Annotated in this window: 48 protein-coding genes and 5 pseudogenes; 28 read left to right on the forward strand and 25 right to left on the reverse strand. The window is 61.8% G+C overall.

What is annotated here, in order from left to right; translation table 11 throughout:
• Positions 1-342: 342 nt before the first annotated feature.
• The gene (gene dhaL, locus ACTHQX_RS18785) at positions 343-987 is read right to left on the reverse strand and encodes a dihydroxyacetone kinase subunit DhaL (RefSeq protein ID WP_440158757.1); all 645 of its coding nucleotides are present in this window, start codon (positions 985-987) and stop codon (positions 343-345) included.
• A gap of 2 nt (positions 988-989) precedes the next feature.
• A complete protein-coding gene (locus ACTHQX_RS18790; protein WP_440158756.1) occupies positions 990-1,991 on the reverse strand; it encodes a dihydroxyacetone kinase subunit DhaK in 1,002 nt (333 codons plus the stop codon).
• Positions 1,992-2,376: 385 nt separating this feature from the next.
• Here ACTHQX_RS18790 and ACTHQX_RS18795 point away from each other — a divergent pair, with 385 nt between their 5' ends.
• From ACTHQX_RS18795 to ACTHQX_RS18840, 10 genes and pseudogenes are all read left to right on the forward strand, one after another.
• Positions 2,377-3,081 carry a cysteine hydrolase family protein gene (locus ACTHQX_RS18795; protein ID WP_440158755.1) on the forward strand — a complete coding sequence of 235 codons (705 nt, stop codon included), beginning with the start codon at positions 2,377-2,379 and terminating at the stop codon, positions 3,079-3,081.
• 199 nt (positions 3,082-3,280) lie between these two features.
• Complete coding sequence (locus ACTHQX_RS18800) at positions 3,281-4,891, forward strand: sugar ABC transporter ATP-binding protein (RefSeq protein ID WP_440158754.1); 1,611 nt, start codon at positions 3,281-3,283, stop codon at positions 4,889-4,891.
• Complete coding sequence (locus tag ACTHQX_RS18805; RefSeq protein WP_440158753.1) at positions 4,888-5,895, forward strand: ABC transporter permease; 1,008 nt, start codon at positions 4,888-4,890, stop codon at positions 5,893-5,895. Before ACTHQX_RS18800 ends, ACTHQX_RS18805 begins: the two co-directional genes overlap by 4 nt.
• Positions 5,892-6,971, forward strand: coding sequence for an ABC transporter permease (locus tag ACTHQX_RS18810; protein WP_440174646.1), 1,080 nt, complete (start codon positions 5,892-5,894; stop codon positions 6,969-6,971). Before ACTHQX_RS18805 ends, ACTHQX_RS18810 begins: the two co-directional genes overlap by 4 nt.
• Before the next feature lie 127 nt (positions 6,972-7,098).
• Positions 7,099-8,256: a sugar ABC transporter substrate-binding protein gene (locus ACTHQX_RS18815; RefSeq protein WP_440158751.1), complete on the forward strand. Its 1,158-nt coding sequence runs from the start codon at positions 7,099-7,101 to the stop codon at positions 8,254-8,256.
• 185 nt (positions 8,257-8,441) lie between these two features.
• Complete coding sequence (locus ACTHQX_RS18820; RefSeq protein WP_440158750.1) at positions 8,442-9,167, forward strand: FadR/GntR family transcriptional regulator; 726 nt, start codon at positions 8,442-8,444, stop codon at positions 9,165-9,167.
• A gap of 109 nt (positions 9,168-9,276) precedes the next feature.
• Entirely contained in the window at positions 9,277-9,945 is a 669-nt protein-coding gene (locus ACTHQX_RS18825) for a bifunctional 4-hydroxy-2-oxoglutarate aldolase/2-dehydro-3-deoxy-phosphogluconate aldolase (RefSeq protein WP_440158749.1), read from the forward strand.
• Positions 9,942-10,937: a sugar kinase gene (locus ACTHQX_RS18830; RefSeq protein ID WP_440158748.1), complete on the forward strand. Its 996-nt coding sequence runs from the start codon at positions 9,942-9,944 to the stop codon at positions 10,935-10,937. The genes ACTHQX_RS18825 and ACTHQX_RS18830 overlap by 4 nt, the downstream gene beginning before the upstream one ends.
• A gap of 66 nt (positions 10,938-11,003) precedes the next feature.
• Positions 11,004-11,456 carry a YybH family protein gene (locus tag ACTHQX_RS18835; protein WP_440158747.1) on the forward strand — a complete coding sequence of 151 codons (453 nt, stop codon included), beginning with the start codon at positions 11,004-11,006 and terminating at the stop codon, positions 11,454-11,456.
• 637 nt (positions 11,457-12,093) lie between these two features.
• Positions 12,094-12,458: pseudogene (locus tag ACTHQX_RS18840) on the forward strand (recombinase family protein); the annotation flags it as partial.
• A 334-nt stretch (positions 12,459-12,792) separates the two neighbouring features.
• On the opposite strand, the gene ACTHQX_RS18845 reads toward ACTHQX_RS18840, so the two are convergent.
• Complete coding sequence (locus tag ACTHQX_RS18845) at positions 12,793-13,638, reverse strand: helix-turn-helix transcriptional regulator (protein WP_440158746.1); 846 nt, start codon at positions 13,636-13,638, stop codon at positions 12,793-12,795.
• 85 nt (positions 13,639-13,723) lie between these two features.
• Between ACTHQX_RS18845 and ilvD the strand changes: the two genes are divergently transcribed.
• The gene (gene ilvD / locus ACTHQX_RS18850; protein WP_440158745.1) at positions 13,724-15,583 is read left to right on the forward strand and encodes a dihydroxy-acid dehydratase; all 1,860 of its coding nucleotides are present in this window, start codon (positions 13,724-13,726) and stop codon (positions 15,581-15,583) included.
• 96 nt (positions 15,584-15,679) lie between these two features.
• Here the strand turns inward: ilvD and ACTHQX_RS18855 are convergent, their stop codons facing one another.
• Together ACTHQX_RS18855 and ACTHQX_RS18860 are read right to left on the reverse strand one after the other, a co-directional pair.
• Complete coding sequence (locus tag ACTHQX_RS18855) at positions 15,680-15,913, reverse strand: hypothetical protein (protein WP_236806021.1); 234 nt, start codon at positions 15,911-15,913, stop codon at positions 15,680-15,682.
• A 55-nt stretch (positions 15,914-15,968) separates the two neighbouring features.
• The gene (locus ACTHQX_RS18860; RefSeq protein ID WP_440158744.1) at positions 15,969-16,400 is read right to left on the reverse strand and encodes a hypothetical protein; all 432 of its coding nucleotides are present in this window, start codon (positions 16,398-16,400) and stop codon (positions 15,969-15,971) included.
• Positions 16,401-16,794: 394 nt separating this feature from the next.
• On the opposite strand from ACTHQX_RS18860, the gene ACTHQX_RS18865 reads away from it, so the two are divergent.
• Positions 16,795-16,932, forward strand: a complete 138-nt coding sequence (locus ACTHQX_RS18865) for a hypothetical protein (protein WP_236806019.1) — start codon at positions 16,795-16,797, stop codon at positions 16,930-16,932.
• A 350-nt stretch (positions 16,933-17,282) separates the two neighbouring features.
• On the opposite strand, the gene ACTHQX_RS18870 is transcribed toward ACTHQX_RS18865, so the two are convergent.
• On the reverse strand, positions 17,283-17,546 hold the full coding sequence (locus tag ACTHQX_RS18870) for a hypothetical protein (protein WP_236806018.1): 264 nt from the start codon (positions 17,544-17,546) through the stop codon (positions 17,283-17,285).
• Positions 17,547-18,076: 530 nt separating this feature from the next.
• On the opposite strand from ACTHQX_RS18870, the pseudogene ACTHQX_RS18875 reads away from it, so the two are divergent.
• A pseudogene (locus tag ACTHQX_RS18875) lies at positions 18,077-18,142 on the forward strand (hypothetical protein); the annotation flags it as partial.
• Positions 18,143-18,892: 750 nt separating this feature from the next.
• Here ACTHQX_RS18875 and ACTHQX_RS18880 read toward each other — a convergent pair.
• The gene (locus ACTHQX_RS18880; protein WP_236806017.1) at positions 18,893-19,606 is read right to left on the reverse strand and encodes a GntR family transcriptional regulator; all 714 of its coding nucleotides are present in this window, start codon (positions 19,604-19,606) and stop codon (positions 18,893-18,895) included.
• 44 nt (positions 19,607-19,650) lie between these two features.
• Here ACTHQX_RS18880 and lhgO point away from each other — a divergent pair, with 44 nt between their 5' ends.
• From lhgO to ACTHQX_RS18900, 4 genes are all read left to right on the forward strand, one after another.
• Entirely contained in the window at positions 19,651-20,880 is a 1,230-nt protein-coding gene (gene lhgO / locus ACTHQX_RS18885) for an L-2-hydroxyglutarate oxidase (RefSeq protein ID WP_236806016.1), read from the forward strand.
• A gap of 62 nt (positions 20,881-20,942) precedes the next feature.
• Positions 20,943-22,250: an MFS transporter gene (locus ACTHQX_RS18890; RefSeq protein ID WP_236806015.1), complete on the forward strand. Its 1,308-nt coding sequence runs from the start codon at positions 20,943-20,945 to the stop codon at positions 22,248-22,250.
• A 535-nt stretch (positions 22,251-22,785) separates the two neighbouring features.
• Positions 22,786-24,150, forward strand: a complete 1,365-nt coding sequence (locus ACTHQX_RS18895) for a cytochrome ubiquinol oxidase subunit I (RefSeq protein WP_236806014.1) — start codon at positions 22,786-22,788, stop codon at positions 24,148-24,150.
• A 10-nt stretch (positions 24,151-24,160) separates the two neighbouring features.
• The gene (locus ACTHQX_RS18900; protein ID WP_440158743.1) at positions 24,161-25,168 is read left to right on the forward strand and encodes a cytochrome d ubiquinol oxidase subunit II; all 1,008 of its coding nucleotides are present in this window, start codon (positions 24,161-24,163) and stop codon (positions 25,166-25,168) included.
• A gap of 109 nt (positions 25,169-25,277) precedes the next feature.
• On the opposite strand, the pseudogene ACTHQX_RS18905 reads toward ACTHQX_RS18900, so the two are convergent.
• Positions 25,278-25,517: pseudogene (locus tag ACTHQX_RS18905) on the reverse strand (aldehyde dehydrogenase family protein); the annotation flags it as partial.
• Between the two features lie 883 nt (positions 25,518-26,400).
• Here ACTHQX_RS18905 and ACTHQX_RS18910 point away from each other — a divergent pair.
• The 7 genes and pseudogenes from ACTHQX_RS18910 (at position 26,401) to ACTHQX_RS18940 (ending at position 35,422) form a co-directional block, all read left to right on the forward strand.
• Positions 26,401-26,993 (forward strand): annotated as a pseudogene (locus tag ACTHQX_RS18910) (recombinase family protein).
• Between the two features lie 480 nt (positions 26,994-27,473).
• Positions 27,474-28,529, forward strand: coding sequence for a LacI family DNA-binding transcriptional regulator (locus ACTHQX_RS18915; protein ID WP_440158742.1), 1,056 nt, complete (start codon positions 27,474-27,476; stop codon positions 28,527-28,529).
• A gap of 346 nt (positions 28,530-28,875) precedes the next feature.
• On the forward strand, positions 28,876-29,838 hold the full coding sequence (locus ACTHQX_RS18920) for an ABC transporter substrate-binding protein (protein WP_236806011.1): 963 nt from the start codon (positions 28,876-28,878) through the stop codon (positions 29,836-29,838).
• A gap of 72 nt (positions 29,839-29,910) precedes the next feature.
• On the forward strand, positions 29,911-31,443 hold the full coding sequence (locus tag ACTHQX_RS18925) for a sugar ABC transporter ATP-binding protein (RefSeq protein WP_440158741.1): 1,533 nt from the start codon (positions 29,911-29,913) through the stop codon (positions 31,441-31,443).
• Positions 31,436-32,485, forward strand: a complete 1,050-nt coding sequence (locus tag ACTHQX_RS18930; RefSeq protein WP_440158740.1) for an ABC transporter permease subunit — start codon at positions 31,436-31,438, stop codon at positions 32,483-32,485. Before ACTHQX_RS18925 ends, ACTHQX_RS18930 begins: the two co-directional genes overlap by 8 nt.
• Before the next feature lie 116 nt (positions 32,486-32,601).
• On the forward strand, positions 32,602-33,951 hold the full coding sequence (locus ACTHQX_RS18935; RefSeq protein WP_440158739.1) for a hypothetical protein: 1,350 nt from the start codon (positions 32,602-32,604) through the stop codon (positions 33,949-33,951).
• A 361-nt stretch (positions 33,952-34,312) separates the two neighbouring features.
• Positions 34,313-35,422, forward strand: a complete 1,110-nt coding sequence (locus tag ACTHQX_RS18940) for a LacI family DNA-binding transcriptional regulator (protein WP_440158758.1) — start codon at positions 34,313-34,315, stop codon at positions 35,420-35,422.
• A gap of 508 nt (positions 35,423-35,930) precedes the next feature.
• Here the strand turns inward: ACTHQX_RS18940 and ACTHQX_RS18945 are convergent.
• From ACTHQX_RS18945 to ACTHQX_RS18975, 7 genes are all read right to left on the reverse strand, one after another.
• Positions 35,931-37,274, reverse strand: a complete 1,344-nt coding sequence (locus tag ACTHQX_RS18945; protein WP_236806007.1) for a NosD domain-containing protein — start codon at positions 37,272-37,274, stop codon at positions 35,931-35,933.
• A gap of 37 nt (positions 37,275-37,311) precedes the next feature.
• Entirely contained in the window at positions 37,312-38,262 is a 951-nt protein-coding gene (locus ACTHQX_RS18950) for a carbohydrate kinase family protein (RefSeq protein ID WP_440158738.1), read from the reverse strand.
• Positions 38,263-38,299: 37 nt separating this feature from the next.
• The gene (locus ACTHQX_RS18955) at positions 38,300-39,880 is read right to left on the reverse strand and encodes a glycoside hydrolase family 32 protein (RefSeq protein ID WP_440158737.1); all 1,581 of its coding nucleotides are present in this window, start codon (positions 39,878-39,880) and stop codon (positions 38,300-38,302) included.
• Positions 39,881-39,917: 37 nt separating this feature from the next.
• The gene (locus ACTHQX_RS18960; RefSeq protein WP_236806004.1) at positions 39,918-40,961 is read right to left on the reverse strand and encodes a LacI family DNA-binding transcriptional regulator; all 1,044 of its coding nucleotides are present in this window, start codon (positions 40,959-40,961) and stop codon (positions 39,918-39,920) included.
• Between the two features lie 84 nt (positions 40,962-41,045).
• Positions 41,046-41,996, reverse strand: coding sequence for a carbohydrate ABC transporter permease (locus ACTHQX_RS18965; protein ID WP_236806003.1), 951 nt, complete (start codon positions 41,994-41,996; stop codon positions 41,046-41,048).
• A complete protein-coding gene (locus tag ACTHQX_RS18970; RefSeq protein WP_440158736.1) occupies positions 41,996-42,883 on the reverse strand; it encodes a carbohydrate ABC transporter permease in 888 nt (295 codons plus the stop codon). Before ACTHQX_RS18970 ends, ACTHQX_RS18965 begins: the two co-directional genes overlap by 1 nt.
• A gap of 66 nt (positions 42,884-42,949) precedes the next feature.
• Positions 42,950-44,230 carry an ABC transporter substrate-binding protein gene (locus ACTHQX_RS18975; protein WP_236806001.1) on the reverse strand — a complete coding sequence of 427 codons (1,281 nt, stop codon included), beginning with the start codon at positions 44,228-44,230 and terminating at the stop codon, positions 42,950-42,952.
• Positions 44,231-44,511: 281 nt separating this feature from the next.
• Here ACTHQX_RS18975 and ACTHQX_RS18980 point away from each other — a divergent pair.
• A pseudogene (locus ACTHQX_RS18980) lies at positions 44,512-44,616 on the forward strand (hypothetical protein); the annotation flags it as partial.
• Between the two features lie 475 nt (positions 44,617-45,091).
• On the opposite strand, the gene ACTHQX_RS18985 reads toward ACTHQX_RS18980, so the two are convergent.
• The 10 genes from ACTHQX_RS18985 to ACTHQX_RS19030 form a co-directional block, all read right to left on the reverse strand.
• Positions 45,092-46,120: a LacI family DNA-binding transcriptional regulator gene (locus ACTHQX_RS18985; protein WP_236806000.1), complete on the reverse strand. Its 1,029-nt coding sequence runs from the start codon at positions 46,118-46,120 to the stop codon at positions 45,092-45,094.
• Positions 46,121-46,587: 467 nt separating this feature from the next.
• Positions 46,588-47,073 (reverse strand): RpiB/LacA/LacB family sugar-phosphate isomerase, encoded by a 486-nt coding sequence (locus ACTHQX_RS18990; RefSeq protein ID WP_236805999.1) that lies wholly within the window; start codon positions 47,071-47,073, stop codon positions 46,588-46,590.
• Positions 47,046-48,350, reverse strand: a complete 1,305-nt coding sequence (locus ACTHQX_RS18995) for a Tm-1-like ATP-binding domain-containing protein (RefSeq protein ID WP_236805998.1) — start codon at positions 48,348-48,350, stop codon at positions 47,046-47,048. Before ACTHQX_RS18995 ends, ACTHQX_RS18990 begins: the two co-directional genes overlap by 28 nt.
• Before the next feature lie 3 nt (positions 48,351-48,353).
• Entirely contained in the window at positions 48,354-49,181 is an 828-nt protein-coding gene (locus tag ACTHQX_RS19000; RefSeq protein WP_440158735.1) for a phosphoenolpyruvate hydrolase family protein, read from the reverse strand.
• A gap of 22 nt (positions 49,182-49,203) precedes the next feature.
• Complete coding sequence (gene tpiA, locus ACTHQX_RS19005) at positions 49,204-50,004, reverse strand: triose-phosphate isomerase (protein WP_440158734.1); 801 nt, start codon at positions 50,002-50,004, stop codon at positions 49,204-49,206.
• 2 nt (positions 50,005-50,006) lie between these two features.
• Positions 50,007-51,131: a Gfo/Idh/MocA family protein gene (locus tag ACTHQX_RS19010; RefSeq protein ID WP_236805995.1), complete on the reverse strand. Its 1,125-nt coding sequence runs from the start codon at positions 51,129-51,131 to the stop codon at positions 50,007-50,009.
• An 11-nt stretch (positions 51,132-51,142) separates the two neighbouring features.
• Positions 51,143-51,991 carry an amidohydrolase family protein gene (locus ACTHQX_RS19015; RefSeq protein WP_236805994.1) on the reverse strand — a complete coding sequence of 283 codons (849 nt, stop codon included), beginning with the start codon at positions 51,989-51,991 and terminating at the stop codon, positions 51,143-51,145.
• A complete protein-coding gene (locus ACTHQX_RS19020) occupies positions 51,988-52,404 on the reverse strand; it encodes a cupin domain-containing protein (RefSeq protein ID WP_236805993.1) in 417 nt (138 codons plus the stop codon). Before ACTHQX_RS19020 ends, ACTHQX_RS19015 begins: the two co-directional genes overlap by 4 nt.
• A 24-nt stretch (positions 52,405-52,428) precedes the next feature.
• Entirely contained in the window at positions 52,429-53,061 is a 633-nt protein-coding gene (locus ACTHQX_RS19025; RefSeq protein ID WP_236805992.1) for an NADPH-dependent F420 reductase, read from the reverse strand.
• 13 nt (positions 53,062-53,074) lie between these two features.
• Positions 53,075-53,362 carry an antibiotic biosynthesis monooxygenase family protein gene (locus ACTHQX_RS19030; protein ID WP_440158733.1) on the reverse strand — a complete coding sequence of 96 codons (288 nt, stop codon included), beginning with the start codon at positions 53,360-53,362 and terminating at the stop codon, positions 53,075-53,077.
• A gap of 623 nt (positions 53,363-53,985) precedes the next feature.
• Between ACTHQX_RS19030 and ACTHQX_RS19035 the strand changes: the two genes are divergently transcribed.
• The 3 genes from ACTHQX_RS19035 to ACTHQX_RS19045 are packed head-to-tail and all read left to right on the forward strand — an operon-like array spanning position 53,986 to position 57,134.
• Complete coding sequence (locus ACTHQX_RS19035; RefSeq protein ID WP_440158732.1) at positions 53,986-55,305, forward strand: ABC transporter substrate-binding protein; 1,320 nt, start codon at positions 53,986-53,988, stop codon at positions 55,303-55,305.
• Positions 55,298-56,248 (forward strand): carbohydrate ABC transporter permease, encoded by a 951-nt coding sequence (locus ACTHQX_RS19040; RefSeq protein WP_440158731.1) that lies wholly within the window; start codon positions 55,298-55,300, stop codon positions 56,246-56,248. Before ACTHQX_RS19035 ends, ACTHQX_RS19040 begins: the two co-directional genes overlap by 8 nt.
• 7 nt (positions 56,249-56,255) lie before the next feature.
• Complete coding sequence (locus ACTHQX_RS19045) at positions 56,256-57,134, forward strand: carbohydrate ABC transporter permease (protein ID WP_440158730.1); 879 nt, start codon at positions 56,256-56,258, stop codon at positions 57,132-57,134.
• The last annotated feature ends 537 nt before the right edge of the window (positions 57,135-57,671 follow it).

Here is a 57,671-nt window from a genome sequence, read left to right on the forward strand (position 1 = left end):
GATCTGGTACTCATCCTCAATCAACAGGGCAATCTTTGATCCATGCAAACTCATGGGTGACTCACTTTCTCGTTGTGTATAGCTGCGGGATTAACGCTGGTCTCAAGGGTGCGATCCGACCCGGCCAGCAGACTGGCCGCCATTGCTGGACCGGTGAACGTCTCCGCGCCAATCATCTGGTTATCAGGTGGTCTGAACTCTTCCGCATTTGCTCGTGGGTGTCAAGGTCTTGAATGCCCCGATTGTGCCTGGGCTGAGTGAACGAACGGCACGACTCGGCAGGCCCTTGGGGATATCGATGGTGCCGCGGCAGCGTCGGCCTGAACGCCTGCTCGCCAAGGTTTATACGAGGGTTCTGGCCGCCGAGCGGATCAGCATGGCAACGGACACCGCCCCGGGATCAATGAACCCTCTGGAGTTTTCCCGCGCGTAGCTGGATTTGCCCTTGCGGGCGACCATGTCGGAAGTCGCGTCGCGGCCGGCTTCAGCCGCAGTCGCCGCCGACTCCAGGGCCTCTGACAAGGATTTCTCTTCCGTCAATTTTGCCTTCAGCGTTTGGACAGACGGCGCCAGGGCATCGAACATGGTCTTGTCTCCTTGTTTTACTTTGCCTCTTTCAACGACGCCCTGCGCGGCCGCTTCAAAGGCGTCTGACAACAGTCCCGGGTTGATCACCGGCGCGCCGCCCACCGCTCTTGCCATCCGAAGGAAGATCGTTCCGTAGAGCGCACCGCTGGACCCTCCGACCGAAGAAACGATATGCAGGCCGACGTCCTTCAGGAACTCCCCTGGAGTCGCGGCCCCGTCCCAAGCGGGCACGGATTTGAGCAGTGCCGACATGCCACGCTCCATGTTCGAGCCGTGATCCGCGTCGCCACTGGCGGCGTCCAAATCGCTGAGTACGAGATGCTGTTGGATGATCTGGTCTGCGAAATCCAGGATCCAGCGCTCCAAGTCGGTTCTTGTCAGGTTGGTTTCCGTCGTCATTTTCATCGCCCCCACCGCAATGCGGCTGTTTGGACCGGAGCATCCCATAGTCTTGTCAGCTCCTGGTCGAGTTCAAGGAAGGTTACTGCGGCGCCCGCCTGGTCGAGGGACGTCACGAAATTTCCCACCAGCTGACGTGTGACGCAGGCACCGCGGGCCTCTGCCGCCGCGGTCAGTTCTCCGGCGAGAAGATAGAGCTCGTGGTGCGGCGTGGCCCCCATCCCGTTGACCAGCATGAGAAGGTCACCGCCTTCCTGTGGTGCGAGGTCGGATAAGACCTCGCTGACCATCAGCCGTGCAATCTCCCGGGCGTTGGCCATCGGGACCCGTTCACGTCCGGGTTCACCGCTGATGCCGATACCCAGATCCATATCGGTTTCGGCAAGTTCATACACCGGCTTTCCGCGTGCAGGAGGAGTGCACGAGGAAAGTCCAACCGCGAACGTTCCCGAGCGGGCGACCACTTTCTGGGCAACGGCCAGTACCTCGGACAGTTCCCTGCCTTCTTCCGCGGCAGCGCCTGCCATCTTTTCGACGAGGACCGTGGCCCCGAGCCCCCGACGTCCGGCCGTTTCACCGTCGTCCGGGATCGACACGTCATCGTTAACGACAACCTGGGCCACCTCGATGTCTTCGAAGTACAGGATCTCCTGGGCCATCCCGAAATTCATCACCTCACCCGTAAAGTTCTTGATGATGTGCAGAACCCCCCTTCCCGCATCGGCGCGGCGGGTAGCGGCCACGATCTGGTTTGGGACGGGAGACGTGAAGATCTGCCCAGGTGCGGCGGCGTCAAGCATCCCGTAACCGACGAAACCGGTATGTGTTGGTTCGCAGCCTGACCCACCGCCCCCCACGAGCCCGACTTTCGGAAAAGTGGGAGCTTCCCGGCGTTGAAGCACCCGATTCCCGCGGTCCCACTCCAGGATCTCCCGGTGCGCGCCCACCAGCCCCGCCACGTAGTCATCCACCGCAGCCGATGGTTCGTTCACAAATTTTTTCATTGGCTTCCGCTTACCTCCGGCGTTAGGGCCCGTGTAATTCCGTGATCACACCGACCGGAGCCCCTGGCTCGATGATCAGGTGGTCTGACCAGAACTTTCCCCTAGAAAACCGATCCCGTCAATCCCCGCCCTTCGGCCGGGGACGAAAAAACTCTCGCTATGCGCGTCCCGGAGGGCCGGCCATAGCTGGCGGTTGGGCGCGGCAGCCGGAAATCAGGAAAAAGTATTGACAGTGCATTTGGCGTCTCGTAGTGTTCAGACCACCGGATCACCTGCCATCCAGCTCACTAGCGGCGGAATAGGGTCCGGTGAGGCTTGACGACCGCAACCGTGCGGAAAACCGATGGGTGCCGGCAAGGCTGCCGCCCCGAAACAAGGAGAACAAATGTCTTCATTGGACTACACCTACGAAAACATCGACAAGGTCATCGACCGTTCGCACTACCTTGCTCCGACCATCGATCCGAAGAAGACGATGCTGCTCGTCCTCGACATGCAGAAGGCGTGTGCGGAGCCCGGCGGAGCGATGTACATTCCCAGTGTCGGAGGAGCGCCGGAGGGCAAGGACACCATCGAGCCGGTCAAGAACGTGCTTGAAGCCTGCCGCGCGAAGGGCATCCCTGTCGTGTGGTCGCTCTGGGGTCTTCGCGGGGATGGTAAGGACGCCGGCTTCGCCGACGTTAAATGGGGCCTGGAAGGCCAACTCGGCAGCTTCCCGGGTTCCTGGGGCAACGGCGGTGATGAGCTCGTCGACGAACTCAAGCCGCTGGATGACGAGCCGGTGATCCGCAAGCACCGTTTCTCATCGTTTTACGGCACGCCGCTCACCGAGTACATGCGGCGCGCGGGCGCCGACACGCTCGTGATTGCGGGCCTCTCGACGGGCAACTGCCAGATTGCCACAGCCATCGACGGAGCCAATCAGGACTTCAAGATCATCACTCTCGCCGACACCTGCGCAGCCATCCCCTCGGGGCAGGACGATCCGCTGGGCTATGGCCAGCACTGGGAGGCGCTGAGGAACATCCAGGCCAACCACGGCGACGTCCGCACAAGCAAAGAGTTCCTCGAACTCATCGACGCCGTCTGAGCGCTCTTTGATTCACCGGCACGTCCCGCCGGTCACCGGCGGGACGTGCCCTCGGCAGCTACTCCTAACTGCTTTCCAATTCTCGACAACCGGCGTTCCCGGCTCCCTTGCACGCACGCCTCTGGTTCACGCTTAGTCATCAGACCACCGGGTTACCGGGATACCACAACACGGAAGCTATTTCGACAATGAGGTTGGAATGAACAACAACGAAAACTCCCAAAGCGGCGCGGCCGGAACTGGCGATCATCCCATCGTGTCCGTACGCGGAGTCGGGAAGGTCTACCCCGGCGTCGTGGCCCTGGCCAACGTCGACATCGATCTGCGCCCCGGCGAAATCCACGGACTTCTCGGCGAGAACGGCGCGGGAAAGTCAACGCTAATTAACATCCTTTCCGGAACGGTGTCCCCTACGGCCGGAACAGTCCGGGTTGCCGGCTCCGAGGTCACGATCGGGACCCCCCGGGACGCCCAGGACCTCGGCATTTCAACAGTCCACCAGGAACAGTCACTTGCCCCGAATCTCACCGCCGTGGAGAACATCTTCCTCGGCCGCGAACTCATCACCGGCAGAAACCGGGTCGCCGGCGTTCTCAACGAAAAAGAAATGCGCTCCCGTGTACTTGAACTCGCGCATGAGTTCGGCCTCACCGACCACGACATTAAAGTCCCGGTCGAAGCCCTCGGAGCCCTTAAGCAGCACGTCGTGCAGATCATCAAAGCATTGGCCTTCCGCACACAGGTCCTGATCCTGGATGAACCAACATCCGGCTTGGCCGACCACGAACGCCTCACATTGTTCAGCTACATGCGCCAGCTACGCCAGAGGGGAATCTCCCTGCTCTGGGTCACACACCGTCTCGATGAGCTCTTCGGGCTGGCCGACACCATCACAGTGCTCCGCGATGGCCAGCTCGTCGCAACCGTAGACCCTGCCGGACAGACAGCTGAATCGCTCGTCCGGCTCATGGTCGGGCGCTCCAACCTGGCAGCACGGGAAGAGATCGTCGAGGAAGGAAGGGTGCACGGCTTCACCGGGGCCCGGGACGAGGTCCTGCGGCTGGATTCAGTCACCCGTCACCCCCTTCTTCATGACATCAGCCTCTCCGTCCGCCGGGGAGAGATCCTCGGACTGGCCGGAATCGCCGGTGCAGGCCGGACCGAAACTGCAATGATCGTCCTGGGCGCCGACCGCCCGGACTCAGGAAACATCTTCCTGCATTCCCGGCCCGTGGTCATCCGCAATCCCCGCGACGCCCGCCAGAGAGGCATCACCTACGTGCCCGAAGAGCGCAAAACCCACGCTATTCTCGGCGACTTCTCGATCAAACGCAACATCACAATCTCGGACCTGAACAGGACGGCCGCTGCGGGCCTGTTCCTCCGCGGCCGCCAGGAGACGGCCACCGCGAAAAGGTACGTCAGTGACCTGGGCGTAAAGACGGGTTCCGTACAGGAAAAAATCCGCAATCTCAGTGGCGGGAACCAGCAGAAGGTCGTCATCGCACGCTGCCTCTTCACCGAACCCGATCTGATTATTTTTGATGAGCCCACCCAGGGCATCGACGTCGGCGCCAAAGCCGAGGTCTACCGGCTTATCTACGAATTCGTTGACCAGGGAGGTGCGGCAATCGTGATCAGCTCCGAACTGCCCGAACTGATCCGCGTATCCGACCGTATTGCCGTGATGCGCGAAGGAACCATAGTGGGCGAACTCGAGAGCACCGGCCGTGACGAGACAGCGTCCGAAACCAGCGAACTCGGCGAACGAATCATCTCTCTGGCAACCCGAGGAGCGGTAGCAGTATGAGCATCTTCCAGCGTTCTTCACGAGTACTTGCCATTGACGGCATCGCCGTTTCGATCGTCTTCCTGATCATGTGCGTTTACTTTGCCCTCGCATCTCCGTATTTCCTAAGCCCCGACAATATTTACAACACCTTCGTCGAATCCGTTTCCGCGGTGCTGCTGGCGGCCGGCCTGACCTTCGTCCTGATCAGCGGCGGAATCGACCTGTCCATAGGCTCCAACATCGGCCTGAGCGCAGCCGCTACCCTCTTCGCCACCATGAACGGTGCGCCCACCGTCCTTGCTGTACTTGCCGGTATCGCCACCGGGCTGATCTTCGGGCTCGTGAACGGGGCGTTCGTGGCAGGGCTGGGCGTCAGTGACTTTATCGTCACGCTGGCGACCCTGAGCATCGGGGCTGGTGTGCTGCAGGTCTTCACAGCCCGCACGCAGCTGACCGGAACCGCGGACAGCTCCTTCCTCGCCCTCGCGGGAGGAAAAATCGCCGGGATCCCGACAGGGGTGCTCATCACAGCAGTCATCCTGCTCATCCTGGAGGTCGCGCTCATCAAAACACCTTTCGGACGCACGATCTACGCCGTGGGCATCAACCCGAACGCGGCGTACTTGGCCGCGGTCAGCGTGCGCAGGACCAAGTTCTCGGTCTTCATCATCTCCGGAATCGTTGCCGGCATCGGCGGAGTGCTCCTGGCATCCCACCTCAACTCCGTCCAGCCCGGACTCGGGGGCGGTTATGAGCTGACAGCGATCGCCGGGTGCGTAGTGGGCGGAGTCGCCCTCGCCGGTGGCCGTGGAAGCATCTGGCGCGCTGCCCTCGGCGCCTTCTTCCTATCCATCCTCAGCCGCGGTCTGCAACTGATCGGGGTCGACCCGCTCTGGTTCTCGATCGTGACCGGCGCGGCCATCGTTGCCGCGGTAGCCTTCGACCGCGGCGCCCAAAAATGGCTGCAGTCCACGCTCCGCCCGGTGTCCCCGGCAGCGGCCGCAGCCCAGACTGCCCAGTGAGGCCCGACATGTCTTCTTCCCTGAACGCACCAGCCCTCGGCAACCGGATCGAAACGCTCCTCGCGAAGCCAGGATCCGGCCTGGTGGCCCTGCTCATCCTGTTCATCATCACGATGACCTTAGTGGCACCGTCTTTCCTCAGTTTCGGAAACTGGGAAAACATAGCAAACCAAGCGGTCTTCGTGCTGCTTCTCGCCCTCGGCATGACGATCGTGCTCATCGCCCGTGGAATCGACCTCTCCGTTGGTTCGGTCATGGGCCTCTCGGCCGGTGTAACGGCCTTCCTGATCAACCAAGGGCTCATCTTCCCACTCGCATTATTAGCAGGCATTGGCTGCGGTCTCGTTTGCGGCCTGCTGAATTCACTGATGATCACAAAGCTGGGGCTGCCCGATTTTGTTGCCACGCTCGCCATGCTCGGTGTAGCCAGGGGCGTGCTGTTCCTCTGGACCAAGGGAACGCCCTTCACCCGCTACATGACCCCCGAGTACAGGATCGTCGGAGGCCAGGTCAAGCTCGGCGGCATCATCAGTGTCCCGATCATAGTTGCCATCATCCTGTGCATCCTCGTCTCCTTCATGCTGCGCAAATCCGTCATCGGACGCTACCTGTACGCCGTCGGAGGCAGCCCGGACGCGGCCCGGCTCTCGGGTATTTCAGTCTCGAAGGTGAAGACATTCGCCTATGTCGTAAGCGGTGGGTGCGCCGGACTCGCCGGAGTAATCCTCGCCGGACGCGCCACCAACGTGGCCCCGACTCTGGGGACGGGCTATGAAATCCTGGCCATTACGGCCGCAATCATCGGCGGTGCAGCCCTGACCGGAGGCCGCGGCCGGATGGTGGGGGCCATTCTCGGCGCCCTGACCATCACCCTGATCGCAAACGCGATGAACATTGCAGGCGTCACGTCCGAATGGCAACAGGTCGTCACTGGAATCATCCTGTTGCTTGCCGTACTTCTCGATCGCATTACCGCCTACTTCCAGCAGCGCCAGAACAGCGCGGAAATCGAACAATCCCCGCAGCAAGAACAAGAATCGGCACCCTCGGCGATGCCCAAACAGGCCTTGAGCTGATCCACCTTTGCCCGAAGCCTGGGACCCGCCACCGGCCACCCGCTAGCGCTACCGGCTGATAGTGATCCCGCTCCCCTGCCAGACAACCGCACCGCACCCCCTGCCTGCCTTTCAAAGGAGAAATACAATGGACACAACCTCGACCCGAAACGAGAATGGGACGTCAGGATCCACCCGCCGCAACATTCTCGGAGCAGGCGCCCTGATGGGGACACTCGGTCTTCTCACCGCCTGCACAACTCCTCCCGGCGGGTCCACCGCCGGCGCTGGCGGGGCTGGAGGCAGCGGCGCCGAAGGCAGCGCCGAATTCACCGACGCCCTCAAAAAACTCGTCAACGGGCGCACGGTCCAGGTTGGATTCACCCCTCCGGTCCTGTCCGAGTACTACACGCAGATGGAAAACGCCGCCTTCACGCGGATGGCACAACTGGAAGACCTCTACGGGGTCAAATGGAAATGGGAAAAGTCATCCCCCACCGGCAACTTCAACGCCGTTGAACAACAGATCAGCACCGTCCAGACCTGGACAAGCCGCAAGTTCGACGTCGTCTTCATCTGCACAGGCGCCAACTTCGCCACCATGCAGGGCGTCTATAAGAACGCCATGAACGCCGGCACCAAGATCTTCCAGTTCAACCAGCCCGTCGAACTCTATCCAGTAGATCAGATCAACACCGTCTCCAACATTGGCTACGACAACCGCACACAATCCGGCTATGTGGCTGGAAAATATATCGCGGAGACCCTCAAAGGCAAGGGCAAAATCGTTCAGATCATGGGCCCCTCCGGCTCTGACTGGACGAAGGCACGGCTAATCGGCTTCAACCAGGCCCTGTCCGAAAATCCGGGCATCGAAGTCGTGGGAACGGCAGACGGCGGCTATTTGCGCGACAAGGGACTCACCGCCGCCCAAGACCTCCTCACCCGGCACCCCGACATCAATGCCATCTACGGAGAAAACGAAGACATGGCCCTCGGCGCCTCACAGGCCGTCGACGCTGCCGGACTGAAACAATGGGACGGGTCCCAAGGCATCGTGATCGTGGGCGCAGACGGCCTGCTCTCGGGCATGGATGCGATCCGGAACGGCAAACTGACGGCCTCAGTGGATGTGAATTCCGTCGATAACGCCATCAGGATGATCGACACCGCCTTCCAGTCCGTGGTCCTGAAAAACTATGTCCCCAAGATCTCCAACATCACGACGCATCTGGTGACCAAGGACAACGTCGAAGCTTACGCCTCGTACATCAACGGCATCATGGCCCCGAAGAAAACATACTGACCCGACGCTCCATTCGCATCGGTATCTAAAGGGTGTGAAGCCATCTCCCACTGGGGCAGTCGGGGAAAGGCGAACTTTGTCACCGCCACGCCCGGTCTTTTGTTGCCGAATGGGCCGGTGTTCAGGCCACCGGACCAGTATCATAGGAATGTACCGAGCATTTTCGGGTTGGCGAAAGAGGGATCATGACCGAATCTACAAACAGGATCGAGCGTGTGGCGCGGCTCAGAGTGTCCGACTCCGTCGCTGCCCAGCTGACGCAACTGATCACCAACGGTGCCTATGCTGTGGGAGAAAAGCTACCGGCCGAGCGCGTCCTCGCAGACGAATTCGGGGTAAGCCGCAGTTCGATGCGCGAAGCAATCCGGGGTATCGAGGCAAGCGGTCTGGTAAGCAGCAGTCATGGCGTGGGCGTCTTCGTGGTCAGCAATACCGTCGCTGCCCAAGGCCAGTCCGACCTGCTCGTGTTCGAAGATTTCACAGTGCCCGAGCTGTTTGAAGTACGGCGCATGATCGAACGCGACGCGGCCGGTTGGGCCGCGCAAAGAATCACGCCCGCCACCACTGCCGCGCTGGAGAGCATCATGGAAACATGCTCGGATCCCGACCTCTCGGACGAGGAATTCGTGCAGCTGGACATCAAGCTCCACCAAACAATCGCGAAGGCTTCGAAGAACGAGCTGCTGGCAACTATCTACGGCAGCCTGGAGCCGATGCTGCTCAAATATTCGCTTCGGGTGATTTCCCTGCCAGGGCGTCGCGAAGACTCCCATGCAGGACACGGCAAAATTGTTGACGCCATCGTCGCCGGCCGCGTGCGCGAGGCACGAGATGCCGCCGTGGCCCATATTCGCGACGTCGAAAGGGACATCGCCAAAAACCTGGCACAACCGGTAGCCAGCCAAACCTAACTAGGGCTCTCGCGCCGCCGCTCCATAGTTGGCCGCGGCAGCATAAACGCCAAATCCTCCGGGATTTTCCGCGGAGCCCAACCCATCATGGACGAACGGATAACGCGATATGGTCGCATCTTCTCCCCCACAGCCCACGCTTCCGCTCACGGGCCAGGTGATAGCGGTGTTGCGCACCACTCACGCGAGCAAATATCTGCCCGTCATCGAAAGCCTGGTCGCCGGTGGTGTCCGGTTCATCGAGCTCACGCTCACAACCAAGGGCGTGTTCGATCATCTGGCGGAGATCAGGACGGCTTTCGGAGACACTGCGGAAATAGGCATCGGCACGGTTACCACCACGGGCCAGGCGGAACGCGCCCTCGACGTCGGGGCCCAGTTCCTGGTCACGCCGTCAACCAACCTCGACATCGTCAATACCGCTGTGGCTCGTGGAATACCGATAGTCCCCGGCGGCCTGACCCCGACCGAACTGCACGCGGGATGGAGTGCGGGCGCGGTAGCCGTCAAAGTCTTCCCCGCTTCCACTGTTGGGCCGGATTACATCGGTCAACTCCACGGCCCGTTCCCACAGATGCAGCTCATACCCAGTGGCGGCATCACCATCGAGGACGCACCTCAGTGGATTTCGGCCGGCGCCCTCGCCGTCAGCCTCGGCGGCCCGCTGTTGGGTGATGCCTTCGACGGCGGCAGCCTCGCCCAACTCACAGAAAGGGCACGACGCGTGACCGAACTGGTATCTGCGGCGGCCAAGGACCGTAAAGGCACAAACCGGTGATCACTGTGGATTCCGAGGCTGATAGCGCTGCTGTCACCCCCCGCAATGTCACCGACGTCGTGACCATAGGTGAAACCATGGCGCTGATGAAGGCCGAGTCCTCCGGGCCCCTTGCCCACGTCGCTTCACTAAGCCTGGGCATGGGAGGTGCAGAGAGCAACTTTGCGATAGCGCTGCGCAGGCTCGGCACCTCCGTGACATGGGCAGGTAGAGTCGGAGCCGACAGTTTGGGAGAAATGGTGCTGCGTGAACTCGCAGCGGAAGCCATTAACACACTCGCCTCCCGTGACCACACAGCTCCCACCGGGCTCATGATTAAGGAACGTAGGACAGCTGAGGCCGTAAAGGTCTGGTACTACCGCAAAGGCAGCGCCGGATCCCGCCTATGCCGTGAGGACGTCCCAGCCGAGCAGATCGCCCAAGCCAAACTGCTGCACATAACCGGCATCACCCCGGCGCTGTCTGCAAGCGCCGCCGATGCGGTCGGCTACGCCCTCGACTGTGCCCAGGCCGCCGGTACTCTGGTCTCCTTTGATTTGAACTACCGTTCGGCGCTCTGGTCCAAGGAAGAAGCGGGCGACCAGTACCGTCGAATAATACCCAGAGCGGACGTTGTGTTTGCCGGGGACGCTGAAGCAGCCATCGCAGTAGGCGATGCACAAGACCCTTGGGAACTCGCTCGACGAATTAACGAAATGGGAGCATCTCAGGCGGTCATAAAACTCGGCGCCGACGGTTGCGTCGCAGTCGTCCACGGCCAATCGCACGCTCAACGTGCAGTCCCCATCCGGGCCGTTGACACAGTAGGGGCAGGAGACGCTTTCGTCGCCGGATACATCGCCGAGCTACTCAACGGCCGGGACGTTCCCCAGCGCCTTCTGACCGCCGTCCGGACTGGCGCATTCGCTTGTCTGGTGCCCGGAGACTGGGAAGGCATGCCCCGACGTAACGAGCTGGACCTCCTGGACTCCACAGAACCGGTCTCCCGATAAACACGGCACCTCACTCACTCCGTGTGAAAGCAAAATCCAGCCCAAAAGTGGACGGAGACCTCGAAGGTGAAAATCAACAACCCGGCAGCCACGCCTAATGAGGGCATCCTGGCAGAGGCACTAACGGCCTGGAAACGGGCCTTTGACCAGCATAGGCCCGAAGACATGGTCAGGCTCTTTTCACGCGATGCGCTCTTCCAGGGACTCAGCCCAACTCTGCTCACCGGACGAAAAGAAATTTTCGACTGCTTCGCTGCCCTGCCCCCCGGTATCAAGGCAACCTTCCAAATTATCCAAGCCCGCCAGCTGGCTCAAGGTCTAGTCTGCGGATTCGCCGCCCTCCGCTTCACCTACCCAGACGCCAGAACGGCGCAGGTGCAGCTATCTCTCGTGCTCAGCAGGGACGGTCAGAAATGGTTGATTGCCCAGTACCACGCCTCTAGGACGTCCCAAGGGAAAAAACCCCGCACATCCGCGCTAGCGGCCATGATGAATCCGTTCGCCGTGGACGAAGCCTGAAAGAACCGGACAGCTTTGAGGCCCTTTTTTGTCCAATATCAGCCGAAGTCAAAAGCGGCCGGAGAGCAGGGACAATTCTGCTGGTTGGCAAGAAGCCCTGCAACCTAGATCCTCGCGCGGCAATCTTCACCGTCTGCTGGGAGACCCCGGCGGACCGGGCAACGTCGGACATCCGGGGAGCCTTTGACCGGGAGGCCAGCCGCTCGCCGCGCCCGTTGGAGTTTCGGGCTTCTGAGGGGGCAGGGGTCGTGGACACCACTCCATTATCCCCGGGCTATCATCGGCCGGCCCCGCAGCGCGACCCGGTCGGCGCCACCTGTCATGGGCGGCGCCGATAGCGCAGGACTTCGGGATGCTGATCGTATGGCCACCACGCCCCCACCATGTACTTACGGGTCGTGTAGCTGCCATCCATGGTTGACGCCAGCGACAGGGCCCATCGCCCAAACCGCCCCATTCTCGGTGCCTCCTACACCGAGGCTGACACCTGCAGCCCAACCCTCAGCTTGTGAGACCGCAGTTTCACCGTCGCCAGGCTGAGTGCACCCCAACCTGACGTTGATGTTTCTGGTCTCTTAACGTGTTTCTGTAGAGGGCCTAGAACTCAATCCGACAGGCTGATGTCTTGGAGGCACCGGTGGCTGGACAGCGAATGGGGTACGTGCGTGTCAGCACGCTGGACCGGAATGAGAAGCGCCAGCTCGACGGCCAGGTTCTGGACCGGGTCTTCGCAGACAAAGCTTCGGGCCGAGACACGTCCAGACCGGAACTGGCGGAACTGCTGCGGTTCGCCCGCGACGGGGACACCATCGTGGTGCACAGCATGGACCGGCTCGCCCACAACCTCGATGACCTGCGTGCACTTGTCCAGACTCTGACCCGCAAGGGCGTGCGAGCGGAGTTCATCAAAGAGAACCTGGTCTTCACCGGGGAGGACTCCCCATGGCCAACGTCATGCTCTCCGTCATGGCAGCGTTCGCCGATTTTGAAGGCTCGCTGATCGCCATCCCGCTGACGCAGCATAGACGTCACTCCCCCGGCAGACCTTCCAGGGGTACCGCGGCCCGGTCGTCGCCGACTGGGGGGAACTCGTTGAGGGCGCAGCGTCGTCCTCATCCGGCCGGACCAGGAATCTGCACCGGTGGAGGGAGCCGTCGACGCTGCCACCCGCGACGGCGAGCAGATCTGGGTCCTGGCGAAAGGGGGACCTGCATGTACCACCGCATAGACGGCTACAAGACGCTCCTCGACCTCCCACCCGGCGAAGCCGGGATGCATGGAGTCGACACCCCTTAATGCCACTGACCTCCCCTTTGCCTATGCCGCGCAGCCGCCGTCAGAAAGCCCCCGGAGCATCGGCCATGATTGAGTGCATTTGGGCGGCGGCGTCGCTCCCCGGAGCCGGGGTGTAGACAACGAGGTGCAGGTCGGGCCGGTCCGAGGGCGAAAGCTGGTGGTGTTCCAGCTGCAGGACCCCCACGGCAGGGTGGTGGAACAGCCGCTCACGTGATTCGAAGCCCAGGATGTCGTACCGGTCCCAGCCTTCCCTAAATTCCGGGCTGGCCTCCTTCAGCCGCTCGACCTGGTGCTGGATGTCGGGGTCACCGAGGCGTTGCCCGGTCTCGGCGCGGAACTCCGCCAGGAAGCGCTTGCTTGTGACGTCCCAGTCGGGCAGCAGGTCCCGGACGTAGGGGTCGGTGAACACCAGCCACAGAAGATTGCGGTCCGCCGGGGCCACCGACGCGATGTTCGGATACAGCGCCGCGTAGGCCTTGTTCCAGCCCGCCACGCCCCAGTCCGGGAACAGGGCGAAGGAAGGATTGGGATCCAAAGCGTCCAGCAGGCGCTGGATATGGGCCGGCGCCGTGGCGGCCTCGGAACTGGCTGGCGATGCTGTGGCGTACCCGCCAAGCGACAGGACATAACCCAGCCCGGTATCCGAAAGATGCAGGGCACGGCTGACAGCCTCCAGCACCTGCCGGGACGGGCTGATGTCCCTGCCCTGCTCAAGCCACGTGTACCAGGTGACACTGACGCCCGACAGGAACGCGACCTCCTCGCGGCGCAGCCCCCGCTCGCGTTTCCGGGCAATCGGCGGCAAGCCGTAGTCGGCGCGGACGGCTTGGTCCCTGCGCGCCCGAAGGAAAAGACCCAATTCTTTGCGACGGCCGGAATCCTGCACCTGAAAATACTATTACTCTATTACTCTCACTACTAGTATCAAGAGCATCTTCCACCGGGCATCGGAGCCCAGCATGATGGTATTCATGCCTCCTCTTCGTTCACGCACTGTCACCCACGGCCGCAACATGGCCGGCGCCCGCGCACTGCTGCGCGCCTCCGGCGTCGCCAACACGGACATCGGCAAGCCGATCATCGCCGTGGCCAACTCCTTCACCGAATTCGTGCCCGGCCACACGCACCTCGCCCCTGTGGGCCGGATCGTCTCCGACGCGATCCTCGCCGCCGGCGCCGTACCGCGGGAGTTCAACACCATCGCCGTCGACGACGGCATCGCCATGGGCCACTCCGGCATGCTCTACTCGCTGCCGTCCCGCGACCTGATCGCCGATTCAGTGGAGTACATGGTCAACGCCCACTGCGCCGACGCCCTGGTGTGCATCTCCAACTGCGACAAGATCACCCCCGGCATGCTCATGGCCGCGCTGCGCCTTAACATCCCCGCCGTGTTCGTCTCCGGCGGCCCGATGGAGGCCGGACGAGTGACCCTGACCGACGGTTCAGTGCGCTCCCTGGACCTGGTGAACGCGATTGCCGATGCCGTGGACGAGTCCATCTCCGATGCCGACATCAACCTCATCGAAGAGAACGCCTGCCCCACCTGCGGTTCCTGCTCCGGTATGTTCACCGCCAACTCCATGAACTGCCTCACCGAGGCCATCGGCCTGTCCCTGCCCGGCAACGGCTCCGTGCTGGCCACCCACACCGCGCGCAAGGCGCTGTACGAGAAGGCCGGTTCCACCGTCGTCGAGCTGGTGAAGCGCTATTACGACGGCGACGACGACTCCGTGCTGCCGCGATCCATCGCCACCGCCAAGGCCTTCGACAACGCCATGGCCCTGGACATCTCCATGGGCGGTTCCACGAACACCATCCTCCACCTGCTGGCCGCTGCCCAGGAGGCGGGCGTGGACTACGGACTGGCCGAGATGGATGCCAAGTCCCGCCAGGTGCCGTGCCTGGCCAAAGTGGCCCCGAACGTCGCCGAGGACAAGACGTATTACATGGAGGACGTGCACCGTGCTGGCGGCATCCCCGCCCTGCTGGGCGAACTGAACCGCGGCGGCCTCCTGCACAAGGACGTCCACTCCGTGCACTCCGGTGACCTGGACGGCTGGCTGGATGACTGGGATGTTCGCGGCGGCAAGGCCACCGAGGAAGCGAAGGCCCTGTGGCACGCAGCTCCCGGCGGAGTCCGTTCCTCCACCGCGTTCTCCCAGTCGAACGAGTGGACCTCCCTGGACACCGACGCCGAGGATGGTTGCATCCGCTCCGTCGAGCACGCCTACTCAAAGGAAGGCGGCCTGGCCGTACTGCGTGGCAACGTCGCCGTCGACGGCGCTGTGGTGAAGACCGCCGGCGTGGACGAATCCATCTGGACCTTCTCGGGCCCGGCCGTTGTGTGCGAATCCCAGGACGAGGCCGTGGAGAAGATCCTGAACAAGACCATCAAGGAAGGCGACGTGGTGGTCATCCGCTACGAAGGCCCCAAGGGCGGTCCGGGCATGCAGGAAATGCTCTACCCAACGTCGTTCCTCAAGGGCCGCGGGCTGGGCAAGAAGTGCGCCCTCATCACCGACGGCCGCTTCTCCGGCGGCACCTCCGGCCTCTCGATCGGGCACATCTCACCGGAGGCGGCCTCCGGCGGCACCATCGCCCTGGTGGAAGACGGCGACATCATCAGCATCAACATCAGCCAGCGCTCCATGCAACTGGAGGTCTCCGACGAGCTCCTCGCCGAACGCCGCGAGAAACTGCTGATCAACGGCGGCTACAAGCCCAAGGACCGGGACCGCCAAGTGTCCGCCGCGTTGCGGGCGTACGCCGCCATGGCCCTGTCCGCTGACAAGGGCGCCGTCCGCGACATTTCCTTCCTCGAGAACTAACGGCCGCCCACCTAAAAGATCCAGCTGATTCAGAACGTTCGCGAGAGACAGCGGATCATCGAGCATGCTTGTGCTGACAGCGGATACGGCCAGTACTTAGTTGGGGGCACGGGTCGGCACCCACCCGGCGGCGAGGGTGCCGATTTTCGCGGCTGCCGTTACGTCTGAGCTTGTTTCTGTAATCTCCAGGTTGTCGCCGCTGATGACCAGCACGTCACACTTTCCTGCGGCCTGGAGCCATGCCGCGTGGGACGGGTCGTGGACGTCGAGCTGCCGCAGATGGAAGCTGTCGCCCTGTATCTCCAAGGAGACGGTGCCGTCCCGTCTCATCAGGCATTCGGCGCCTTCGGGCACGGGCCGGGCTTCGTCCACAACGCCCTGGAGATCATCGGTGAGGGGAGAGCCGGAACCCGGCGCTAAGCAGGGAGACTATGTGGGCGGACACGGGTTCCCCGCCGGGCTCGCGGAAGAGCACGACCGGGTCAATCGTGTAGGCCAGTACGGGGACGAGCGTCTTTCCGGCCTCGGTCCGGCGCAGAACAATGAACTGGGCCCCGAGGCTTCGAAGCTGAACCGGATCCGGGCTGCTGGTTACCGTTAGGGCTGGTTCGCGGCACTGACGGTGGCTGATGTAGGTGCGGTACTCGGTCCCGTCCGGAGCGATGTGGTGAACGAGGTCCACCACCAGCGACAGTAGACATTCAGCGGTCAGGGAGACGCCGCAGGATGCGCAGACCGTGGCCGTAGAAGCGGCCCTGGTCACATAGTCAGCAGCCTCGCGGTCCTTGAACCCTTCGAGGCCTTCATCCCACGCCACATTCCGGTGATGCGCATATCGTCAGGGTATCTTTCCTGCTTCAAAATCCGAGAGTCTTCCCCCGGTTTGATTGCCCAAGCCAAATCTTTAGTTCCTCGGCGTCCTTCCATATCCCTTTGGGACGGCCGATTCCAGCACGGGTCATAGCCGGGAACGGGTGGAGGTAGGGCGTTTTTGCCGGCGAGGGTGTTTCACTCTTGGTGCTGGGGGCCGACCCGGTGGCGGGAGGCTGGGTAAGGGGTGTCTTGCTGTGCCAGGAGCGTCCGTGATGAAGTTGCAGCGGCAGTGAATTCTGGGGCGGGACGATTCAGTTACCGGCGGCGTTGACGGTCGCGGCATGCGCCTTCAGGGCGTCGAGTGCACGGGCGCCGGACATCGCCCTAGGATAAGCCTCATGGCATCAGACGATGAGAAGGACCCTCCTGTACCCTCCGATCTCGTCGGCGCCCCGAAGCGCATCCGCCGCGAACAGGTGGCCCAGAAATGTGACCGGTCCACCCGCGAAGCCCTTGCAGACGACCCGAACGACTGAGACTGACCCTGAACAAGATGGACTGGCCGGACCAGGTATCGCGGTGGTCCACGGGGGTCAGCGCCGCCACGGCGCCGATGACGCCGGCCCGACATAACTCAGGGCGGCGGCCCCGTGTGGTCACCCACGAGGCGCCATGTCGAAGCCTGGCCGCAAGATGTGAATGACGGGCCGAGCGACGAGGACAATTTAACGGGCCGAGCCTTCCGGTCGAAGACCATACGGGTCTGCAGCGCGCTCAGCCTGCGCCATGCGGACTTGGCCCGGTTCTGGCCGAAGGCCGCGGTTCGGAAGAGGGCTGCAGGCGCCATGCAAGCCATGGCGAGGAGTTGCAGGGACGTCGGGTGCTGCTAAAACGCCGGTGGTGTGCCGGCGGTGGTCAAGAGTTCGACCGGGTCACCGGCCAGGTACATCCTGCGCTCGGCCTGGCCGTTGAGCCGGATCCAGACAATGCCGCCGTCGGGCATCAGTGCGTCGACTATCCCTTGTTCTGGCAGCCTTCCACCCTCGCGCACCTGGACCTGCTCTCCCTCGCACAGGTTCTGCCACTGTGCTGCGTGGCGGGCAGCCATGTTCTCGGCGTCGTCGATGTAGTCGTCGAAGCTTTCATCCATGAACCTGATCAAAGCACAGGAAGGTGAATCCGGCGTGGAAGGCGCGGACATCCGTCCTTCGGTTGTCGGGAAGAGGGGTCAGCGCATTCGAAGCCCAGCGAATGCGGGCGTACTCGGCCTGGCCATTGGCACGCACCGTCGACTACCCCTCGACATCCTTACTAAGGGTGCTAAGTATTGAGGCTCCTTAGGTACCTATTTCGCAAAGGGGGCTGGTCTGCCCGGTTTCCGGGGAGGCCAGCCGCCTTAAATCCTCGGGCCTCCCGCCCCTTTGGGGTGGACTCAGAGGTCCTATACGTATCCCACTCCCTTGCGGCTCATGTACGCGTACCCGGGTGACGTGCGCCCTGGACGACATACTTCCGCGGCCCGCAGGGTGGACACAGGAAGAGAGCGGAAAAGTGAAGGCAGTAGTTTACAAAGGACTGAACGACATCAGCGTTGAGGACGTACCGGACGCCAAAATCGAGCACCCTGCCGACGTGCTGGTGCGGATCACCTCGGCTAATATTTGTGGCTCGGATTTGCACATGTATGAGGGCCGCACCAGCTTTGAACCCGGACGCTCCTTTGGGCATGAGAACCTCGGCGAAGTCGTCGAGACCGGGCCGGCGGTAAGCAAAGTAAAGGTAGGTGATCGTGTCGGACCGCCCCTCCTACCCCCGCGAGCAACCCGGCATCGAGACGGGTGCGCACTGGGACTTCCCCGAACGCCAACCGGAGAGATGGCCCCGGGAACGGTCCGTCGAGCACGCCTTCCTCACCCCCGTTTTTGGGACCTCCGCACCTCCTGCCGGGGTCTCCGCCCTGGCTGCTGGACTGCACCAATGCAACGACCACGGCGGCGATGCTCGCGATACAGGCGGTGATGATCGCGTTGTCGGTCACATGGGAGACGGACTCCTCACGGCAACCCGTTCAGTCCCTGCGGGGTCCTGCCGCCAGCAGATCCGCCACACCCATGCCAGAGCGATGACGCCAGCGGTGCACCACGCGAGCAGGGGCGCAAGGGCAGGTGCCAGGGTTACCGAGGAGGTGTTGTACGTCGTCCACCCTAGCGTCGGAGTACTGACGCGGCGCAAGAGTACTGAGACATCAGTGGATCAACCCTGCCACAGTCGGTGCCCCTGTGGGCACTGGCGCGGTGGGCGGAGCCGCAGCCACCAGCCTGAGGAACCTGCGAAAGCAGCGCGCGGCTACCGATTGCAAAACGTCCTCATGTTTGGGATGGAACAGGTAGGTCCTAAAAGCGAAACGTCCATGTGTTGCATGTTGCATGCAACACATGTAAAACTCTTGATTGCATCACGACACAACGTAGTGTTTGCCCAATAGCAGGGAGAAGGCTAGTGCATCAACCAGGCAAGCCGCTTAGCGGCGTCTACCGTGCCGAATTCAGGCCGCGACCGTGTCTCTTGTGCAATCAGCATCTGGGCTGTGTTCACTATGTGCCTGTTCAATGCCTGACCGACGCCCTGAACGTCTCCGGTCATGAATGCGTCAAAGATGTCGAGATGATCCTCGAAACATTCCATAGCACTGCGCGAAGTAGGAACTGTTCCAACGCCGCTCATCAGCACAAGGTTGCGCTGGTCCTGAAGCAGGATGACAGCCTTCGTGTTGCCGCTGCCCTGCAACAAGCTCCGGTGAAAATCCCGGTCAGCTCGCAAGGTGGCCTCAGAATCGCCGCTTTCGGCGACATGCCTAAAGTGCTCAAAAACAGTCTTCACAGCCGTCGTTGTCGTTTCATCTTGCAGCGCCGTCGCCCGCCGGGCTAGCGGAACTTCGAGCATCAGGCGAACTTCGAAACCTTGAAGAAGGCTTTCAACGCTGGCGGTGATGACTCGGACGCCGCGGTTTTTCTCGATCTCAACCAGTCCCAATCGGGACAGTTCGAGCAAAGCTTCACGCACTGGAGTTCTGGAGATACCGCCAATCTGTTCCCCCAGTTGACCGGCGGTGTACAGCTCTCCCGGCTGCAGGTCTCCAGCCAGGATCGCCTGACGAAGCAGCTGGGTTGCTTGCTCGGCCAAGTTGCCGGCGCGGCGAACGTTTTCCACATGACGAGTATGTCATCTCATTTTGATTGTTGAGGTAGGAACAAATGCAAAAAGAACAGTCCTTCGCCGTCGTGGGTGCCGGGATCATCGGAGCGGCGGTGGCGCGTGAGCTCACCCTGCGTTTCCCTGGCTCGTCGGTGACCATCTTCGAAAAAGAGCCTCATGTCGCCGCCCACCAGACCGGGCATAACTCAGGGGTGGTCCACGCCGGCCTCTACTACGAGCCGGGGGGCTTGAAGGCGCGACTGTGCCGTCGAGGTGTATCACTCCTCAAGGACTTCTGCATCGAGCGGGGCCTTCCGTATGACGAGTGCGGAAAAATAGTCGTCGCTCTGAATCAAGTGGAAGAAGATCGGCTGCAGAAAATTTACGAGCGCGCCCTCGCCAACGGGGTTCCAGGGGTGAAAATGCTGGATGCCGCGGAAATTAAAGAAGTTGAACCGAACGCCACCGGACGCGCGGCGCTGCATTCCCCAGGAACGGCCATCGTAGACTACGCGAAAGTCACCGGCGCCCTCATCGATGACGTGCTCGCCGCCGGCGGCACCCTCTCCCTCAACACCGAAGTCAAGCAGATCACCGATGGGCCTTCAGGCGTGATCGTCAGGACAGACAGCGCAACCCAAATCTTCGACCTCGTTGTCGTTTGCGCTGGGCTGCAGTCAGACAGGCTCTCCAAGAAGTCCGGCGGCGAGAATGACCCGCGAGTCGTACCATTCTTCGGCCAGTACTTCGTACTGGAACCAGACTATCGAGACCATGTAAAGGGCCTCATCTATCCTGTCCCGGACCCGAAGTATCCCTTCTTGGGAGTGCACTTAACCAAGCGCATTGACGGAGAGATGATGGTCGGTCCCAACGCCTTCCTGTCGCTCTCACGCGAGATCTACCACGGGTTGGGCCTCCACCCGCGGGACACCGCCGAAGTCCTCGCCTACCCGGGATTCTGGAAATTCGCGTCGCAAAACCTTCCCACAGCAGCCAGGGAAATCCGATCCGTCATCTCGAAGAAAATTTTCCTCCAGCAGGCCCAGCAATACGTGCCCTCCTTGAAGGACGCGGACGCCTCGCGCGCCACCAGGGGCATTCGAGCCCAGGCCCTCAGAAGTGACGGGTCACTGGTGGACGACTTCGTCATTCAGCAACTTGGCAGGGTCACGCACATCCGCAATGCGCCCTCCCCCGGAGCCACCTCTTCCTTGGCCATCGCCGAACACATTGTCGAAGCCGCCATTACCGCGAACTCACTCCCTTCAGCGCCGAAGCAACTCTAAGCACCCATCCCGTTAACCCCGCGAAGCGGCTGCGCCTCGCATCAGAGAAACAGGAAAGCCCTGTGAACACACAACTACTAAACGAAACCCCCCTCGAGGAGAAAACCCGCCTCCGACGGGTTGCGACTGCCACTATCGTCGGAACTACCGTCGAATGGTACGACTTCTACCTCTACGCAACCATGGCCTCTCTTGTCTTCGGCAAAGTATTCTTCCCCGCCGGGGACAGCCAGACCGCCACCCTGCAGGCGTTCGCCACCTTCGCCATCGGCTTCATTGCACGACCAATCGGAGGTATCGTCTTCGGACAGATGGGGGACCGTCTCGGCCGCAAGAAAACGCTGGTCATCACCTTCTGCCTCATGGGAATCACCACAGCGTTCATTGGTTTCCTGCCCACTTACGAGCAGATCGGATACTGGGCTCCGGCGATGCTCGTAATCCTACGGATCTTCCAGGGAATGGGCGCAGGGGCCGAATATGCGGGAGCAGCAGTCGTATCCTACGAACACGCTCGAGACGGGAAACGCGGTTCCCAGGGCGCCTGGCCGGCCTTGGGCCTCAACCTCGGCCTCGTCCTGTCCTCCCTGACAATCTTCGTCCTAAGCCTCAACGGCGACCAGTTCCTCATCAACGGCGGGTGGCGTATTCCCTTCGTCGCCAGCCTGGTTCTGGTCATGATCGGACTGTGGGTTCGAAAGGCAATGCCGGAGTCCCCAGAGTACGAAAAAGCTGCTGCCGAAAAGCCCAGGGCAAAGCTGCGATCCGTCTTCCGCCACCAATGGCGAGGGTTGCTCGTGGTCTTCATTGTCGCGATCGGATACAACGCACTCAGCTACATTTTCAAGACTTTCTCCGTTGCCTACCTCGGCGAATTTCAAAAGATCAACTCGAGCGTGAATTCCTCCGCGATCCTCGTAGCCGGCATCATAGCAATCATCACAGTGCCCATCTTCGGCCACCTGTGCGACCGTTTCAGCAGCAGGACGATCATCCTCAGCGGCGGCGTTCTAGCCGCTGCCTTCGCGTTCCCCTTCCTCACCCTTCTGCAAACCGGGCAAGCCTGGGCAGCATACGTTGCCATCGGAATCGGCACGGGAGTCCTTGCGCCCATGATGTTTTCTGCCCAAGGGGCGTTCCTAAGCCGCCAGTTCCCCACTGAGTCCCGCAGCACAGGAGTTGGCACCAGTCGCGAGATCGGCACCGCGGTCGCGGGCGGTCTTGCCCCCTTGGGTGCACTGTCGATGGTGGTAGCCTCTCCCACGCATTCCACGGCCGGAGTCGGAATAGTCCTCGTGATCGCCGGGCTCCTTGTACTCGTCGGATCACTCTTCGATCAAGGCCGCAGATTCAGCGCCAGCCGGAACTAGAACGCACATTTTCCGGCGGGCGGATTGGGTCGTTCCGCCCGCCGGAACGAGGCGCCTTCACCGTGCTTATCCTTCCCCGCATACAACATGAACGGCCTGGGCGGGTCGTCGCCGGGCTGCCCGAAGACGCTAAGCGGTAGCGGGTCCCTGCTGACATCCATACAGACCATGCAATGTTCGTGGCACCAGACGGCCAAGCTTCATGAAAGGCGCCATTGACAATGGAAGCAGGACGGTACGCCGAGCAGCGGCGACATCCTGCACCGGGGGAATCACAATGGGGGTAATATGCTGCGGCGTTGCCGTCAGCAGTGCCATGAGGAAACCGGACCTCCGCCACAACCTTCTGGTGATCTCTCAGATCGTGGCTTGAAGGAGCGGTCAGTGCTTCCTCTGAGCCGGGCTCGTCCGAGCCTTCGGCGCGCGGAGAACTGAGAAGGCGCCATTGTCCTGCATGATTCCGTTCTGTAGGGGGTACGGGGCTACTGGCGTTATCGTTTTTTCCTGACCTCTGCGTGGCGGTAAGGAGTGGCTCGTGCTCGTCGATGCTGTTTTCCAGGTCCAGCCGGTCGATCTTATGGCTGCCCGTCTGCAGATGGCCCTTTCGCTGGGCTGGCACATTATTGTGGCGTGTTTCGGCGTCGGCATGCCGGCCATCACATTGTTGGCGGAGTGGCGCGGCCATAAGACGGGCGACCTGAATTACCGGTTGCTGGCCCGGCGCTGGGCGCGGGTGATGGGCGTCTTGTTCGCTGTCGGGGCTGTGTCGGGGACCATTCTCTCGTTCGAGATGGGCTTGCTGTGGCCGGGCCTGATGGGAGTGTATGGCGAGGTGATCGGCCTGCCTTTCACGTTGGAGGGCATTGCCTTCTTCATCGAAGCCATCTTCCTTGGCATCTACCTCTATGCCTGGGACCGGCTGCCTGCGCGGGTTCACATGCTGACAGGCATTCCCGTGATTTTGGCCGGGGTTGCCAGCGCCTTCTTTGTGGTCACCGCGAACGCCTGGATGCAGCAGCCGACGGGATTCGATGAGGAGAACGGCCGAATCATCTCGGTGGACCCGGTGGCGGCTATGTTCAGCCCTGCCACCCCGCCTCAGACCGTCCACATGATCCTCGCCGCATTCATGGTGGCCGGTTTTGGAATGGCCTCGGTCTACGCTTTCGCCATGCTGCGCGGGCGGCGCGACAGATACCACCGGCTCGGTTTCGTGCTGCCCTTCACCATCGCTGCCGCCATCACGCCCATCCAGATTGGGGTAGGCGACTGGGCAGCCCACTTCGTCGCGGACTACCAGCCAGTGAAACTCGCCGCCATGGAGGGAATCTTCGAAACCCAACGCTCAGCCCCGCTGCACATCGGCGGCGTCGCCATTGATGGGGACATGCAGTACGCCATCGAAATTCCCGGCGGCCTGTCCCTCCTGGCGCACTTCGACCCCAACGCGGAGGTCATGGGATTGAATGAAGTCCCGGAAGACGCACGGCCCCCGGTAAACGTCGTGCATCTCGCCTTCCAGGCGATGGTCGGAGGAGGCTTTGCCCTGCTGGCGCTGTCGCTCTGGATGGCGGTCGCCTGGAAACGCCGAAGGGAGTTGCCGCGAACCAAATGGTTCCTGCGGGCCGCCTCGGTCTCGGGACTGATCGCGGTGGTCTGTCTGGAAGCAGGCTGGGTGGTCACTGAAGTCGGCCGGCAGCCCTGGATCGTCTTCGGAGTCCTAAGAACGTCGGACGCCGTCAACCCCGCACCAGGCCTGTTCTACGGGTTCATTCTCGTGTCGGTCGTCTACCTCTTCCTCACCGTTGCCACCGTCTATGTGCTGCGGCGGCTGGCCAAAGACAAGCCCGTCCCCCTGGCCCCCCAGGAGTCGGACGTAACCGGGTACAAAATCATTTAGGAGGTCTGCGGTGCCGCTTGCCGAGCTGCTGATGGCAGCAATGTGGATCTGCCTCACGGCGTATGCCCTGTTCGGAGGCGCTGACTTCGGCGGAGGATTCTGGGACCTGATCGCCGGCCGGGCCGAGAAGGGAAGATCGCAGCGGAACCTGATTGAGCACTCGATCGGACCCATCTGGGAAGCCAACCACGTCTGGCTGATCTTCGTCATCATTCTTACCTGGACTGTGGTCCCCCCGGTATTCGCAGCGGTTTCCTCGACCCTCTACATCCCACTGACCCTTGTTGCGGTGGGCATCATCGCGAGAGGCTCCGCCTTCGCGTTCAGAAAGGTGAGCCAGCAGCTGTGGCAGCAACGGCTATTCGGAGGGGCCTTTGCCCTGTCCTCCGTACTCACACCCTTCTTCCTCGGCACCGTGGGCGGCTCACTGGCCTCAGGGCGTGTCCCACCGGGGATAGCGGCCGGTAATCCGATCACCAGCTGGATCAATCCAACGTCACTGACCAGCGGACTGCTCGCCGTGACCACAACGGCCTACCTTGCCGCCGTGTACCTGACCCATGATGCGCGCAGGGAAGGCGACCCGGACCTTGCCGAAGCATTCCGACGCAAGGCGCTGGCCTCCGGGGTGGCAACAGGCGTGGTGGCCACCGCCGAACTGCTGGTGCTCGCCATGGACGCACCCGCGCTATTCCGCCAGCTTCTGTCCATGCCCGCCGCGCCCCTGGCCGCATTGTCAATTGCAGCTGGGGCGGCCTCGCTGGCCCTGATGTGGCGGCGCCGATTCCTCACCGTCCGAGTCTCCGCTGCCCTTGCCGTTACAGCACTCCTGTGGAGCTGGGGCATCGGACAGTATCCCTACGTCCTTCCAAGACTGGCGCTGGCCGAGGCCGCAGCCACCGAAAACGTCCTGGTAGCCAACTCAATCGCAGTCGTGATCGCGGGGATTTTGGTGATTCCCTCACTGTGGTGGCTCTACGCAATCTTCCAACGCGACCAATTCGCCAAGCACCACTAGCAGCGCATGCAATCTGGCCGCTTCGGAACGATATACAGCTCACCCATCCTTCTTATATCACGCTTGCATGAGGATCCATCAGGCCTCACTTGAAGCACATGGAGCATGGCGCCGGCGAAACGGCGGCATCGACGTCGGCGTCCTCGAAGACCACGAATGTGGCGTTGCCACCCAGTTCCATGGAGGTCCGCAGGACCGTCTCGGAGGCGTCGGACAGCAAGCGCCGGCCAACCTCGGTGGAACCGGTGAAGGATCTTCCGCAGCCGGGAGTCCTTGATCAGCGGCCCCGCGGTGGTCCCCTGCGCTGGAGGACGGAATCACGTTGAGCCACCCCGGCTGGGAGGCCGGCCTACTGCATCACGCGCAGTGAGGCCCGACCGCTGACCGCGAGACCTTGGGGCGCGATGGGTAGCATCAGCTAGCTGGATCGCGGCTATCAAGGACCCTAAATGTGAGGCAGGGACCCCGTAACCACCTGGACGCCGTCGCCCTCATGGATAAGACGCCGCCCCGCTCCAGCATCCAACCAGATCCAAAAAGCGGACCCGTCGGGCATCCATTCGTCCAGGACGCCGTCAAGCGCGGGTCGCCCGTAGCTTTGGAGGCGGATGCGACTTCCGGCTGGAACAGTGTCCGGTCCTGCAATCCACGCATCGCACCCATGAAAGGTTTCACCGGCATCGAGGGCGGCTTCAGTCTTACCCTGAGAACTCGCAGGAAGCCAAGGGAATTCTTCTCGTTCTGCCAACGGCATGCCCTTCCTCCCACCGATCGGTTAGACCGGAGGTGTCAGCCACTCCACAAGAACTGTCGTTCGCGACTTGTCACTTGGGGGAACGCGGAATTGATGGTGGCGATGTAAGCCGTCGCCCGCCGCACGTACGCTCCGCCCGGGGTGGATTGGGGGCGCCACTCCGGGCGGAACTGAAACAATGTACCAAACAGTTCTTAGCCAAACAATTTGTGCACGAATCAGTTTGAAGTTGTGCGACCAGAGTCACGTCCATGCAAGCCAGCTACAAGCCCTCGACGGCATCACCCGGCAGATTAGCCTTCCCTTGAGATGGCCGCGCCGCCGCGGTCACGCGAAGAAAAGCAATGCCACCCCAAAGCATTTTTGGCCTGCCGACTTGAAGCCCACCCCAACCTGATGCAAAACCCGCACCTCTTGGCCTTCGTCTGGGAAGGTCCTAGAACTCAATCCCACATGTACGAGGTTTTTGGAGGCAACGGTGGCTGCTCAACGAATCGGGTACGTACGGGTGAGCACACTGGACCAGAACGAGAAACGTCAGCTCGACGGCTTGAGCCTGGACCGGGTATTCACGGACAAGGCGTCCGGCAGGGACACGGCCAGGCCACAACTGGCCGAGCTGCTGGGCTTCGCCCGCGACGGGGACACCGTCGTGGTGCACAGCATGGATCGGCTGGCCAGGAACCTGGATGACCTTCGCGCCCTGGTCCAACGCCTAACGCGCAAAGGGGTGCGGGTGGAGTTCGTCAAGGAGAGCCTGGTTTTCACCGGGGAGGACTCCCCCATGGCCAACCTCATGCTTTCGGTCATGGGCGCCTTCGCCGAATCCGAACGGGCTCTGATCAAGGAGCGGCAACGGGAAGGTATCGCGTTGGCCAAGCAGCGCGGCGCCTATAAAGGGCGGAAAAAGACGCTTACTGCGGAGCGTGCGGCAGAGCTGGTTCAGCGGGCGGCCAGTGGGACTCCTAAATCAGCTCTCGCCATCGATTACGGCATCAGCAGGGAAACGTGTACCAGTACCTGCGTCAGGCCCGTCTGGCCGGAACCACTAGCCTGCCGGCCGAAAGCTGAACCGCCAGCCTGACGGAACACAACTATTGGCCGTCTAAATGGCCGGTTCTGTGCCTGCAAAAGGAGCTGTTCCTGCCTTCATTTCCCGGCGTTTTCTCCCAGACTCCAGAAGTCGAACCGCTCAGCGGACATCCCGGTTCACGGTGGGATGTCCAGGAAGGTGGAGTCAAAAGCTGCATCGGAGGGCTGACTCCTACCTGGCCTCGACCCCGGCAGCCAGCTGACAGCGCGCACCATTATTTCACTCGCTGCCCGCCGGGCTCCAACGACGTCGGGGGCCTCTCCCCTGCCCAGAGGCAGCGCGTAACCGGGGATTCGACGTGGAGCGCCTTGGCGGCCCGTCTTTATAGGCCCAAACGTTTGCTGCGATTGGCTCTTGACGTGTGCGGGTTATCACATCTCTGGTTTACCTAATCCTTTAGGTAACGCGATGGGAACCTCGCGAAACCTTTCCCTAAACGATTAGAAAGCAGTCGCGAAATGGCGAAGAAGCCCACGCTGCGGGACTTGAGCGAAGCCACAGGCCTTTCTTCCTATACGGTTTCGCGCGCCCTGAGTAACGGCGCGGATGTCTCCGATGCGAGCCGGAAGGTGGTGCTGAAGGCTGCCCGGGAGCTGGGTTACGTCCCGAATCGTGCTGCGCAGGAGCTCCGCAAGAAATCGCGCAGTTCGATCGCGGTCATCACCGCGAGCACGTCGAACTACTACTATCTGGACTTGATGAAGGGCATTCAGCGTGTTCTGCGCGGATCCAGCCGAAATGCGGTTGTGGCCGACATCGCGGCAGAAGGTGTGTACACGCCCGAGGTGGAAGATGCCATTGTTCAGGATCTGATCCAGTCACGGACGGCCGGAATTATCACTACCCTGACGCTGAGCCTGGAGAACGTAAGGCTCCTGGAAAGCTGGGACATCCCCGTGGTTTTCGTGGACTCGGCACCGCCGAAGGAAGCAGCACAAGTCCCGAGCATCCTCACAGACAACTTTGCGGCGAGCATGAAGGCGGGGGCCCATTTGGCCCAGCACGGGTATACGGATTGGCTCTTCCTGGCCTATCCGGGCCGCTGGTCCACACGTGCCGAGCGGGAGCGGGGGCTCCGCGAGGCGGCGGACAAGCATGGGGCTGTGCTGCAGGTGCTGGAGACGGAGAACGACGCCGACTCGGCGTGCCGGACGCTGTCCGCCTATCTGGATACACCCGGCCAGGCTCTGCCGAGGGCGGTCATCGCTGGAAACAACCCGCTGCTCCACGGCGTCCTCACCGTGCTTCGACAACGCGGAGTTACTGTCCCCACCCAGGTGGCTCTAATAGCGTTTGACGAGTTTGCCTGGGCGCCCTTGCTGGATCCCCCGCTGACAGTGGTGGATGAGGACAGCGAATCGATCGGCGTTATGGCCGCACAGACGCTGACCCGAATCTTGGACACGCAGCTGGAGGCCGAACGGCGGGGCGAGTCACCCGTGCCTGACTACCGTCCCGAGGACCGCCGGGAGGTGAACGCGGACTTAATCGTGCGTCAGTCATGCGGATGCTGAGCTACGGCTCCTCATGACCAAGAGCAACTGACCCAACCGGCACGTGGCCCGCCGGCCGACAGAAGGCCTGTCATGTTTCCACGTGCTGGGTCTCATAAGCCAACGGGGACGTGCCCGCCCCCACATAAGCCCCTTGCCTTGGTACTCCGACAGGGTACCGGCAAGGTCTGGTTCCGGCCGAGACGACCCTCAGGGGTCCTGCACGCCCAGGGAACTGACCCGACAGCCCGGCCGCCGCATCGAAGCGGGCCGCTGCAACACCCACTACCAATTCCATCGACCACGTTTTTCACGGACCTGGCGGGCTCCACGGCCTCGCCGGTTCCGGTTCAAAGGAGATCCGAAAATGAATCAGCTCGTCAAGAAGTCTGCAGTCTTCACTGCCGCCGCAACACTCGCCGCGCTCAGCCTGACGTCATGCAGTTCCGGTGACAGCCAGGCAAGCACCAACAAGCCGACAAAGATCGAAAAGATCGGCCTCATGGTCCAGGACATGTCCAACCCGTTCTTTTCCGCTATGGACAAGGGAGCGAAGGAGGCCGCCGCGAAGATCGGAGCCACCACCAACACCCAGGACGCCCAGCTTGACCTGGCGAATCAGAACACCCAGATCGACACGTTCATCCAGCAGGGCGTGAACCTGATTGTCATCAGCGCCGTGGACGAAAACGGCATCCAGCCCGCGATTGAGCGGGCCAAGCAGGCAGGCATCATTGTCATCGCCGTGGACACCCCGGCCAAGAGCGCGGACGCCGTGGTGATGACCAACGCCGTCCAGGCCGGTGAAAAATCTTGCCAGTACCTGTTTGAGCAGATGGGAGGAAAGGGCAGTGTCCTCCTGGTGGACGGAACCCCGCTTCAGACGATCCGTGACCGCATCACCGGCTGCAAGAACGTCGTGAAGAAGTTCCCTAACATCAAGGTCGTCGGGCAGCAGGCGTCCAAGAACGACCGGGCTTCCGGCCTCGCCGTGACCACGGATATGCTCACGGCTACCCCTGACGTTCAGGGGATCTTCGGCATGAACGACCCGTCCGCCCTCGGTGCGGTTCTGGCGGTCCAGCAGGCACACAAGGCGGGGACCGTGAAAGTCACCGGTGTGGACGGCAGCCCAGAAGCGGTGGCGGAACTGAAGCAGCCCGGCTCGCCGTTCATTGGCACCGCAACCCAGAATCCTGCCGAAATGGTCCGCAAGGCCGTCGAAATCGCGCAGAACATCATCGACAACAAGCCCCCGGCGGAGAGCACGGTGCTGATCCCCAGCGAGCTCGTGACCCGCGAGAACGTCAGCCAGTACAAGGGCTGGTAAGGCTCCCGCTGCCGTGTGGGGCCGCTCGGCTCCCGCAGCGGCCCCACACAACCGGACTGAGAATAGGCCGCCATGACTACAACAACTTTCCGCCAGCCGCTGCTGCAGCTGGAAGGCATCACAAAGCGCTTCGGCGCCACGCTCGCCCTCAATAACGTCCACTTCGAACTGCGTGCCGGTGAAGTACATGCTTTGATGGGCGAGAACGGAGCCGGAAAATCCACGCTGATGAAGATCCTGGCGGGAAACGTGACCCGCGATTCCGGACGGATCCTGATGGACGGCACCCAAATCGACATCCGCTCCCCGCATGAGGCCGTCGCCCACGGCATCGCCATCATCCATCAGGAGCTGAACACGGTGCCGGCGATGACAGTGGCCGAGAACCTGGCCCTCGGACGAGAGCCTTCGACCAAGTTCGGGGCCTTGGACCGCCGCGCCATGATCACCCAGGCCCGTGAGAAACTCGCCCGGGTCGGGGCACGGATCGATCCGCGCACGGAACTGGGCCAGCTCAGTGTCGGCATGCAACAGATGGTTGAGATTGCCCGGGCCGTCAGCGAGAACGCCAGGATCCTGGTCCTGGATGAACCAACAGCGGCCCTCTCACGCAGCGAAACCCTCCACCTCTTCCAGATCATCAACGAACTGCGCGACGCAGGCGTCGGTCTCGTATACATCTCCCACCGCATGGAAGAGGTCTGGGAGCTTGCGGACCGTGTGACCGTCTTCCGTGACGGAACATACGTAGGGACCCGGGGAAAGACCGAGATCAGCCCTCCGGACGTCGTACGGATGATGGTGGGCCGCAACCTCGAGGACCTCTACCATCACGACCGGCACAGCCCAGGAGAGGTCCTGCTCGAGGTCAAGGAACTCACCGACGGAGCCGGCATCGGGCCGGTCAGCTTCCAAGTACGGTCGGGCGAGGTCGTCGCCCTGTCCGGGCTGATCGGGGCCGGCCGCACGGAAACGGCCCGGATGATCTTTGGCGCCGACCGGCCCCGTGCCGGCACCGTCACCGTTCGAGGCAAAGCGGCACTGGCCTCCAGCCCGGCCCAGGCGATCGCACACGGAATCGCCATGGTCCCCGAGGACCGCAAAGACCAGGCTTTGTTCGTCTCCCACACTGTCGAGGACAACATCGCTGTCAGTTCCCTGGGCGGCCACGTGACCGCCGGCGTGCTCCAGCGGGCCAGGATCCGGAGCGCCGTGAAAAAGCAGATGGAACGCCTGCACCTGCGGCAGAACGCCCTGCGCCTGCCGGTCAGCGCGCTTTCGGGCGGCAACCAGCAAAAGGCCGTGCTGGCCCGGTGGCTGATGCGCGAATCCGACGTGTTGATCCTGGATGAACCCACGAGGGGCGTGGACATCGGCGCGAAAAGCGAAATCTATGAGGTCATCAATGACCTCGCCAAGGCCGGTAAGGCCATCCTGGTCATCTCCTCGGACCTGCCCGAAGCGATCGGTATCAGCGACCGGCTCCTCGTGATGCGCTCCGGACGGATCGTCCAGGAACTCAACTCACGCACCGCCAGCGAAGAGGACGTCATGTCCCACGCGACCGGAACAGCAGCACAAACAAACGGAGAATTCCATGACTAACCAGGCTCTGAACAACCCGCAGGGCGCCGACGTCCGGCCAGAGGACGCACCTGCCACCGCCCGCAGCTTTGACTTTGCCTATTGGTGGGACCGCGTCGGCATACTCATGGTCCTGATCGCGCTCGTTGCGCTAATGGTCGTCATCGCCCCGAATTTCGCGAGCGTCAACAACCTCCTCAACATTGCGCGGTCGATCTCGATTAACGCGATCCTGGCGGCCGGAATGACATTCGTCATTCTCGCTGCCGGAATCGACCTTTCGGTCGGTTCCATTCTGGCCGTCTCCGGTGTCGCATCGGTCATGACAGGCATTGCGGGACTCCCCGCGCCCGTCGCGATCCTGGTGGGAGTTGCTACCGGCGCTGTCGCGGGTTGGATCAACGGTATGCTCAGCGCCTACCTGGCACTGGCCGCCTTCATCGTCACCCTTGGCACCATGACCTTCCTTCGCGGCCTGGCCTACACCATGACCGACGGGCAACCCATTGTCTCCAACACGCTCAGTTTCCGAGACATCGGCAACGGGTACTTGGCGGGCATCCCGGTGCCCGTGGTGATCATGATCATCGTCTACGTAGCGGCGTGGTTCATCCTTGAGCGCACCCGCTATGGCCGGCACGTCTACGCAGTGGGAGGCAACGCCGAAGCCGCACGGTTGGCAGGCATCAACGTCAAGCGCGTCATCACTTCCGTTTACATCATCGCCGGCATCTGCGCAGGGCTCGCCGGTGTCATCTTCTCCGCCCGAGTCGTCTCCGCCCAGCCAACAGCCGGCACCGGCTACGAACTCGACGCGATCGCCGCAGTTGTCCTGGGCGGCACGAGTCTTGTCGGCGGACGCGGACGGATCTACGGCACCCTGATCGGCTCCATCATTCTCGGTGTCCTCAGCACCGGACTGATCCTGATGAATGTCCAGTTCTTCACCCAACTGCTGATCAAGGGACTCGTCATCATCCTCGCAGTGGCCATCGACAGCCTGAAACAACGCACACTTCGCCTGCCATGGTCGAGGGCCATCGCGGCCCAGGCACCGGCATAAGAGCCCGTCCGACATAACCGGCAGCCACGTGCTGCCTGCCGCGCAACGCAACCCGGCCACTACCCAGAAGTGGCCGAATTGCAGCCCCACGCCCATTTACTTGAGAGGACAAACCCGTGGCATTGCCCACCATCGCCATCACGGACAGCCTTCCCGGCCGCCGGATCAACGAACCCGTAACCTTCACCGTCGAGGGAGAATTCACGGAAAACCTCTGGACCGCAACCACCAGCGCCGAAGAGACGCTTATCTGCCAACGCCTGAACGCCCAACCCGAACCAGGTAAAACCACCTTCATCACCGTCGTGACCTTCGAGGGAAACCTGGAGCTCACTCTCGGCGCACCGATCGCCCGGCGCGTTGACGGGATTAGCGAACGCGAACCCCTCGAAACTGACGCCTTCGTCCGCCTGGACACAGGGTACTTCGACCTCGAAATGTGCGTGGGCACCGCTCAGGGCACCGGCTCCTCAAAATGGGGACTGCGCCACTTCGCAACACTCAAAGAAGGCATCGACCTGCTCCCCTCGGGCAACAACGCCATCGGCGGTTTCTACGGTCCCTTCTTCACCCCCGAAAACGGCCTTATCAACCCGCCCGAACACACCATCGTCGAGATCGAAACCCTTGAACATGGCCCTGTCCTGCACCACTACCGGATGAACGGGACCATCCCCGACGGCCTGCTCGAGGAGCTCAAAGGCAAGACATTTTCCATCGACTGGCAATTCACCCACGGCACCCCCTATTTCACCCGCAGCTACCGGGTAGATGACTTCCAGACAGTCATCAACGGCCGCTCAATAACCAACAAGATCACCGTCGGCGACGAATTTGAGGCCGGCCAGGGCGACGTGGTCTTCGACCGCTTCGAAGCATATGGCGGCACACGGTACCGCGACGGGGACCCCTACGCCGCTGAACTCGCACAAATGGTCGAAGAAACCATCGCGAACTCAACGTCCAGCACTGCAAAGTTCCAGGAATTCCGCCGCCAACTCACCGGAAACATCGAAGCAGCGCACTGGGATCTGTACTGGCGCCTTTTCTGCAGCTGGGAAGGCGCTTTGGACGAAGAGGAAATCCGCACACGCCTCGCCCGGGTCAGGGCAACCTCGCACGTGCTCGCTGACCTGCCCGAGCGGCACTGGACGATAACCGATGCCCCCGTCGACGTCTCGGCAGTGCCGCACGAAACCATCTTCCCCGGGCCGGCCTCCAAAACCGCCGAATTCCATTCAGAACTCGACAGAACCATGGTCTGGTGGACCTCCGAACCCTCCGGCGCCTTCCAGATCGTCCAGCGCCGCCAATCCGGCTGGGTCAACTGGGGAACCAACGGCGAAAACGAATGCCCCGAACTTCCCGTCGGCGTCCAGATCAAAACCGCATACGGCATGTTCAGCGACGGCTGGCAGCACGTGGCAGACCAACTGGAGACCACACCCACAGTTCACCAGGCCTAAAAGCTGGCCGATGGGCCGCCGGAACTCAGCGCCCCGGCCACAGATGCCGCCGCCCATCGCTCTGGAGCCTCGTGCTGTGATTCCCGGCCCCGGACGCCCGGGTTGACGGACCTGCTCCAGGAACTCCCGAACCTGTTCGGCTAGGCAACCACGACTATTCAATCGGACCTCTGGCCGTCTCCTGGTCTGGCCAGAGGCCCATTCGCCCATGGACTCGGGAGCAAGACAAGGACGCATTCTGCGCCCCGACAAGCATATGAATTGAGGTGAACCAGAGGGCAGAACTATGGCCGAGACAAATGACATCGTAGAGAACGGCTTCAGCGCGTCTTCGGATGTGGTGCGAGTAGCGAGGCCGAGGATGCGTGATGTGGCTGCTTTAGCCGGAGTAGGCATCAAAACGGTTTCCCGCGTCGTCAATGACGAGCCCGGTGTTTCCGAAGGCACCCGCCAGAGAGTGTTAGAGGCGGCAAAACTGCTGAACTACCAGCTGGACCTGACGGCACAAAGCCTACGCCGGGCCGGCCGACAAACACGGTCTGTCGGGCTACTGCTTCCCAGCGTCGCCAACCCATTTCACGGTCAAATCCATCGGGCCCTCAGTGATGTCCTGGCGAGCCACGACATAGCGGTCCTCTCCGCAAGCTTGGACGATAACGCCACACGTGAAGAGGAGCTGGTCAAAGCATTTCTCCGGAGGCGCGTCGATGGACTGGTTCTGACTCCGGTCGCCAACAGCCAGGGGTACCTGCCGGAACATTCCAAGGACCTTCCGATGGTCTTCATCGACAGAGAACCGGTAGGCATCGGTGCTGATGCAGTGGTCAGTGACAATGCCGCTGGCGCGGCCAAAGCCACCGTGCACCTGATTTCCCAGGGCCACACCAAACTCGCCTACCTAGGAGGCCGCACAGACATTCAGACCGCCCGGGAGCGGCGCCGCGGTTTCATTAATGAGTTGGACCGCGCAGGTATTTCGACCGACACCGTGCAATTCTTGGAAGGACTGCGCACCGAGGAATCGGCGCGGACGGCGGCGAGAGAACTATTCACGGGCGCTGAACCGCCGACGGCCATCTTCTCTGCACAAATCCTGGTGACCTTTGGAGTAATGCGAGCGTTACAGGAGCTGGGGCTGAACCGGACTGTGGCCTTGGTCGGATTCGGCGACTTCACCCTCTCGGACATGATGAACCCAGGTATAACTGTGGTCGCCCAGTACCCCGAGCACATCGGCCGGTCAGCCGCAGAACGGATTCTGGCACGTATCAGCGGAGACTCGCAGGAGCCGCGAACATACACCATCCCCTGTGAACTGATCCTCCGAGGGTCAGGGGAAGTTCCGCCGCCCTCCAGGCCAAACGTTCGTAAAGCCCTCGCCTCCGACCAGCCCGGCAGCCATAGGCGGAATGGTGCAAATGCGGAGGGCGACAGAACCTCCGTTAGCAGTCAGCAGCGGGGATGCCCATGAGTTGTCCAGCCAAGCGGTTTGCCTAGTACCGCCAATTGCCAGTCGAGCCCTGGGGCTTCCGCTTCAACACGAAGACCGCCCCACGGCCTGTGACAATTTGCGCCCCGGCAGTTGGGTGACTCCATGGCCGTGAAAGTGACCCGGGCTGGCGGCGGCGCCAAGGCGGGCACATCTTCTAAGGTGGTGTTCCGCGGCACAGCCGCACAATGAAACCACTAGCGTCCGCTGCAGGCCGGCCCTCAACGTGGGTTGGGGGGAATGCCTTCTTGCTGACTTCAGCTCACGCTTAGGCGTGTGCAGCCTGCCTAATTAACAACTGCAGGTCCCACCGGAATTTGCGGGACCTGCAGTGCGTAGTCGCGAACGGTGCGCTGACAACTGATGGACGGGTCAAAGGGAGGGTCATCACTAGGGTGAGGCCGTGCCGTCGACAGCGCTTTGGACTTGCACGGTAATTCGTTGGAGCCTCACCAGCCTGAATTGGTGTGTTGGATCAGATTCCGACAGATTAAGAGCCGATCATGGGGGTGGCCCTGAATGCGTTGACAGCCCTGTCGGCGATAACTTGGTCGTCAGTTCCGGAATCAAGGATGGTGTTCCGGGCTGATTCGGGATCCACTATTACGGCCGTCACGGCGAGTCCGCTGGCAGTGTCGGTTGCCAGCAAGGCGTCCACCTGGGCCTCGAAGCAGGAGTCGCTTGACTTGGAATCAACGTCCATCGCCACTATGTGGTTGTTGGAGACGAAGTTCCCGGTCCCTGCCTTCAGCCGGATGATGGCGGGCTTGGCGCCCTCCGGCCGGACGGTCTGGGAGTCGATGACCTCGGAGAAGTGGTTGCCGATGACAGAATTGCTGCTGCCGCTGATGCTGAGAAGCCCGGTGAGGTCGTCCAGTCCGTTGTCGACTCCCAGGAAAGGCGTCCACGGCTCATGGTCACGCAGGAAGTGGTTCGTGGCTACGAGGTTTTCCGAACTGTTCTCCTCCAGCATCACCATCCCGGGGTAGAACGAGTGCAGGCGGTTGTTTGTGACGCTGGAACGCGTGACGCCGTTGAACCGTACGCTGCTCGCGCCGCGGGGAAAGACGTTGTTCGCGGTGACCAGGAGACCTCCGTGATTTTCGGCGTAGATGGAGTGGCCTTTAGGTCCTGCTCCTACCAAGTTATCGGTGACTTTTGATGCCTGCCCCCAACCCCGCAGTTCAATGCAGCTGCCGCATTCGGCGAGGAAGTTGTGGTGGATGGACAGCGCGTCCGCGTTGTGGATGGTGAGGGCGTTCTCCAGGTAGACAAACCCCATGTCGGTGACGCGGAACGAGTCGTTGGCGCTGGCCACGTAGATGCCGGTTTTGCCGTTGACGTAAGTGTTCTCCGGGTGCATGTCGGAGCCGTCGGCAGTGAAGTGCAGCCCGTCGATGCAGAAGTTGGAGAACTCCACTGAGCTGATGCGGGGGCTGCCGCTGCGCTTAACGTAAAAGGCGGCCCCGTCGGATTTGTCGCCGCCTTCCTCTGCAGAGGGAAGGTCGACGATGATGCGGCTTCCGCCGGGCCACAGCTCGTGCAGGTCCGGCCATTCGTCTTCGGGAACGTTGAACCGGATGCTCGATGACGTAAAGCCGTGTCCCGAGCCTTCGATCCGAAGGAAGCTGACGTCGATCAGCACCTGGGTGCGGAGGTGGTAGTCCCCCGGCGGAATGTAGATTACGGCGCCGGGCCTGCCGCCGTTGTCCACGTCGGTAGCGGACTGCCGGTTCTTGATGTCGGTGATGATGCTGTTGATGACTTCACCGACGTCCTTGGCCGGATTGCCGACCGGCCACGTGGTTACGTCGTAGCAGTTGTTGTTCGTCATTGTTTCTTCCTTGATGTTGAAGGGCCAGCCTGGGAATCTACGGGACCACCGGTTGATGCTCCGGGAGGTCCCTTTGCAGTTCTTCCAGCGTTGGCGGCTGGGCGCCTGCCCGGCGGACGGTAATGGCAGCTGCTTTGGCTGCCATGCGACCCAGTGACTCCAGCACCGATGGTGCCAGCCCGTCTGCTCCGCGCATGAGGAGTCCGTAGATGAGGGCGGACATGTACGAGTCGCCGGCCCCGATGGTGTCCGCCACCGCGGACGTGACCGAGGGAACGGTTATCCGTGCGTCCCGGGTTGCGAGGAGGGCCCCCTCTGCTCCCCTGGTGACGGCGACAAGTGCAGGCCCGAGTCCGAGGATACGTTCTGCAATGTCTTCCAAGGTAAGCCGTGGGTAGAGCCATCGTGCGTCCTCGTCGCTGAGTTTGACTACCTCTGTGAAAGGGACGAGTTCCTCGAAGATGGTTTGTGCCTCAAAGTGGCTGCCGAGCAGTGCAGGGCGGATGTTGGGATCGTAGGTGACAACGCAACGTTGATGTGACTGCTCAATCAGTTCCCTGACCACTGCCGCTCCGGGTGCCAGGAAAGTTGCGATGGAGCCGGTGTGCAGGATTTTGGGCAGCGTTGCGGGCGGTATGCGCGGGAGGTCCCAGCGAATGTCGAAGTCATACTGTGCTGAACCATCGGAGGCCAGGATCGCTGTCGCTGTGGCGGTTCCGCCTGGGACCTGGGAGCCCGGCAGGAGACGAACTCCAGCGCTGTGGAGGTGCTTTTCGATGGAAGCAGCATGCTGGTCCTCGCCGAGGGAGGTCAGTAAGCCGGTGGCAACTCCGAGCCGTCCGAGCCCGTAGGCGACATTGGCCGGTGATCCACCGGGGTGCTGCACTGTGCCACGGGGAGAGACAACGATGTCCACGAGTGCTTCACCCACAACAACCACGTCAAAGCGCGGTGTTCGCTGCTCATCGGAGTGCTCAACAGTTGGCATTTTTGGGACCCTTTCCTATGTATGCGTTGGGGACGTGTTAGCTGAGCGCGGTGACAGTGAGGGTCTGGATGGTTGAGGGACCGCCGGTAACCGCCAGGTGGTTCGCAACGCTTCCCTGTTCAGGGAAAACAAGGTCCGTCAGGACCACCTTGCCGTCCTGCGCGAATACCTCGATCGAGCAATGGTCGATGATGATCTGCAGCTTCAGCGCCCCGTCCTCCAGGACCAGCGGGGCTGACTCCACCGAGGCGAACTTTCCGTGAAAACTGATGTCACCTGAGCGCTGGCGGTCCAGGATGAGTTCGGCGGTGGCCGCGTTGTAGCTCAGTACGGTTCCGGCGCTTCCGTCATCATTTCCGAACAGATGGAAGGTCACCCGTTCAGCACCCGCGGGCAGGATCTCCGCCGCGATTATCTGGGCCCTGCCGGGTACGGCTTCCGGCAGCCGGAAGGCGGAGTCCTGCAGTTCAAAGGAACCTGAATGCGCCGGGCTTCGGACCGCATCCAGGTCTTCTCCCCCGGGGCCGGCCAGGACTGGTTGCTGGATCAGCCGGGTGGAGCCGTTAACCGCGGTGAGGCGCACTTCGCGGGCGAGGGTCATCGAGGACCGCCAGGGGGTGGTGGGCAGTTGGTTGGCGTAGTCCCAGTTGTTCATCCAGCCCATGATGATGCGACGGCCGTCCGGGACGTTGCTGAAAGACACCGAGGCGTAGCAGTCGCGTCCCCAGTCCAGCCACAGGCACTGCTGCAGCGCCTCCGCGGCCGCCGCGGAATCACCCAAGGCGCTGACCCCGCCCGGCACCGCGACCGAGCAGGCATCCGCAACGAACCGGGCGCCGTCGAAATGCCCTACGAAGTACTGGCCGCCGGAGCCTCCTGCCACTGCACCAGGGTTGATGTTGACGATCAGCACCCATTTAACATTGTCCGGGTCCCCGTCTACGGCCAGGGGAAACAGATCGGGGCACTCCCATTCGCCTGCGTCGGCGTTGGCCGGGCCGAAGTCACTCAGGAAGTCCCAGGATTTGAGGTCTTCGGAACGGTAGAGAACAACTTTTTGGTGTTGCGCTTCGACGGCGACCATGACCCAGTAGGCACCCTGGTCCCCTTGGTAGCGGAAGACTTTGGGATCGCGGAAGTGCGCTGAGTTTCTGGTGAGGACGGGGTTTCCTGCGTATTTCTGCCACGTCATTCCTGCGTCTGCGCTGTAGGCCAGGGATTGGGCTTGCGTGCCGTGGTGTTCGGAGGCGGCTTTGTAGGCACTGGTGTAGATTGCCACCAGTGCGGGTGAGTCCGGTGTGCCGAAGCCGGACGTGTTGCCGTGGTCGACGACGACGCTCCCGGAGAAGATGTCCTCTGTTTCGTCGCAGGCAATGGCAACGGGGTGTTCGGTCCAGTGCAGCAAATCGCGGGAGGTGGCGTGGCCCCAGGACATGTTGCCCCAGACGTTGCCGTACGGGTTGTTCTGGAAGAAGAGGTGGTACAGGCCGTTGTGGAAGAGCAGGCCGTTGGGGTCGTTCAGCCAGGTGTCCTTTGCCGTGAAGTGGATGGCAGGCCGGAACCTGGAGGTTTCTGCCGGGGCTGTTTCCGGGCGTGCGGCATCAAGGCGACTGGACATATCTGACATTCCTCTTGGGAGTTGAAGGGTCTGGGTGTTATTGCGGCGGAGCGGCAATGGAATCGCGGCGCACGAGGGGGCAACCCAGAATGGTCGGGTGAAGTGCCATCAGGGAAAGGTCGGTTTTCCCCTCGACGGCGTCGATCAGGTGCTCGGTGGCCCAGGCGCCCATCTCGTAATGCGGCAGGGCCACGGTGGTGAGGCCCGGGTGGAGGTTGGCGGCGATCAGTTCCTGGTCATCGAAGCCCACCACGGAAAGGTCCGCGGGGATGGCCAGTCCCAGTTCGGCAGCGGCACGGTAGGCGCCCATCGCCATCCGGTCGTTGTAGCAGAAGAGGCCGGTGGGGCGGTCCTTGCGTCCCAGGATCCGTAGGGCCGCTTCGTAGCCGCCCTGCACCTCCGAAACCTCGGACTCGACAGGTGCCGCGTCGCCGTTGAGCCCTGCTTCGGTCAGCGTGGCCCGGAAGGCCTGGAGCCGCTGTCGGGTTGCGGGGACATCATGGGTGTTGTTGATGAACCCCAACCGGGTGTGGCCCGCTTCGAGGAGCGCGCTCACGGCGGCGCGTGCGCCACCTTCTTCGTCCGGGATCACGGATGTGATGCTTCCGCCACTGGCCACCGAGTCGACCAGGACGGAGGGCACGCTGCCGAGGTTGGCTGGCAGTTCCACGTCGCGGTGGTACATGGTGGCGTAGAGGATGCCGTCGACCCGCCGGTCCAGGAGGGCCTGAACATCGGCCTGACGGGACTCCAGGCTGGCCGAGCCGGAGGTGTTGATGATCATGAGGTTGTACCCTCGGGCTTTGGCGGCCTCGTCAGCGCCGAGGATGATCCGGCCGGCGTGGGGCGTGGTGGCGATCTCCTCGCTGACAAACCCCAGCATGCCGGTCCTTTGGGTACGAAGGGCCTGGGCCAGGCGGTTGGGCCCGTAGCCCAGTTGCTCGGCAGCGGTCCTGACTTTGTCCCTGGTTTCAGGCCTGACCCGCGCGTAGGAGACCTCGTTGAGGACGTGGGAGACAGTGGTCACGGACACGCCGGCGGCGACGGCCACGTCCTTGATGCCGATGTTCTTATTGCTCATCTGTCTTCCACGTCCTATTGGTTGGTGATGCCCCTCGGGGGCTATCAGTAGGCTACTCGTTGGCTGTGCCAGCCCTTGACGGCGCTAGCCCTTGACGGCGCCGAGTGTCATGCCGGCGACGATCTTGCGCTGCAAGAGAAGGGTGAGGAGGATGACCGGGATGGAGTAGACGGCGGCCAGCGCCGTCATGGATCCCCAGTCCAGGCCGAACTGGGTCTGGAAGTTTGCGATCACCACGGGGGTGGTCTGGGAGCGGATTGCTGTCATCAGGAGTGCGAAGAGGAACTCGTTCCAGGAGGCCAGGAAGGCGAAGATCGCGGTGACGGCGATGCCGCCCGAGACCACCGGGATCACTACCCGCCACAGCGCGCCGAGCCTGCTGCAGCCGTCCACGGTGGCCGCCTCCTCCAGGTCATTGGGAACGGCTTCGAAGAAGCTGGACATCAGCCAGATCGAGAGCGGAAGCGAGATGGTGGTGTGGGCGATGGACAGCGCGATGGGGGTGTCGGCGAGGCCCACGGCTGCCATCATGGACGCCAGCGGAATGCCGATTGCCACCGGAGGCACCATGCGGGTGACCAGGGCGGCCATGATGAAGATCCTGCCGCTAAGCGTCTTGTACCTGGTGATCCCGTAGGCGGCGGGAACCGCCAACAGCAGCGACAGCACGGTGCTGATGATGGCCGTCTGGATGCTGTTGATGAAGGAGGCGAGGACTCCGTTGCGGCCCAGCGCGTTGGCGTAGTTCTCCAGCGTCCATTCCCTGGGGAGGATCGTCGGCGGTACCGCGATGGTATCGATAGGGGTTTTGAAGGACGTGAAGAGCAGGTAGAGGAACGGGAAACCGTAAAGCACCATCGCCGCTGCGAGGAGGGTCCACAGCAGGGTCCGGGTGCTGCGGCGGCCGGCTTCCAGGCCTTCCCGGTTCGCACCGCGGCGCTTCCGGGCAGGGATCACGGCTGCCGGAACGGATGGTGCAGTGGCCGCCGTGGCCGGGGTCCCGCCGTCGTGCTTACTTGTTTCGGCGACGCGCATCAGTTGTCCTTTCCTGGCCGCCAGATGGTGGCCACCGCGACGAATGCGACGGCGAGCATTGCCAGCAGGTAGATGGTGCCCATGGCGCTTGCCAGTCCGGGATCGCCGAAGCGGATCATGGTGCGGTAGATGAGCAGGCTCATGGTTTCGGAGGCGGACTGGGGGCCGCCGTTGGTTTGGATGAGGATGGTGTCGAAGGCCCGGGCTGCGTCGATTCCGCGGACGACCAGGGCGACGGCGATGACCGGGCGGAGCAGGGGCAGGATGATCCTGAACAGCAGGGCCGGTGCCCGGGCGCCGTCAAGGCGTGCTGCTTCGATCAGGTCGCCGGGGATGTTCTGCAGTCCGGCGAAGAGGATCAGGCACATGAAGGAGGTGGTGAGCCAGATGTCCGGGATGGCCACCGAGTAGAGCACGATGCCGGGGTCGGACAGCCAGCCGATCTGGTTGGGGTTGGACAGGATGCCGGCCTGGTGCAGGAGGGTTCCGATGAGGCCGAAGTTATCGATCATCAGGAACTTCCACAGCAGGCCTGCCACGATCGGGGCGATCATCAGCGGATACATAAAGACAGTCCGCCAGATTTGGGAACTGCGGCCCAGCATGGTGAACAGCAGCGCCATGCCCAGCCCGAGGGCGAATTCGAGGGTGACCACCACCAGGGTGTAGGCCAGGGTCCGCCATCCGGCACCGGTGAACGCTTCGGAGGCGAAGGCCCGAAAGTAGTTGTCCAGGCCCACGAAGTCCCGGGATCCGCCGGCGATGGGCGAGATTTTGAAGAAGCTGTCCGCCACCAGGCGGAACAGCGGGAAGGCCACGAAGACGGCTAGGAACAGCGCCGCCGGGGTCATCAGGAACAAGGCGAAGCGGCGATCGGAGATGCGCACGGTTTTCTCTTCCGCTGGTTGGGGCCGCGGCCGGCACCGGTCAGTCAGGTGCCGGCCGCGGGGGTCTTACTTGAGGAGATCCTCGATCTGCTTTTTGGCGTCGGCGAGGAGGGTGGCGGTGTCACCGCCGGCGACGGCCTTCTGCAGCATGGGCACCAGCACCGTGTCCACGATCTGCTGCCACTTCTCAGTGGCCGGGCGGGTGGCGGTCGCCTTGCCCGTGAGGGTTTCGATCAACGGTTTGAAGCTCTCGTAGCCTGCCTTGTCCTGGTACTTCTCGAAGGCGGAGATACGGGACGCCAGGCCCAGGCTGGATTCGATGCCCTTGTCGTTGTAGTCGTAGGCGCACTTGACGAACTTCTTGGCCGCTTCGGTGTTCTTGGTGGCCTTGGGCACGCTGAGGTACCAGGGTCCGGGAACGGCCCCGACCCCGGCGGGTCCGGCGATCATGGGAGCCGTGCCGACCTTGCCGGCCACCGGTGAGTCCTTGGGGATCTGCCGGTAAGCGTGGGCCCAGAAGCGGGTCATCGCGGTCTTGCCCTGGTTGAACAGGTTTTGTGCGGCGGCCCAGTCCACCTGTGCGGCGCCGGAGGGAGCAGCCTTGGCAAGGCCGACATAGAAGTCGAGTGCTTCCTTGTGCGCGGCATTGTCGATTACCACGTTGTTGTTGGCGTCCAGAACCATGGGCGAGCCGGCCTGCAGGACGTGGGCCAGCCATTCGGTTTCCACACCGCCCTTGACGTCGGTGCCGTACATGCCGTCCCTGGTGAAGAACGCGGAGATGTCCTGGTACTGCTTCCACGTGGTGGGGGCGGCCAGGTCGTAGCCGTACTTGGCCTTGAAGTCCGCCTTGTTCTTGGCATCCTCAAACAGGTCTTTGCGGTACAGGATGATCTCGGCGTTGGTCCAGGCGGGCAGGCCGATGAAGTGCCCGTCCACGTTTGCTTCCTTGACCAGGGCCGGGAAGATGTCTTTCTTCGCCTCGTCGGTGAAGATCTCGTCGATCGGCTGAACGGCATTCTTGAAGCTGGGCAGCCAGACGGAGTCCAGGGCGGCCACGTCGAAGGAGACGTTGCCGGAGGAGAACTCGCTGGAGAGCCTGTTAAACATGCCGTCGTAAGGCAGCTCGACGAAATTGGCGCTGACGCCTGTTTCTTTCTTGCACTGTTCGGCGACGCCTGTCAGTTCGGCGTGGCCACCGGCCTCGACGAGAACATTGACGGTGCTGGGGCCAGCGCCACCCGACGTGTTGGCGGGGCCCCCTGCACCGCACGCGGAAGCGGCCAGTGCGACGGCGGTGCAGATGCCGCCGAGGGCGAGCCTGCTGGTGAATGTACGAGTGGACATCTCTGTCTACTCACTTTCTGTGAGGAGTCGTGGGAATCAATTTCGAAAGCTTGACAAATCGTTTTGGTAAAACGACTTGGCATCGAGTGTAAGACGTGCTCAGGGTCACTGTCAACGCTTTGACCCTTCGCTCCGGCCCTGCCTGCCGGTGCTTCAAATGTTGGGAAGGCGAACGGCCGTATCCAGAGGGGGCGGGGCGGACAGTCGTGTGCGTGCCGTTAGTGGGTTGTTTCAGGAGGTGAAGTCAACGCCAAAAGAAGGCTGCGGAGGCTTCCCAGCACGTCGTCATCGACGCGTCGGCCACGCGATCCAAGGTGCTCGACAGCGGGGCCGAGTCCACGGTCGCGTCCTACAGCCCGGATACCGCCAACCGCCCGACTCCTTAGTATCCGGTCCGCAAGAGGGGACCGGATCCGGAGCGGTCCCCTCTTGTAAGCCTGCCAGTGCAGCTGTGCCTTTTAGCCATCGTGGGCAGTCAGGGCAAGCGCACTGGGGAGTCCGCACATAAGGGCACATGGATGAATTGCGCGGGTGACCACCCGGCAAACCTGGCCGCGGGAACTACGACCCGTGCAGCTGGCATGGTGAGCAAAGCTTCCCTCCGCTCCCCTTGGTGGCGCGGACGGGTCCTGCAGCAGTCCGAAGAATGCGTTGTGAGATGTCGTCCAGGCTTAGCCATGGACAACAGCCAGGGTGCGTCCTCGTCGCTGAGCTTGACGTCCTCTGCGAGTGGGGCGAGTTCGTCGATGGTGGTTTCTTGCCCGGGTCTGAGGGATTTAGGACCTGCACCCGGGGATGGCGGATACGGGCACCCGTGCCGACCGTCAGGATCCTCGATGACGGGGGCACGGGAATGCATGCTTATCGGACCAACGCCACGGAATCACGTTTGATGAGAGTGTTTGGGATAGCTCCGGGGTTCTTGCCCGTGGGGCCGTCCTGAAGTTCCGCGATCGCTGCTTCCACTGCCATTGCCCCCATCTCGTAGTAGGGAAGGGCCACCGTAGTCAGCTGCGGCGACAGGGCCTCAGCTACAATTTCCTGATTATCGAAGCCCACTACGGATAAGTCCCTCGGAATCAGTAGGCCCAGTTCCGCGGCGGCGCGGTAAGCTCCCATAGCCATGCGGTCATTGAAGCAGAAGATGGCCGTTGGCCTTTTCTTTCTCGAGAAGAGGCTGAGAGTCCCCCGGTAGCCGTCCTCCGCGAACGAGGACGCCTCTTCGATGACCAGGTTTGGGTCAAAACGAATGCCGGACTCCTCCAGCGCCGTTCGGTACCCTTGGAGCCTGCCGGAGCGCGCCGGTATGTCCATTGCTGTGCTGACGAATCCGATCCCCCTGTGACCTGCATCGATAAGTTCACGGGTTGCTATATACCCGCCCTGGATCTCGTCAGGAAACACGGACCAGAAGTCACCCTGTGTGGCCTCTGCGTTCGCTAGGAATACGGGCTTTCCATTCAAAGCCTCAGGTATCTCGAGAAAGCGGTGTGCTGTATCGGCGTAGATTACGCCGTCCACCTGGTGCCGCCAGACTGCCTCGATTTCTCTCTCTTCTACGTCCTTTGCTCCCCCCGTACTCATGATCAGCATTATCCAACCGTGTTTGGAAGCTGCTTCCTGGGCGCCACGGATGAGACGGCCGGCATATGGAACTGTAGCGATTTCCTCGCTGATAAGAGCCAGAGTGTGGGAGCGGTTCGTACGCAATGCCTGAGCCAGCCCGTTGGGGGCGTAACCTAGCTCCGCAGCGATTTTCTCCACCTTGAGACGGGTCGCGTCAGCGATCCTCGCACCGCGAACGTTGTTCAGCGCGAGTGACACGGTCGCGGGTGAAACGCCCGCCGCGTCCGCGATGTCCCGGATGCTGGGCCGCCGGCGTACCTTCATTTCACAATCTCCTGTGCGGCGTCGAATTTATCCTGTAGATGCAGCGGTGACGTTACACCTCGTACCCAACGCCCGGCTAACACCAGTGTAAGCTAAACCCATTTACCACAGTTAGCGCGCCCATGCCTGTGGAAAGGAAGCTTAAGATGCGGCGCCTCGGCCGTGGGCCACTCCTTCCCGGGCCGAGGCGCCGCGAACCGCATCCTCTCGCCATCACTGCAGGGTTTCGTTTCGCCGTGTCGTGCTGCTGGTCGCGTCGGAGAGCCGGGTCCGGCGGCACTTACTTTGGCGGCCGCTGAATGAACTAGCAACGCCGGCTCCGCACCCACGGGCAGCGGCGGGGACCATATTGCTAGGCGGTCTCTACTCCGCGCGCCCCGTCGTCGTTGTTCTGCCGGTGGGCGCGGCTCTCCTGGTGCGGCCCGCCGTCTCACCGACGATGAACTGCCGGATGGCCCGCAGTTGTGCTACTGATTTGCTGGTCCGCCACATGCTTCGAAGTCCTCGATAAGGGCGACTTTCTGTCGGGAGGGGCTGGAGCTGTCAAACTTGTAATCAAGCCATTCCGATACGAGCCGGCGGGCAAGTTCCAGTCCTATGACGCGCTGGCCCAGTGCGATTACCTGGCAGTCGTTGGACAGGACGGATCTTTCGCAGCTGAAGCTGTCCGCGACCGTGGTCGCACGTACGCCCCGAACCTTGTTGGCGCTGATGGCCATGCCGATGCCCGTTCCGCAAATAAGCACTGCCCTGTCTGCCCGTCCTTCCAGGATGGCGGTCGCGGCTTTTATCCCTACCTGGGGGTAAGGGGTTCCTGGGCCGTCGTGGATACTGAGGTCAGAGACGGAAGCCACTCGTGGATCGCTTTGCAGGTCCTTGAGGATCCTGTCTTTGTACTGAAGCCCGGCCTCATCTGCTCCGACGATTATTCGCCAGCCAGTTTGTTTATCCATTGCTCTTCCTTTCTCACCGCAGGAGCGGTTGCAGCCGATGACACCGGCCGTGCGATGCGTATGAAAGCATCTGCTACCAGATCGGCGAAAACCGGATCGTTCGCGTGCGTGGCAGCGGTAACGACTTCGATGCCGGGACGAAGCCGTCTCTCGAGTTCGAGGACGAAGGACGCGTCCGCAGCGGGGTCTTCGAAGGGGCCTCCCTCCACGGCGTAGCTGTCGAAGCCCTTAGCCGGAATGACCACGCACGCAGGGCCTGTGGCCTGGTTGAGGTGCTCCGCCAGTATTCCTGCAACATCCATCAGTTCCCCGGCATTGATTCGCACGGCCGTAACCTCCGCGTTGTGTTGGAGGAGCGGCCGGCTTCCATCTCTATACTCCTGAGGTACCGTCGCAAGGGCTCCGAAGTTCAGCACCTCCACGGCGCCGGGTACGACAACCTGGGGGAATCCTTTTCGTCCTGCTGTTCGAAGGCGGTCCGGGCCGGCGCGGAAAATCCCTCCGTATGTCTCGTCTGTCAGTTCCTTCACCGTGTAATCAACGACTCCAGTAATGACCCCCTGTTCCAGGAGATTTTCGAGTGCTTTTCCGCCGGAGCCCACTGCATGGAAAACGATCGGCTCGAAACCGGCGGCATCAAGGCGCTCAATGACGCGTAGGACCCCTGGTGTGGTAACACCGAGCATCGTCACACCAACGGCCGGTTTTTCGGGTGCGGCCAGGACCGGGCGCTTACGAGAAGTGAGCATTCCAGCAAGGGCGCCGGCAGCGTTGGCCAGTATGGGTTTCGAGATACGGTTCAGGCCCGCAATGTCGGTGACCGAGTGCATGATGCAAAGATCGCTCGACCCGACGTAAGCGCCGACATCGCCCGAAGCCATTGTCGAAACGAGAATTTTGGGTACTCCCAAGGGAAGCGCCCGCATGGCACCGCTGATCAGAGCACTGCCGCCCGAGCCCCCAAGACCGAGCACCCCGTCACAGCGTCCTTCGTCGGCGAGCTTGCGCAGCAGGCAGGCGGCCCCGCGGGTCATAGTCTCGATGGCAACAGCCCGCGCGTCCGTGCCCTCCCGGCCGAGCCTCAAGTCCTCCAGTCTGGCGCCCCCGGCTTCGCAGACCTCCTCGGCGGTGACGTCGGGCGTAATGCCCGAGCTTGTTCCCAAGACGCTGACATCAATGACGACTACGTCGATTCCCGCCTCATGGAGCCGTTCTTGCACGAAAGCGTATTCGCGGCCCTTGGTGTCGAGCGTGCCTATAAGTACGGCCGTTGGCACCGTTTACCGCTCTCGAAGCTTCAGGGACCGAAAAGCCTCAACTGTCTCCGTGATGGCCTTTTCTACCGGCAAACGCTCAATGCTCGATGCTCCCAGGAACCCGTCGACGTCGACTCGGTCGTAAACAGCCTGAACGTTCTCGGGTTCATCGAAGGGCCCGCCGTGTGCCACCACCCATACATCCGGGCGGGCCGCCTTGGCTGCTGCGGTCATCGCAGCGACACGTTCGCTGGCCTCCATCAGGTCCGGTACGTCACTGGCGCCGATGAACCCGCCCATGGTCAGACCCACATGAGCGCCAATGACATCTGCGCCTGCGGTCGCCATGGCGGCGGCCTCCTCCGGCGTGAAGGCGTACGCAACCGTGAAGATATCGCGGCGGTGACATTCGGCGATCAGCTCGATTTCCTTGGAGTAGCCAAGACCCGTGGCGTCAATGTGCTGCCGGAAGGTCCCGTCGTAGATGCCGGCGGTCGGGACGTTCGTGATGCCGGAGTATCCGGCGTCCATGAGGGCGGTGATGAGTTGATCCGTGTTGCGGTAGGGGTCTGCGGCGCCGATTCCCGCAATGACGGGGGCTGTCTTCACCACGGGAAGGATGTGCTGGGCGAGCTGCAGCGTCATGCCGTTTGAGTCGCCGTATGCGAGGTATCCGGAAAGGGAGCCGTGCCCGTCCATCCTGAACGGTCCGGTGTTATAGGCCATCAGGGCGTCAATCCCTGCCCGGTCGGCTGCTTTGGCGACCAGCCCGATTCCGGCACCACCGAGGATGAGAGGGCTGCGCTGGGCGACCTTGGCGGTAAACCTGTCGCGGATCTGCTGTCTTGTCATGGCGGCCATATTGTTTATCTGCCTATCTCTGAGAAGCGGTTGTGGTGTTGAGTGCGTCGCTGATGCTGATGAAGTTTTCGACGTGAAGTGCTGCCCGGCCAACGAAAAGACCGTGGACGCCAGGCACCAGGGCGAGGTTGGCTGCGTTGTCGGCGGTGACGCTTCCGCCGTACAGCACGGGAACACACAGCCCGGGTGCAGGGCCGTAGAGTTCGATCAGCGTCGCCTGCACGGTGGAGTGCATTTCGGCTATCTGCTCCGGTGTGGCAGGAATTCCATTGATCCCTATCGACCACGCGGGCTCGTAGGCCAGGAGCACGCTTTCCAGGTCATCTGCGGTCAGGCCGTTGAGTGCGATTTTTACCTGGCGGCGCACGGCCTCCAGGTGAGTTCCGTAGTGGCGGTCCTCCGCTGTGTCGCCGATGCACACCAGGGGCCGCAGACGCCAGGCGAGGGAGCGCAGTACTTTTTTGTTGATGAGGGCGTCGGTTTCTTGGTGATCCCGGCGGCGTTCCTGGTGGCCGATTTCGATGATCACAGCACCGGCGTCTGCGACCATTTCTGCAGATATGTCGCCGGTGTGTGCTCCGTTGTCTTCGTGGTGAATGTTTTGGGCACCGACGTGGATGTTGCTGCCGTTCAGCTCGGCGGCCACTGTCGCTAGGGCGGTGTGCGGTGGGATAAGGAAGTATTCCCTTCCGTTCTTGGCGGAACTGCTCACGTACTCCCTGAGATGTGCCGCGTATCGCGCTGACTCGCCCAGGGTCTTGTTCATCTTCCAAGAAGTGCCCAGCCAGAAGGGCAACACTTCCTTATCCCCCATCGTCAGATGCCCGGCTGCCCGGCTTTGGCCTTCAGGAAGGCCTCAGTCACATCGTCGGGGACCACTACGTCAATTTCTTCCCGCTCGTTCAGGCTGCGGGCCAGCGCTTCCATCGTGACCGTGTTGATGACGGTCTCAGCCAGGCCTACGCGCGGCTTCGCATCATTTCGGACGACGTCGGCAACGTTGAGCAACTGATCCTGGAAGGCGTTTGACTTAGCAATGGCATACCGGTCCTCCAGGGTCCTGAAGATCCGTTCTGGGTCCCTATGGCTGGTCGGGATGGCCCGGCGGATTGAGATTTCTGTCTCGTCATAGATCGTCCAGGTGAAGGGCAGATAAAGCGTCCCCTTGTCCCCTGAAATCTGCAGTTCCTGGGTGGAATCGGAAATTTCGCTGGCCTCGATCATTCCGACGGTGTCGTTTGCGTAATCGATGAGGCCAATGATCTTGTCGCTGGTGCCGAAAACGTTCTTCGCGCGGCCGAAGGCGGCGACGCGTGTCGGCACGGCACCTGCTACGTGTGTGCAGGCATTGATGGCATATGCGCCGATGTCGTAGAGCGCGCCGCCGCCCTGGTCCGCGCGGAACCGCCACGGACGGTTCGGGTCGTTCGGATCGATGCCCAGTTCGGATGCCAGGTTCACGTAGGTGAAGCTGGCGCGCACGTGGTCAAGCTTGCCCAGCTCGCCGGCGGCCAGTAGCCGGTCAATCCGTGTGATGGCAGGGTGGTGGCGGTACATGAAGGCTTCGGTGATGATGGCACCGGTTTCTTTGGCCAGGGTCCATACTTCGAGTGCTTCGGCCCCGGTGAGGACGAAGGGCTTTTCGCAGAGGACATACCGGATACCTGCTGCAACGCACTGGCGGATCAGTTCCAGGTGCGTGCTGGGCCAGGTGGCGATAATGACGCCGTCCAGCTGTTCGGAAGCGAGCATCGCTGCAACGTTGCCGTAGGCCTTGCCCCACCCGTACTTGGCAACTATCGCTTCGGCGGCCTGAAGGTTTTCATCGGCGGCCGCTACGATCTGCAGTTCGTCTTGGATGCCTGCTGCTGCGACGCCGTGGACGCCGGCAATGTAGCCGGCTCCGATCACGCCGAGCCGGACTGGGTTTTTTTCTGACATGGTTGTCTCTCTTACTTGATCAGCGACCCGCGGTGCAGCTGTGCACGCGCGTCGAGGACTTTTTGGACGTTGCGGAAGAGGATGTTGTCTTTTTCCGTGTCCGTGATGTTGGCGTTAAGGACGGACTGCAGTACCTTGCCAAGGTCGTAGAAAGGTGCGTCGCTCCCGAAAACGACGCGTTCGCTGCCCACCGCCGAGACAAGGGACTCGGTCATCCGCGGGTCTGACTGGTAGGCCACGTCGAAAAATACGTTGGGCAGATCCTTGACTATTTCGACCGCCTCCGCCTGCTGCTGCGGGGTGAGGAACGCATGGCCGAGAAAGATCGTTACGTTCGGGAACTTGCTGGCAGCCACGCGCACGGCCCGTGGTGACTCCCCCGAGCCGGGATCGGGAGAGCAATGCATGAGGCACAGGGCCCGCCGGTCGTCCAGGACCTCAAATAGTGGATCTACCCGCAGGGGGACGTCCAGGTAGTAGCCTTCCAGCATTGGATGGACAGAGATGCCGGCCAAACCCAGGTCATCGAGCAATCGGAGGAGCTCCGTGACGGCCAGTTCCTCGTGCCTGGGTTCAACCAGGCCGAGCCCGGCAGGGAAACGTTCCGGGTGATCCCTGACCGCCTCGGCGACAATGTCGTTCATGCGCCGCGTGTTAACGATGCCTTCGGCCTGACGGTCGGCTGCTGCCGGGGACAACAAGGATTCTGTTACGCCGGCAGCGTCCATGCTTCGGATCATCTGTTCCACCGTCTGGCCGATGTTGTTCGCCACGGTCTTGCCGATGTGTGCGTGGACATCGATGCTTCGGCGCATCATGATTCCTGCTGATTCAGCGCCGCGGGCCTGGGCCGCCGTCATGCTTCTTCCACTGATGTGCGCATGGTAAGGGGTGCTCCTGCAGGTACCAGCTCGTGGGCGTTTTCCGGAGTCGTGCCTTCGGGCCCGCCGGGGCTGTACATCACCAGCAGATGCAGAGGTGCCCAGCCAGTGTTATGGGAGTCATGGAAGACGCCGACGGGAATATGGATCGCGTCTCCCGGGCCGATGGGAATCCGGTTACCTTCGCCTACAGTGAAAGCGCCGTGTCCGGAAATGACATAGACCACTTCGTCGCTGTCCTCGTGATTGTGCCACTCGTGCGACTGGCCCGGGAGGACGATCACCTCGCCAAGAGACATTTGTGCCCCTTGGTCTGCCGTGATCAGCCACTTCGCAACGCCCCACGGCAGGACGACGGACTCTACGGTGTTTGCGCTGTTGGAACTATTCATGCTTTATCTCGTGTCTGCTAGAGGTCAGTTCTCGGTCAGACCGGTGAAACGCCACCCGGTCTTCATCGTGAAACCGGTGTACGTGCGGTCCAGGATCAGCATGAGTGAGACCATGCTGTCGATGAGCCGTGCATTGTGGAGCGGCCCGCAATCGAGCACTCGATGGTTCAAATCCGCCGCGAGTGCTGCAACTACAGCTTTGGCTTCGTCATCGTCGCCAGCGATTTTCACATCCGGGCGGTTACCGTCCGCTGCGCCGGGTGCATTGACGGTTGCCGCGAAGTTGTCTTTGAAGGCTGCAACGAGACCGTCGGTGGTTCCCAGCGCCTTCGCCGTGTACTCCGCGCCGGCCAGTTCATTGCCCGGCAGTGCGTCGAAGGGGTTGGAAATGTCGATGATGGTCTTTCCTGCCAGGGCTTCCTGGTGTTCCTCAACAAAGGGGACGACAGCTGTGAAGGGAATGGCCAGGACGACCGTGTCGCTGCCCGCCAGGGCGGTGCGGTAATCGCCTACCACCGCTGGCTCATAGCCCAGGTCTGCGCTCTGAACCGCTTCAGGGGAGCGGGACCCGATCTGGACCTGGTGTCCCGCCTTGGTCCAGCCCTTACCGAGGGCGCTTGCCATGAGTCCTGTGCCCATGATCGCAATAGTGCTCACGTCGTTGTTCCTTTCACAGTTCTTGAAAATGCTTTACGGCCGGCTCTCCCGCGAGGTATTCACCGATGAGGTCCTGGAACTTCGAAAACTCCGGGGATCCTACGAATTTCTCGACATGATCCTCGAGAGTCCGCCACCAGACGAGCAACACATATTCGTCTGCTGAAGCCGAGCGGGTCAGCGAGGACTCGATGTGGCCGGGAGCAGCTTCAATAAGGAGCTTCGCCTCCGAAAACGCGGACTCAAATGCGGCCTCTGAACCGTCCTTGATCGACAGTTGGGCAACTTCCAAAACACTCAATGGACCCTCCTCAGGGCAAGTGGTAAGTGGGGGGTGAAACGGAAAAGGCGCAGGTCCATGACCTCTGGAGAACAGGCATTAATGGCTTCAGATCCCGTGCGCCCTGGAGCGCCTTCTCGCTCGCGGCGCTCGATCCATCGCTGTGCTAAATGGATTTAGCTGACTATAAGCAGCTCCCCGAACCGCGGTCAAGAGGCTTGCCGAAAAACGCATAATCGGCCGCAAACCCCATTCCCCACCGTGCACGTCGGACAGGCACCCGCTCGCACTAGGGGAGTCTCGCCCACAACGGTCTGCCCCAGCCTTCCCTTGGCACCTCTCGGCGGCCTCCGGTTGGGGAGGAGGTCCGGCAGCACATCCGCGCGCTGCACGGATTCGGAACATGGAGATGCTGAGTGAAATCTATTGACAACCCGAGACGTGAGCTGTTTCACTCATTCCCGGCGCTAAATGCATTTAGCAGGCTCGGCCGGGCTAAATGTACGTCTGGAGCCACGGAACCCTCGTCTGCAGGCAGTTCGCCGGGAACACGAGGCCTGCCCAGAACGACCAGCACCATCCCGGACAATGACGTGACTGATCCGCGTTGACCGCGGACAATGCACGATGCAAAGGAGCACGATGTGGGAATAAAGAAAACTGCAATACTTCGAATGGCGGCGCTGGCAGCCGCATCCTCCCTGTTCTTGGCCGGTTGCGCCGGCGGAGACGCCGGCGGGACAAGTGAGGGCCCGACGGGGGATTACAAGGCCCCGGAATCGAACGTTCAGGCAAATCTGACCATCTCGAACTGGGGAAATCCCGGTGACGAGGCCGTTTACGACGCGGCCATTAAACGCTTCAACAAGAAGTACCCCAACGTCAAGGTCACCAACAACTTCACCCAGGTCGTGAACTGGAGTGACTACATCAACAAGATCCTGACATCCGTGGCCTCCGGCGACGCACCTGACATCATCAACATCGCCACCGAGGGCGTCGAGTTCGGCCTCAGCAAGGATCTCTTCCTCCCGCTCACGAATTACGTAAAGCAGGATGAATCCGTAAAAGCCCTTATGGCCGACATTGATCCGAACCTCCTGAAAGGCTTCACCAAGGGCGAAGACACCTACTTGGTGCCCAATAACTGGAACGCCATGGTCATGTACTACAACGAAGACATGTTCGCCAAGGCCGGCATCAAACGGCCCAGTGATGACTGGACATGGGACGAGTTCCTTGCCGCGTCCAAAAAACTGACAAGCGGCCAAGGCGGCGAAAAGAAGTACGGCTTCGGCCTCCAAAACTACACCTTTGCCTACATCCCGTGGCTCTACTCCAACGGGGCGTCCCTCGCCTCCGACGATCTGAACAAGCCGACACTGAACTCGCCGAAAACCATCGAGTCAATGAAGTTCCTGCAAAGCCTGGTCAAGGAACACGGCGTAGCACCGGAACCGGCCGGGACCGAGGCCAACGACCTTTTCACCGCCGGAAAAGTCGCCATGGTGGCAGCGCCGGCAAATCTCTCCTCGACCCTGATCAAGGGCTCCCCTGATTTGAAGTTTGGCATTGTCCCCATGCCCAAGAAATCCGAAAAGGCGACTGTTTTCGGAGCAGCAGGATTCTCGATCTACAAAAACACCAAGAACCGGGACCTCGCATGGGAACTCCTCAAGGAACTTGCAAGCCAGGATGTTCAGAAGTCGTGGGCCACTCTCGGCACGTCGAATCCCACCACGCACACAGCGGCAACTTCCAAAGTGTTCCTCGGCCGTCATCGCGACGCCAAGTACCTGTACGACACGATCAAGTATGCCAAGCCTGTCGCCGCGCCAACATTCTTCACCTCACTTGAGCCCGCCTTCCAAAGGGCAATTGCCAGCATCCTGGCCGGCGGAGACGCTGCAGCTGAGCTGGAGAAGGCAAATTCCGAGGTAGAGGCAACGGTCGGTAATGGCTGACCTTCTCTCCACCGAGAGCTCCCGGCTTCCCTTCCGGACCGCGACTGCCGTCCGGAAGGGAAGCCCATCGAGCCGCAGGGAAGCCATCACCGGCTATTGGTTCGTGGCACCGTCCGTGTTGGGATTTGCAATATTTGTGCTCGGGCCCCTCGCTGCCGTCTTGTACTTCAGCTTCACCAAGTACGACGTGATAGCCCCTCCGAAATTCGTCGGCTTTCAGAACTATGCACGACTCTTCTCCGATGCCCGTCTCGGGACGGTGTACTTCAACACCATCATTTACGTGGTCGCAGCAGTGGTCTTCATCAACGTACTCGCAGTGATATTCGCTGTTCTCGTCAACCAGCGAATGCCACGGTCCATGACGGTCATTTTCCGGTCGGTGTATTTCTTCCCGTCCCTCGTCTCCCTGGTCTACGTCGCACTCATCTGGCAGGCACTCTTCCAGCGCGACACAGGCATTGTCAACTACTACATCCAGGCACTCGGAGGACAGCCCCTGAGCTGGCTCACGGACGACGCCCAGGCGCGATGGAGCGTGATCATTGTCGATGTCTGGCGGAACATCGGGTTTGCCATGCTCATCTACACGGCCGCCCTGCAGGAGGTGCCGCGCGAACTCGAGGAAGCCGCAAAGATCGACGGTGCGGGGCCGATAACAATCTTCCGCAAGGTAACCATCCCTATGATCAGCCAAGCGATCTTCTTCAATATCACCATCACGGTCATCGGCGCGTTCCAGATCTACGAGTCGATTATCGTCCTGACCGGCGGCGGTCCGGGGGACGCCACCCGAAGCATCGTCATGTATATCGCCGAGCGCGCCTTCAGTGACTTCCAAATCGGGTACGCCTCCGCGATCTCCGTGACGTTGTTCGTGATCATCCTCCTGGTAACGCTGGTTCAATTCCGACTCCGAAAGAGGTGGGTTCACTATGAGTAGGACACTCGTGACCGCCACAAAGCCGCAAGTCCCAGCCGCGCCCCGACGGGATACTGCGCGCGCAATCCCCGTGGGCCGCATCCTCGCCATGGCTGTACTGGTGTTGGGCGGGATCGGCATGATCGCCCCGTTCCTCTGGATGTTTGTCACGTCATTAAAGTCGCCGGAAAACGCCTATGACCTACCCCCAAACTGGATACCCCTTGAGTTCAGGTGGGACAACTACGCCCAAGCGGTCAACGGGCCCTTGCCCCTGCTGACCAACATGCTCAACAGCTCAGTCATCGCAATCGTCACAACTCTCGGGCTCCTCATCACAGCACCGCTGGCAGGTTATGCCTTTGCCAGGCTGAAATTCCCTGGTCAGAACGGCCTCTTCGTCATGCTGCTGGCCTCCATGATGGTGCCCATCCAGGTCACGGTGATTCCGCTGTTTCTCATTATGAGAAACCTAGGGCTTATCAACTCACCCTGGAGTCTGATCCTTCCCTACGTGACAGGAGCCTTCGGCGTCTTCCTGATGCGGCAGTTCTTCCTCACCATCCCCAAGGAGCTCATTGAAGCTGCCAAAATCGATGGCGCCGGGCCCTGGCAAACCTACCGGCTGGTCGCGCTCCCTCTGGTCAAGAACGGACTGAGCTCCCTAGGCGTTATCACCTTCCTCGCCAGTTGGAACGCGTACTTCCTGCCTTCTATCTTCCTCAGCAGCCAAGGTTCGGCCACCCTGCCCCTGGCCCTCGTCCTCATGCGAGGCCCGTTTAGCACCGGCCAGGTAAACATCATCATGGCAGCCACGGCTCTCGCCATCCTGCCGGCCCTGATCGTCTACGTGATAGCGCAGAAGTGGATCATTGAAAGCCTTACCCAGTCGGGCGTAAAGGGCTAGTAGACGCCTTGGCTGAGAGGCCGGCTTCGGGCAGCCCGGCTGGAGAAACCTTAGTGGCACAAGAAGCATCGGCAGGACGGAGGACAATTACCCTCATGGGTCGAGGCCTCTGTTGTTCCAACCGTGATGGATAATTCCCGACAGTAGTTCAGTGCCGCCAGTGCGGCGGCACTGAACTACTCTGCTGCGGGCCCACGCACGCTGATGACAGCAGCTATATCACGCGCCTCGAGGGGTCACTGAAAGACCGCAAAACTCCGATCACCCGACCATCCCACCTATCCGGAGCCCTGAGTGCCACCCAACCAATCCTCTCCACACATCGGCAGCGGCGACTGGGTTTATTTGAACACAGGCGACAGAGTTTCAGTCCGGCGTACTGGCGACTGTTGCAGAACCGGATATATCGACGTGATCAACGACGAAGCCAATATTTTCTGGGTCCAACTGGACGAAGGGAGAGGAAGAGTCCTCGTATACGACGGCGACGGGTCTCAAGTCCATAAACAGGCAGATGATGGTCCCGAAGACCGCGGG

Source organism: Arthrobacter sp. SAFR-023, assembly GCF_051965295.1.
Classification (GTDB): Bacteria; Actinomycetota; Actinomycetes; order Actinomycetales; family Micrococcaceae; genus Arthrobacter.

Bases quoted from the DNA above. Each gene is read 5' to 3' on its own strand.
- dhaL (WP_440158757.1), bottom strand. From the start codon at position 987: ATGACGACGGAAACCAACCTGACAAGAACCGACTTGGAGCGCTGGATC.
- ACTHQX_RS18790 (WP_440158756.1), bottom strand. From the start codon at position 1,991: ATGAAAAAATTTGTGAACGAACCATCGGCTGCGGTGGATGACTACGTG.
- ACTHQX_RS18795 (WP_440158755.1), top strand. From the start codon at position 2,377: ATGTCTTCATTGGACTACACCTACGAAAACATCGACAAGGTCATCGAC.
- ACTHQX_RS18800 (WP_440158754.1), top strand. From the start codon at position 3,281: ATGAACAACAACGAAAACTCCCAAAGCGGCGCGGCCGGAACTGGCGAT.
- ACTHQX_RS18805 (WP_440158753.1), top strand. From the start codon at position 4,888: ATGAGCATCTTCCAGCGTTCTTCACGAGTACTTGCCATTGACGGCATC.
- ACTHQX_RS18815 (WP_440158751.1), top strand. From the start codon at position 7,099: ATGGACACAACCTCGACCCGAAACGAGAATGGGACGTCAGGATCCACC.
- ACTHQX_RS18820 (WP_440158750.1), top strand. From the start codon at position 8,442: ATGACCGAATCTACAAACAGGATCGAGCGTGTGGCGCGGCTCAGAGTG.
- ACTHQX_RS18825 (WP_440158749.1), top strand. From the start codon at position 9,277: ATGGTCGCATCTTCTCCCCCACAGCCCACGCTTCCGCTCACGGGCCAG.
- ilvD (WP_440158745.1), top strand. From the start codon at position 13,724: ATGCCTCCTCTTCGTTCACGCACTGTCACCCACGGCCGCAACATGGCC.
- ACTHQX_RS18855 (WP_236806021.1), bottom strand. From the start codon at position 15,913: ATGAGACGGGACGGCACCGTCTCCTTGGAGATACAGGGCGACAGCTTC.
- ACTHQX_RS18865 (WP_236806019.1), top strand. From the start codon at position 16,795: ATGGCATCAGACGATGAGAAGGACCCTCCTGTACCCTCCGATCTCGTC.
- ACTHQX_RS18870 (WP_236806018.1), bottom strand. From the start codon at position 17,546: ATGGATGAAAGCTTCGACGACTACATCGACGACGCCGAGAACATGGCT.
- lhgO (WP_236806016.1), top strand. From the start codon at position 19,651: ATGCAAAAAGAACAGTCCTTCGCCGTCGTGGGTGCCGGGATCATCGGA.
- ACTHQX_RS18915 (WP_440158742.1), top strand. From the start codon at position 27,474: ATGGCGAAGAAGCCCACGCTGCGGGACTTGAGCGAAGCCACAGGCCTT.
- ACTHQX_RS18920 (WP_236806011.1), top strand. From the start codon at position 28,876: ATGAATCAGCTCGTCAAGAAGTCTGCAGTCTTCACTGCCGCCGCAACA.
- ACTHQX_RS18925 (WP_440158741.1), top strand. From the start codon at position 29,911: ATGACTACAACAACTTTCCGCCAGCCGCTGCTGCAGCTGGAAGGCATC.
- ACTHQX_RS18930 (WP_440158740.1), top strand. From the start codon at position 31,436: ATGACTAACCAGGCTCTGAACAACCCGCAGGGCGCCGACGTCCGGCCA.
- ACTHQX_RS18940 (WP_440158758.1), top strand. From the start codon at position 34,313: ATGCGTGATGTGGCTGCTTTAGCCGGAGTAGGCATCAAAACGGTTTCC.
- ACTHQX_RS18945 (WP_236806007.1), bottom strand. From the start codon at position 37,274: ATGACGAACAACAACTGCTACGACGTAACCACGTGGCCGGTCGGCAAT.
- ACTHQX_RS18950 (WP_440158738.1), bottom strand. From the start codon at position 38,262: ATGCCAACTGTTGAGCACTCCGATGAGCAGCGAACACCGCGCTTTGAC.
- ACTHQX_RS18955 (WP_440158737.1), bottom strand. From the start codon at position 39,880: ATGTCCAGTCGCCTTGATGCCGCACGCCCGGAAACAGCCCCGGCAGAA.
- ACTHQX_RS18960 (WP_236806004.1), bottom strand. From the start codon at position 40,961: ATGAGCAATAAGAACATCGGCATCAAGGACGTGGCCGTCGCCGCCGGC.
- ACTHQX_RS18965 (WP_236806003.1), bottom strand. From the start codon at position 41,996: ATGCGCGTCGCCGAAACAAGTAAGCACGACGGCGGGACCCCGGCCACG.
- ACTHQX_RS18975 (WP_236806001.1), bottom strand. From the start codon at position 44,230: ATGTCCACTCGTACATTCACCAGCAGGCTCGCCCTCGGCGGCATCTGC.
- ACTHQX_RS18985 (WP_236806000.1), bottom strand. From the start codon at position 46,120: ATGAAGGTACGCCGGCGGCCCAGCATCCGGGACATCGCGGACGCGGCG.
- ACTHQX_RS18990 (WP_236805999.1), bottom strand. From the start codon at position 47,073: ATGGATAAACAAACTGGCTGGCGAATAATCGTCGGAGCAGATGAGGCC.
- ACTHQX_RS19000 (WP_440158735.1), bottom strand. From the start codon at position 49,181: ATGACAAGACAGCAGATCCGCGACAGGTTTACCGCCAAGGTCGCCCAG.
- tpiA (WP_440158734.1), bottom strand. From the start codon at position 50,004: ATGGGGGATAAGGAAGTGTTGCCCTTCTGGCTGGGCACTTCTTGGAAG.
- ACTHQX_RS19010 (WP_236805995.1), bottom strand. From the start codon at position 51,131: ATGTCAGAAAAAAACCCAGTCCGGCTCGGCGTGATCGGAGCCGGCTAC.
- ACTHQX_RS19015 (WP_236805994.1), bottom strand. From the start codon at position 51,991: ATGACGGCGGCCCAGGCCCGCGGCGCTGAATCAGCAGGAATCATGATG.
- ACTHQX_RS19020 (WP_236805993.1), bottom strand. From the start codon at position 52,404: ATGAATAGTTCCAACAGCGCAAACACCGTAGAGTCCGTCGTCCTGCCG.
- ACTHQX_RS19040 (WP_440158731.1), top strand. From the start codon at position 55,298: ATGGCTGACCTTCTCTCCACCGAGAGCTCCCGGCTTCCCTTCCGGACC.